Source organism: Nesterenkonia maliinae (assembly GCF_051262655.1).
In the GTDB taxonomy this organism is placed as follows: Bacteria; Actinomycetota; Actinomycetes; order Actinomycetales; family Micrococcaceae; genus Nesterenkonia.
The window spans coordinates 56,467-111,683 of the sequence record NZ_JBIMEY010000008.1 but is presented as its reverse complement, the minus strand read 5'-3'; the positions used below and the strand labels follow the sequence as shown (position 1 = coordinate 111,683).

55 protein-coding genes and 2 tRNA genes (2 of these 57 only partly in view) are annotated in these 55,217 nt (G+C 66.7%); 14 read left to right on the top strand and 43 right to left on the bottom strand.

Annotated features, from left to right (window positions below; genetic code table 11):
- The 4 genes in view from ACHAA4_RS13380 to ACHAA4_RS13365 are tightly spaced (each overlapping or abutting the next) and all read right to left on the bottom strand, a layout consistent with a single transcriptional unit that may run on beyond the window.
- A protein-coding gene (locus ACHAA4_RS13380; RefSeq protein WP_435774675.1) for a sodium/solute symporter crosses the window boundary here: on the bottom strand, positions 1-1,425 show its 5' portion. The gene continues 108 nt to the left of window position 1, outside the view; 1,425 of the gene's 1,533 nt are visible here — the first part of the coding sequence; it begins with the start codon at positions 1,423-1,425; its stop codon lies off the left edge, out of view.
- Positions 1,422-2,009, bottom strand: a complete 588-nt coding sequence (locus ACHAA4_RS13375; RefSeq protein ID WP_435774674.1) for a hypothetical protein — start codon at positions 2,007-2,009, stop codon at positions 1,422-1,424. Before ACHAA4_RS13375 ends, ACHAA4_RS13380 begins: the two co-directional genes overlap by 4 nt.
- Complete coding sequence (locus ACHAA4_RS13370) at positions 2,009-2,767, bottom strand: LytR/AlgR family response regulator transcription factor (protein ID WP_435774673.1); 759 nt, start codon at positions 2,765-2,767, stop codon at positions 2,009-2,011. Before ACHAA4_RS13370 ends, ACHAA4_RS13375 begins: the two co-directional genes overlap by 1 nt.
- The gene (locus ACHAA4_RS13365) at positions 2,767-3,681 is read right to left on the bottom strand and encodes a sensor histidine kinase (RefSeq protein WP_435774672.1); all 915 of its coding nucleotides are present in this window, start codon (positions 3,679-3,681) and stop codon (positions 2,767-2,769) included. Before ACHAA4_RS13365 ends, ACHAA4_RS13370 begins: the two co-directional genes overlap by 1 nt.
- A 215-nt stretch (positions 3,682-3,896) precedes the next feature.
- On the opposite strand from ACHAA4_RS13365, the gene ACHAA4_RS13360 reads away from it, so the two are divergent.
- Positions 3,897-4,259: a DUF485 domain-containing protein gene (locus tag ACHAA4_RS13360; RefSeq protein WP_435774671.1), complete on the top strand. Its 363-nt coding sequence runs from the start codon at positions 3,897-3,899 to the stop codon at positions 4,257-4,259.
- A complete protein-coding gene (locus ACHAA4_RS13355; RefSeq protein ID WP_435774670.1) occupies positions 4,259-5,917 on the top strand; it encodes a monocarboxylic acid transporter in 1,659 nt (552 codons plus the stop codon). Before ACHAA4_RS13360 ends, ACHAA4_RS13355 begins: the two co-directional genes overlap by 1 nt.
- A gap of 88 nt (positions 5,918-6,005) precedes the next feature.
- On the opposite strand, the gene ACHAA4_RS13350 is transcribed toward ACHAA4_RS13355, so the two are convergent.
- The 7 genes from ACHAA4_RS13350 to rpsB form a co-directional block, all read right to left on the bottom strand.
- The gene (locus ACHAA4_RS13350; protein WP_435774669.1) at positions 6,006-6,929 is read right to left on the bottom strand and encodes a type IV toxin-antitoxin system AbiEi family antitoxin; all 924 of its coding nucleotides are present in this window, start codon (positions 6,927-6,929) and stop codon (positions 6,006-6,008) included.
- A gap of 299 nt (positions 6,930-7,228) precedes the next feature.
- A complete protein-coding gene (locus tag ACHAA4_RS13345) occupies positions 7,229-7,786 on the bottom strand; it encodes a DivIVA domain-containing protein (RefSeq protein WP_435774668.1) in 558 nt (185 codons plus the stop codon).
- Positions 7,787-7,788: 2 nt separating this feature from the next.
- Positions 7,789-8,643, bottom strand: a complete 855-nt coding sequence (locus ACHAA4_RS13340; RefSeq protein ID WP_435774667.1) for a phosphatidate cytidylyltransferase — start codon at positions 8,641-8,643, stop codon at positions 7,789-7,791.
- A complete protein-coding gene (gene frr / locus ACHAA4_RS13335; RefSeq protein ID WP_435774666.1) occupies positions 8,643-9,200 on the bottom strand; it encodes a ribosome recycling factor in 558 nt (185 codons plus the stop codon). The genes ACHAA4_RS13340 and frr overlap by 1 nt, the downstream gene beginning before the upstream one ends.
- 65 nt (positions 9,201-9,265) lie before the next feature.
- Complete coding sequence (gene pyrH, locus ACHAA4_RS13330) at positions 9,266-9,988, bottom strand: UMP kinase (RefSeq protein WP_435774665.1); 723 nt, start codon at positions 9,986-9,988, stop codon at positions 9,266-9,268.
- Between the two features lie 201 nt (positions 9,989-10,189).
- The gene (tsf, locus tag ACHAA4_RS13325) at positions 10,190-11,029 is read right to left on the bottom strand and encodes a translation elongation factor Ts (protein ID WP_435774664.1); all 840 of its coding nucleotides are present in this window, start codon (positions 11,027-11,029) and stop codon (positions 10,190-10,192) included.
- A 19-nt stretch (positions 11,030-11,048) separates the two neighbouring features.
- Entirely contained in the window at positions 11,049-11,954 is a 906-nt protein-coding gene (rpsB, locus tag ACHAA4_RS13320; RefSeq protein ID WP_435774663.1) for a 30S ribosomal protein S2, read from the bottom strand.
- Between the two features lie 439 nt (positions 11,955-12,393).
- Between rpsB and ACHAA4_RS13315 the strand changes: the two genes are divergently transcribed.
- Together ACHAA4_RS13315 and ACHAA4_RS13310 are read left to right on the top strand one after the other, a co-directional pair.
- Positions 12,394-12,924 (top strand): M23 family metallopeptidase, encoded by a 531-nt coding sequence (locus ACHAA4_RS13315; RefSeq protein ID WP_435774662.1) that lies wholly within the window; start codon positions 12,394-12,396, stop codon positions 12,922-12,924.
- Between the two features lie 82 nt (positions 12,925-13,006).
- Positions 13,007-14,227, top strand: coding sequence for an FUSC family protein (locus tag ACHAA4_RS13310; protein WP_435774661.1), 1,221 nt, complete (start codon positions 13,007-13,009; stop codon positions 14,225-14,227).
- A 68-nt stretch (positions 14,228-14,295) separates the two neighbouring features.
- On the opposite strand, the gene ACHAA4_RS13305 is transcribed toward ACHAA4_RS13310, so the two are convergent.
- Positions 14,296-15,396, bottom strand: coding sequence for a glycosyltransferase (locus ACHAA4_RS13305; protein WP_435774694.1), 1,101 nt, complete (start codon positions 15,394-15,396; stop codon positions 14,296-14,298).
- A 67-nt stretch (positions 15,397-15,463) separates the two neighbouring features.
- Here ACHAA4_RS13305 and ACHAA4_RS13300 point away from each other — a divergent pair, with 67 nt between their 5' ends.
- From ACHAA4_RS13300 to ACHAA4_RS13285, 4 genes are all read left to right on the top strand, one after another.
- Positions 15,464-16,522: a zinc-dependent alcohol dehydrogenase gene (locus tag ACHAA4_RS13300; protein ID WP_435774660.1), complete on the top strand. Its 1,059-nt coding sequence runs from the start codon at positions 15,464-15,466 to the stop codon at positions 16,520-16,522.
- Positions 16,523-16,565: 43 nt separating this feature from the next.
- Positions 16,566-16,952, top strand: coding sequence for a 6-pyruvoyl trahydropterin synthase family protein (locus ACHAA4_RS13295; protein ID WP_435774659.1), 387 nt, complete (start codon positions 16,566-16,568; stop codon positions 16,950-16,952).
- A gap of 69 nt (positions 16,953-17,021) precedes the next feature.
- Positions 17,022-17,095: transfer RNA gene (locus tag ACHAA4_RS13290), tRNA-Ile, on the top strand.
- A gap of 93 nt (positions 17,096-17,188) precedes the next feature.
- On the top strand, positions 17,189-18,388 hold the full coding sequence (locus tag ACHAA4_RS13285) for a PQQ-dependent sugar dehydrogenase (protein WP_435774658.1): 1,200 nt from the start codon (positions 17,189-17,191) through the stop codon (positions 18,386-18,388).
- A gap of 50 nt (positions 18,389-18,438) precedes the next feature.
- Here ACHAA4_RS13285 and ACHAA4_RS13280 read toward each other — a convergent pair whose 3' ends face one another.
- The 3 genes from ACHAA4_RS13280 to ACHAA4_RS13270 are packed head-to-tail and all read right to left on the bottom strand — an operon-like array spanning position 18,439 to position 21,374.
- Positions 18,439-19,713, bottom strand: a complete 1,275-nt coding sequence (locus ACHAA4_RS13280) for a glycosyltransferase (RefSeq protein WP_435774657.1) — start codon at positions 19,711-19,713, stop codon at positions 18,439-18,441.
- Positions 19,713-20,354, bottom strand: a complete 642-nt coding sequence (locus ACHAA4_RS13275; protein ID WP_435774656.1) for a CDP-alcohol phosphatidyltransferase family protein — start codon at positions 20,352-20,354, stop codon at positions 19,713-19,715. Before ACHAA4_RS13275 ends, ACHAA4_RS13280 begins: the two co-directional genes overlap by 1 nt.
- Before the next feature lie 9 nt (positions 20,355-20,363).
- Positions 20,364-21,374: a phage holin family protein gene (locus ACHAA4_RS13270; RefSeq protein ID WP_435774655.1), complete on the bottom strand. Its 1,011-nt coding sequence runs from the start codon at positions 21,372-21,374 to the stop codon at positions 20,364-20,366.
- A gap of 80 nt (positions 21,375-21,454) precedes the next feature.
- On the opposite strand from ACHAA4_RS13270, the gene ACHAA4_RS13265 reads away from it, so the two are divergent.
- Entirely contained in the window at positions 21,455-21,901 is a 447-nt protein-coding gene (locus ACHAA4_RS13265; RefSeq protein ID WP_435774654.1) for a TM2 domain-containing protein, read from the top strand.
- Between the two features lie 21 nt (positions 21,902-21,922).
- Here ACHAA4_RS13265 and ACHAA4_RS13260 read toward each other — a convergent pair whose 3' ends face one another.
- Positions 21,923-22,789, bottom strand: a complete 867-nt coding sequence (locus ACHAA4_RS13260) for a siderophore-interacting protein (protein WP_435774653.1) — start codon at positions 22,787-22,789, stop codon at positions 21,923-21,925.
- Between the two features lie 224 nt (positions 22,790-23,013).
- Here ACHAA4_RS13260 and ACHAA4_RS13255 point away from each other — a divergent pair, with 224 nt between their 5' ends.
- Positions 23,014-23,463 carry an Hsp20/alpha crystallin family protein gene (locus ACHAA4_RS13255; RefSeq protein ID WP_435774652.1) on the top strand — a complete coding sequence of 150 codons (450 nt, stop codon included), beginning with the start codon at positions 23,014-23,016 and terminating at the stop codon, positions 23,461-23,463.
- An 81-nt stretch (positions 23,464-23,544) separates the two neighbouring features.
- Here the strand turns inward: ACHAA4_RS13255 and ACHAA4_RS13250 are convergent, their stop codons facing one another.
- Positions 23,545-23,946, bottom strand: a complete 402-nt coding sequence (locus ACHAA4_RS13250) for a VOC family protein (RefSeq protein ID WP_435774651.1) — start codon at positions 23,944-23,946, stop codon at positions 23,545-23,547.
- A 75-nt stretch (positions 23,947-24,021) separates the two neighbouring features.
- Here ACHAA4_RS13250 and ACHAA4_RS13245 point away from each other — a divergent pair, with 75 nt between their 5' ends.
- Positions 24,022-24,612, top strand: a complete 591-nt coding sequence (locus tag ACHAA4_RS13245) for a TetR/AcrR family transcriptional regulator (protein WP_435774650.1) — start codon at positions 24,022-24,024, stop codon at positions 24,610-24,612.
- A 12-nt stretch (positions 24,613-24,624) separates the two neighbouring features.
- Here ACHAA4_RS13245 and purU read toward each other — a convergent pair whose 3' ends face one another.
- Positions 24,625-25,500, bottom strand: coding sequence for a formyltetrahydrofolate deformylase (purU, locus tag ACHAA4_RS13240; RefSeq protein WP_435774649.1), 876 nt, complete (start codon positions 25,498-25,500; stop codon positions 24,625-24,627).
- Positions 25,501-25,606: 106 nt separating this feature from the next.
- Positions 25,607-25,678: transfer RNA gene (locus ACHAA4_RS13235), tRNA-Asn, on the bottom strand.
- A 110-nt stretch (positions 25,679-25,788) separates the two neighbouring features.
- Between ACHAA4_RS13235 and ACHAA4_RS13230 the strand changes: the two genes are divergently transcribed.
- Positions 25,789-26,349 (top strand): LOG family protein, encoded by a 561-nt coding sequence (locus ACHAA4_RS13230; RefSeq protein WP_435774648.1) that lies wholly within the window; start codon positions 25,789-25,791, stop codon positions 26,347-26,349.
- 44 nt (positions 26,350-26,393) lie between these two features.
- Here the strand turns inward: ACHAA4_RS13230 and ACHAA4_RS13225 are convergent, their stop codons facing one another.
- From ACHAA4_RS13225 to dapE, 3 genes are read right to left on the bottom strand one after another with little or no spacing between them, the layout of a single operon-like run.
- Entirely contained in the window at positions 26,394-26,864 is a 471-nt protein-coding gene (locus ACHAA4_RS13225) for a GNAT family acetyltransferase (RefSeq protein WP_435774647.1), read from the bottom strand.
- 5 nt (positions 26,865-26,869) lie between these two features.
- Positions 26,870-27,580 carry an SDR family oxidoreductase gene (locus tag ACHAA4_RS13220; RefSeq protein ID WP_435774646.1) on the bottom strand — a complete coding sequence of 237 codons (711 nt, stop codon included), beginning with the start codon at positions 27,578-27,580 and terminating at the stop codon, positions 26,870-26,872.
- A gap of 22 nt (positions 27,581-27,602) precedes the next feature.
- Positions 27,603-28,736: a succinyl-diaminopimelate desuccinylase gene (dapE, locus tag ACHAA4_RS13215; protein ID WP_435774645.1), complete on the bottom strand. Its 1,134-nt coding sequence runs from the start codon at positions 28,734-28,736 to the stop codon at positions 27,603-27,605.
- Between the two features lie 87 nt (positions 28,737-28,823).
- Between dapE and dapD the strand changes: the two genes are divergently transcribed.
- Together dapD and ACHAA4_RS13205 are read left to right on the top strand one after the other, a co-directional pair.
- Entirely contained in the window at positions 28,824-29,777 is a 954-nt protein-coding gene (gene dapD, locus ACHAA4_RS13210) for a 2,3,4,5-tetrahydropyridine-2,6-dicarboxylate N-succinyltransferase (RefSeq protein WP_435774644.1), read from the top strand.
- A gap of 70 nt (positions 29,778-29,847) precedes the next feature.
- Entirely contained in the window at positions 29,848-30,972 is a 1,125-nt protein-coding gene (locus tag ACHAA4_RS13205) for a hypothetical protein (protein ID WP_435774643.1), read from the top strand.
- Positions 30,973-31,099: 127 nt separating this feature from the next.
- Here the strand turns inward: ACHAA4_RS13205 and ACHAA4_RS13200 are convergent, their stop codons facing one another.
- The 21 genes from ACHAA4_RS13200 to ACHAA4_RS13100 form a co-directional block, all read right to left on the bottom strand.
- On the bottom strand, positions 31,100-32,383 hold the full coding sequence (locus ACHAA4_RS13200; protein WP_435774642.1) for a citrate synthase: 1,284 nt from the start codon (positions 32,381-32,383) through the stop codon (positions 31,100-31,102).
- A gap of 129 nt (positions 32,384-32,512) precedes the next feature.
- Positions 32,513-33,682 (bottom strand): succinyldiaminopimelate transaminase, encoded by a 1,170-nt coding sequence (gene dapC / locus ACHAA4_RS13195; RefSeq protein WP_435774641.1) that lies wholly within the window; start codon positions 33,680-33,682, stop codon positions 32,513-32,515.
- Between the two features lie 72 nt (positions 33,683-33,754).
- Positions 33,755-34,075, bottom strand: a complete 321-nt coding sequence (gene fdxA, locus ACHAA4_RS13190; RefSeq protein ID WP_036474056.1) for a ferredoxin — start codon at positions 34,073-34,075, stop codon at positions 33,755-33,757.
- A 37-nt stretch (positions 34,076-34,112) separates the two neighbouring features.
- On the bottom strand, positions 34,113-34,577 hold the full coding sequence (locus ACHAA4_RS13185; RefSeq protein ID WP_435774640.1) for a hypothetical protein: 465 nt from the start codon (positions 34,575-34,577) through the stop codon (positions 34,113-34,115).
- Positions 34,577-36,523, bottom strand: a complete 1,947-nt coding sequence (typA, locus tag ACHAA4_RS13180) for a translational GTPase TypA (RefSeq protein ID WP_435774639.1) — start codon at positions 36,521-36,523, stop codon at positions 34,577-34,579. Before typA ends, ACHAA4_RS13185 begins: the two co-directional genes overlap by 1 nt.
- 292 nt (positions 36,524-36,815) lie before the next feature.
- On the bottom strand, positions 36,816-37,871 hold the full coding sequence (locus tag ACHAA4_RS13175; protein WP_435774638.1) for an ABC transporter ATP-binding protein: 1,056 nt from the start codon (positions 37,869-37,871) through the stop codon (positions 36,816-36,818).
- The gene (locus tag ACHAA4_RS13170; RefSeq protein WP_435774637.1) at positions 37,868-38,971 is read right to left on the bottom strand and encodes an ABC transporter ATP-binding protein; all 1,104 of its coding nucleotides are present in this window, start codon (positions 38,969-38,971) and stop codon (positions 37,868-37,870) included. Before ACHAA4_RS13170 ends, ACHAA4_RS13175 begins: the two co-directional genes overlap by 4 nt.
- A gap of 13 nt (positions 38,972-38,984) precedes the next feature.
- On the bottom strand, positions 38,985-39,917 hold the full coding sequence (locus ACHAA4_RS13165; protein ID WP_435774636.1) for an ABC transporter permease: 933 nt from the start codon (positions 39,915-39,917) through the stop codon (positions 38,985-38,987).
- Entirely contained in the window at positions 39,910-40,836 is a 927-nt protein-coding gene (locus ACHAA4_RS13160; RefSeq protein WP_435774635.1) for an ABC transporter permease, read from the bottom strand. The genes ACHAA4_RS13165 and ACHAA4_RS13160 overlap by 8 nt, the downstream gene beginning before the upstream one ends.
- A 202-nt stretch (positions 40,837-41,038) precedes the next feature.
- A complete protein-coding gene (locus tag ACHAA4_RS13155) occupies positions 41,039-42,628 on the bottom strand; it encodes a peptide ABC transporter substrate-binding protein (protein ID WP_435774634.1) in 1,590 nt (529 codons plus the stop codon).
- Between the two features lie 226 nt (positions 42,629-42,854).
- Positions 42,855-44,576 (bottom strand): ABC transporter ATP-binding protein, encoded by a 1,722-nt coding sequence (locus ACHAA4_RS13150; protein WP_435774633.1) that lies wholly within the window; start codon positions 44,574-44,576, stop codon positions 42,855-42,857.
- Entirely contained in the window at positions 44,576-45,742 is a 1,167-nt protein-coding gene (locus ACHAA4_RS13145; RefSeq protein WP_435774632.1) for an ABC transporter permease, read from the bottom strand. Before ACHAA4_RS13145 ends, ACHAA4_RS13150 begins: the two co-directional genes overlap by 1 nt.
- On the bottom strand, positions 45,739-47,262 hold the full coding sequence (locus ACHAA4_RS13140; RefSeq protein WP_435774631.1) for an ABC transporter permease: 1,524 nt from the start codon (positions 47,260-47,262) through the stop codon (positions 45,739-45,741). The genes ACHAA4_RS13145 and ACHAA4_RS13140 overlap by 4 nt, the downstream gene beginning before the upstream one ends.
- A 143-nt stretch (positions 47,263-47,405) precedes the next feature.
- Positions 47,406-49,235 carry an ABC transporter substrate-binding protein gene (locus tag ACHAA4_RS13135; protein WP_435774630.1) on the bottom strand — a complete coding sequence of 610 codons (1,830 nt, stop codon included), beginning with the start codon at positions 49,233-49,235 and terminating at the stop codon, positions 47,406-47,408.
- 458 nt (positions 49,236-49,693) lie between these two features.
- Positions 49,694-50,965 carry a YihY/virulence factor BrkB family protein gene (locus ACHAA4_RS13130; RefSeq protein WP_435774629.1) on the bottom strand — a complete coding sequence of 424 codons (1,272 nt, stop codon included), beginning with the start codon at positions 50,963-50,965 and terminating at the stop codon, positions 49,694-49,696.
- A 39-nt stretch (positions 50,966-51,004) separates the two neighbouring features.
- Positions 51,005-51,364 carry a cation:proton antiporter gene (locus ACHAA4_RS13125; RefSeq protein WP_435774628.1) on the bottom strand — a complete coding sequence of 120 codons (360 nt, stop codon included), beginning with the start codon at positions 51,362-51,364 and terminating at the stop codon, positions 51,005-51,007.
- Positions 51,364-51,630 carry an MrpF/PhaF family protein gene (locus ACHAA4_RS13120; RefSeq protein WP_435774627.1) on the bottom strand — a complete coding sequence of 89 codons (267 nt, stop codon included), beginning with the start codon at positions 51,628-51,630 and terminating at the stop codon, positions 51,364-51,366. Before ACHAA4_RS13120 ends, ACHAA4_RS13125 begins: the two co-directional genes overlap by 1 nt.
- Positions 51,627-52,031 (bottom strand): Na+/H+ antiporter subunit E, encoded by a 405-nt coding sequence (locus ACHAA4_RS13115; protein ID WP_435774626.1) that lies wholly within the window; start codon positions 52,029-52,031, stop codon positions 51,627-51,629. Before ACHAA4_RS13115 ends, ACHAA4_RS13120 begins: the two co-directional genes overlap by 4 nt.
- Positions 52,028-53,632, bottom strand: a complete 1,605-nt coding sequence (locus ACHAA4_RS13110; protein ID WP_435774625.1) for a monovalent cation/H+ antiporter subunit D family protein — start codon at positions 53,630-53,632, stop codon at positions 52,028-52,030. Before ACHAA4_RS13110 ends, ACHAA4_RS13115 begins: the two co-directional genes overlap by 4 nt.
- On the bottom strand, positions 53,629-54,123 hold the full coding sequence (locus tag ACHAA4_RS13105) for a sodium:proton antiporter (RefSeq protein WP_435774624.1): 495 nt from the start codon (positions 54,121-54,123) through the stop codon (positions 53,629-53,631). Before ACHAA4_RS13105 ends, ACHAA4_RS13110 begins: the two co-directional genes overlap by 4 nt.
- Positions 54,120-55,217, bottom strand: the final stretch of a protein-coding gene (locus ACHAA4_RS13100; protein ID WP_435774623.1) for a DUF4040 family protein. 1,887 nt of this gene lie beyond the right edge of the window; 1,098 of the gene's 2,985 nt are visible here — the last part of the coding sequence; the start codon falls outside the window, past its right edge; its stop codon occupies positions 54,120-54,122. The genes ACHAA4_RS13105 and ACHAA4_RS13100 overlap by 4 nt, the downstream gene beginning before the upstream one ends.

Genomic DNA, 55,217 nt, shown 5'->3' with positions numbered 1-55,217 from the left:
CACCGCGAACGCCAGCGGGACGCACCACAGCGCCGGGGAGACCAGCAGCTGCATGGGGCCGTCCTGGACCGGGCCCTCCCCCAGGGTCAGGCCCAGCATCTGCGCGCCCAGCGAGCTCGCCGCGCCCACCGCCATGCCCCAGAACGCGCCCTGGGCGGTGAGTCCGCGCCACCACACTCCGAGCAGCATCACCGGGGCCAGCGCGGAGGCGGTGAAGGTGAAGACCATCGCCACCGCTCCGGCGAGCGCCAGCTCGGAGGTCGCAGATCCCACCACCAGCGGGACCGCGATCGCCAGCAGCGCGCCGAGCCGGAACCCGCGCACCGTGCCTGAGAAGAACTCCTGGGAGAGCACCCCGGAGACCGAGACCACGAGGCCGGAGGTGGTGGAGAGGAATGCCGCAAAGGCTCCCCCGGCGATCAGCGCGGTGAGCACATCGCTGGCCAGACCGTCGAAGACCGCGGCGGGCAGCCGCAGAATCGCGGTGTCATGGCTGAGTCCACCGGTGCCTGCCAGCTCGCCGGCCGCCGTCGTCGTGCCCCAGACCATCCTCGCGATGACCCCGAGCACCACCGGCAGCAGGTAGAACAGCATGAGCAGGCCCAGCAGGAAGGTGATCGTGCGGCGGGCGGCGACGCCGTCGGGGTTGGTGTAGAAGCGGACCAGCACGTGAGGCAGCCCGAGGGTGCCCATCATGAGCGCCACGAGCACCGAGAGGCTGCGGGAGAACTCGCCCCACGGGTCCCCGGAGCCGCCCAGCGCGGCCAGGCCCGCGGACCAGGCCCCGGTGAACTCGGGCAGCTCCAGCCGCTCCCAGAACCCGACCTGGAGCAGGATGAACACCGTGGGGACCAGCAGCGCGGTGAGCTTGATCCAGTATTGGACCGCCTGGGCGAGGGTCACCGAACGCATCCCGCCGGTGAGCACCACGAAGAGCACCACGAGGGCGACCAGCAGCGGCCCCACCCAGCCCGGCGCGCCCCCGGTGGCGGAGAGCGCGATCGAGGCGCCGTGCAGCTGCGGGACGATGTAGAGCCAGCCCGCGGCGACCACCACGATCACGGTCATGCGGCGCATCATCGCGGAGCGGAAGCGCAGCACCACGAAGTCCGGGATCGTGTAGGCCCCGGAGCGGCGCAGCGGGGCGGCCATGAAGAGCAGCACGATCAGGAAGCCAGCCGTGTAGCCGACGGGGAACCACAGCCCGTAGGTCCCGTGGGCGAGGATCAGGCCTGCGACGCCCAGAAAGCTGGCGGCGGAGAGAAACTCCCCGGCGATGGCGGAGGCGTTCATCCACGGCGCAACGCGCCGCGAGGCCACGAAGAAGTCCCCGGTGCTGCGCGAGAAGCCCGGGCTGCCCAGCAACAGGGTCACCGCACACACCAGGGCGACGGCGGCCAGGACGGTGATCTGCTCGCCGGTCATCGTGGGGCCTTCGGGGCGGGGCCGTGCAGGTCGAGTCCGAGGACCTCGGCCCAGAGCCGTTCATTGGCCTCCGCGCGACGGCGGAAGTACCAGGCCAGGCCCAGCAGCAGGGGAAAGAACCCGACGCCAGGGACGGCCCAGGACAGCGGCACGCCCCAGAGCGTGCGCGCGCCGAGCCCGGTGCTGACCAGCAACAGGCTGGTGACCACCACTGCGGTGAAGAATCCGACGCCGAGGATCAGCGCGAGCCGCAGCTGGGCGCGGATCAGGCTGCGGACCGCCTGGGTCCGCTGATCGGAGTCGGCTCCGGCGGTCCGGGCGTGATCGGCGGCCTGTCCCCGGGTCAGCAGCGCCTCGGCGACCGTGGGGACCGCCTGCGGACCGCGCACCGCGGTCCTCGGCGCGGACGTCAGCTCCGGGGCTGCCCCGGCCGCTCCGGCCGCTCCTCGGCCGGTCAGCGCAGCGGGATCCGCGCTGGGATCCGCCGCGGAGTCAGCTGCTGGGTCAGCGGCGGGACCTGCGTCTGGGTCGGAGGCTTGACCTCCGTCCCGGCCTGCGGCAGGACCTGCGTCTGGGTCGCGCATCAGCGGCCCGCCTCCAGGCGTTCGCGCACCTGGGGCATCAGCCGTCGGCTGACCTCGAGCTCGGCGCCGGGGACCTCGATGAGCATGCGGCCCTGCCGTCGGGTCACCCGCTGCACGTGGATGACGTTGACCAGGGAAGACCGGTGGGTGCGGATGAATCCGTGCTCCTGCCAGGCCTCGGCGAGCTCGGCGAGCGGGGTGCGTAGCAGGTAGGTCCCGGCCTGCGTGTGGAGCCGGGCGTAGTCCCCGTGCGCCTGGACCCAGCGGATGTCGTGGAGATTCACCAGCACCGTGGAGTCGCCCTGAAGCACCGAGACCCGGACCGGTTCGGGTCGATCCTGGGCTGCGGCTTCATGCGCGGCACCCGCTCGACGCAGCGCCTCGGCCAGCCGTTCGGCGCGCACCGGCTTGAGCAGATAGTCCCGGGCTTCGAGCTCGAAGGCCTCCACCGCCGGATGAGCATCGGCGGTCACGAAGATCACCTGTGGCCCGGACTCGGCCTGAGGTTCCGCAGCCGGGAGGTCCCGGAGTCGGCGTGCCAGCGCGAGACCGCTCATCCCAGGCATATGGATATCGAGCAGCACCACATCGATGCGTCGCTGCTTGAGCGCCTGTTCGGCGCTGCGCGCGTCGGATGCGGTGAAGACCTCACCGGCCTGGGGCTCGGAGGCCAGCAGCCACTTCATCTGGGACAGCGCCAGCGGCTCGTCGTCGACCACCAGGATGGTCAGACCCTGCGGATTCACGATCGCTTCCATCAAGATCCCTCCTGGTGCTGGGACGGCTGGTCGGGCTGGGGAGGCTGGTCGGGCTGGAAGGGCTGGCGAGATGACTGGTCGGGCTGGAAGGGATCTGGTTGGAACGGATCAGGCTGGAACTTCGGGACCCGCATCGAGACCTTCATCCCGGCCCCCGGAGCGGTCTCGACCACGAGCCCGGCGGCGGCGCCGTAGGCCTGGCGCAGACGCAGATCGACGTTGCGCACGCCGATGTGGGCGTTGCCGGCGTCCCCGTGCAGCACCTGGTGCATCACCTGCGGATCCGCACCCTGACCGTCGTCTTCGACGCTGATCTCGGCGTGGGTGGCGGTATCGGCGGCGCGCAGCCAGACCGTGCCGGAGCCGGTGTCGGAGTCCATGCCGTGGCGCACCGCATTCTCCACCAGGGGCTGGACGGCGAGGAACGGGATCCGCACGCCGAGCACCTCCGGGGCGATCTGCAGCTTCACCTGGATCCGATCCCCGAAGCGCGCCTTCTCCAGCAGCACATAGCTCTCGACGGCGGCGAGCTCCTCGCGCAGCGTGGTGAACTCCCCCTCGGCGCGCAGGCTGTACCGGGTGAAGTCGGCGAAGTCGAGCACCAGTTCCCGCGCCCGGACCGGGTCGGTGGGGATCGTGGCGGCGATGGCGTTGAGGCTGTTGTAGATGAAGTGCGGGGAGATCTGAGCGCGCAGCGAACGCAGCTCGGCCTCCACCAGCTGTCGCCGCAGCTCCTCCTCGACAGGGGCCTGGCTCAGCTGCGCCCGGACCTCGGGGCTGATCACCGCCTCCCGAGCGGCGGAGGGCCCGGCGTCGTCGTCGTGGGTGCGGTAGAGCAGGACGGCAGCCAGCACCACCCCGACCACCAGGGCCAGGGCGAGCACCAGGGGGCCGAGCTCTGCCAGGAAATCCATCGTGCTCATCCTATGAGGGCAGGGTCCGATCTGTTGCACAGCTCACCCTCCGCGGCTCAGTCGCCCAGGGATGACCACTCATCGCTAATCCAGTGCCGCTCATCGCACAAACCCGCCCAGACGGGGATCGTGACCCGGATCACACTGCACCCTGGAGGTACACGACCATGACCGAAGCGCGCTTCTGCGTGCCGACCTACTTCGAAGGAGCCGCAATGACACAAGTCAATGCCCCCAACGCGGGGCCCGTTGACTACCAGGAGGTCCAGGTGCGCGAAGATTTCCAGGAGCTTCGCAAGACGCACCGCAGCTTCGTGTTCCCGATGACCGCGTTCTTCCTCATCTGGTACATCGCCTTCGTGATCGCCGCCGCATTCTTCCCTGATTTCATGGCCATTCCGGTCTGGGGCAACATCAACCTCGGCCTCGTGCTGGGACTCGCGCAGTTCGTCACCACATTCGTGATCACCGGGCTCTATGTCTGGTTCAGCAACTCGAAGATGGACCCGAAATCCACGGCCATCCGACTCGAGCTCGAAGCCCGCGGCGCGGGCCTTCCTGAGGAGGACAAGCACTGATGAACTCCCTGTTCAACGCATCCAGCATCGATGCAGGCCTGGCGCCTCTGGCGACCGCGGCTGCCGAGGCGGGCTCCGACGTCGGCAGCCCGCTGGCGAACATCGCCATCTTCCTGGTCTTCGTGGGCGTCACCCTGTTCTTCGTGATCCGCGCGTCGAAGAACACCAGCACCGCGGCTGACTACTACGCAGGCGGCCGCTCCTTCTCCGGGACACAGAACGGCACCGCGATCGCCGGCGACTACCTCTCCGCGGCGTCCTTCCTCGGCATCGTCGGCGCCATCGCGATCTACGGCTACGACGGGTTCCTCTACTCCATCGGCTTCCTGGTCGCGTGGCTGATCGCCCTGCTGCTGGTCGCTGAGCTGATGCGCAACACCGGCAAGTTCACCATGGCCGACGTGCTCAGCTTCCGCCTGCGTCAGCAGCCGGTCCGCATCGCCGCCGCCATCTCCACCCTTGCGGTCTGCCTGTTCTACCTGCTCGCACAGATGGCCGGCGCCGGCGCGCTGGTCGCGCTGCTGCTGGGCATCGACAGCGGGATCGGCCAGTCGCTGATCATCGCCGTCGTCGGCTCGCTGATGATCTTCTACGTCTTTATCGGCGGCATGAAGGGCACCACCTGGGTCCAGATCATCAAGGCCACCCTGCTGATCGCCGGCTCCGCCGTCATGACCATCTGGGTCCTGGCGCTCTACGGCTTCAACTTCTCCGAGCTGCTCGGCGCAGCCGTGGACAACACCGGCGAGGAGGCTCTCCTCGAGCCGGGTCTGCAGTACGGTGCCGACCTGTTCACCAAGCTGGACTTCATGTCCCTGGGCATCGCGCTCGTGCTGGGCACCGCCGCCCTGCCGCACGTGCTGATCCGCTTCTACACGGTTCCCACCGCCAAGGACGCCCGCAAGTCCGTCGTGGTGGCGATCGCCCTGATCGGTGCTTTCTACCTCTTCACCCTGGTGCTGGGCTACGGCGCAGCAGCCCTGCTGGACACCGAGACGATCCTGGCAGCACCCGGCGGGCAGAACTCCGCGGCACCGCTGCTGGCCTACGAGCTCGGCGGCACATTCCTGCTGGGCTTCATCGCCGCCGTCGCCTTCGCCACCATCCTCGCGGTGGTCGCCGGGCTGACGATCACGGCATCGGCCTCCTTCGCCCACGACGTCTACGCCCAGGTCATCAAGAAGGGCAAGATCGACTCCGCCGGCGAGGTCAAGGCTGCCAAGATGACCGTGATCGTGGTCGGCATCCTCGCGATCCTCGGCGGCATCGGCGCGCAGGGGCAGAACGTCGCCTTCCTGGTGGCGCTGGCCTTCGCGGTCGCCGCCTCGGCGAACCTGCCGACGATCCTGTACTCGCTGTTCTGGAAGCGCTTCACCACCCGTGGCGCGCTGTGGTCCATGTACGGCGGACTCGGCTCGGCGCTGCTGCTGATCGCCTTCTCCCCCGTGGTCTGGGGCCGCGACACCTCGTTCTTCCCGGAGATCGATCTGGCGCTGTACCCGCTGACCAACCCCGGTCTGGTCTCGATCCCGCTGGCCTTCCTTCTGGGCTGGATCGGCTCGCTGACCTCGAAGGTCTCCGAGGATCCTGCCAAGCAGGCCGAGATGGAGATCCGGTCGCTGACCGGCGTGGGTGCCGAGAAGGCCGCCGAGCACTAGGCCTTCGCCCCACCCCCATGCGTTGAGGGGCGGATTCTACGAGTACTTGAGGCCGAGATCGGCTTCAGATGCTCGTAGAAACCGCCCCTCAACTGTGTGTGGTGAGTTTTTCGGGACGCCCGCCTCGCTGAACCAGCGCGCGATGGATGCGCAGGATCGCCCCACGCCCCTCATCCCGCATATGATCCGCGGTGATCCGCACCTCGACCCAGCCCAGCTGTTCGGTGATCTCGCTCCGGCGCACGTCCTTGCGCACGCTGAGCGGTGTGGAGTGAAACTCCTCCCTCTCATACTGGATCGAGACGCGGAACTCCGGGAGGGCCAGATCAGGCTCAAACCACGGGAACCCGCTGGGATGCCGGATCACCGGGTTCACCACCAGACCGGGCAGCTCCGCGAGGTGCATGAAATACCGCAGCCGCGACTCCTGCGGTGAATCGACACCCACCCGTATCAGCTCGACTGCCTGCCGGACGTGCCGAATGCCCTTGGTCCGACCGCGCACACACACGGCCTCTCGCAGCTCGGCTATGCTGGCCAGCTGCTGACCCGTCTCGCCATACTCCCGGCGCGGATGACGCACCGCCTGGTCCCCCGGGATCACCGCCCGCTCCACCTCGCCACCCGCCGCTCCGCTCGGCGGGCCACGGAGCGCGAGGTCCAACCAGGTCCAGGCCGGTGTGGTGACCCGGATGCCGTCCACGTCGACGATGAACCGCTCGGGGACCGTGATCCGGTGCCCGACCACGAGTTCGGGCCGCTGCACCCGAGGACCACCTGCAGGACTGCTGATGTGGAACGACGGGGCGATCTCCCCGGGGATCAAACTCCAGAGCTGAGCTGCCGTCTCGAAGCTGGCCACCCGAGGGGTGGCCTCGGTGAGCCCCTGGAGCAGCGCTCGGACCGGTTCGACCTCAGGTTCGTGCGGCAGTCCCACGCCGGAGTAGACGCCGTGAGTGAGTTGGCGCAGAAGGTCGTTCGCCCGGGAATGGTCAAGATCGCGTCGCGTCATCCCCTCGGCCTGGAGCCGCGCCCGTCGTCGTCCTTCTGCAGGCACGAACCAGGCAGGGCGCCGGCGGCCGTCTTGGAATGTGCTCAGTGACTCCACACAAGCCAGTCCACACCGGATGGCTCAGCGTACGAAGACCCGGAGCTCGACTGTGGACCCGCAGCAGATGGACCGGCCCTGGGGAAAACCCGGGGCCCCTGGGCCAACGACGCGTTGACGGGCGGATTCGGCGGGCATCTGAGGCCGAAAACCGCATGAAATACCCGCAGAATCCGCCCCTCAACGAAAGAGGTGAGGCTCAGTCAGCCGACGGAGGCCATGATCTCTGTCATCTTGTCCAGGAACGCGTCCACCTGGGCCTCGTCGTAGCCGTTGTGGCCGTGGGCGCCGCTGAAGGTGATGGTGCGGACCTCGTCCACGCTCATCGGGTTCTCTCCGTCGAGGTACTGCTCGAGCTGCCGGCAGAGCTCGTCGACCTGTTCCTTGCGGTAGCCGTTGGTAGCTGAGTGTGCAGGCTCGCGGAAACGCTTGCCGTCGGGGCGCGAGAGGCGGCCGCGCAGCGGCTCGGCACGCTCGGCGAGCATCTCGTACCAGGCGTCCTCGCCATGAGCCTCGATGTACTTGTCCCGCGCTGCGCCGGCGAAGGCGTCCTCAAGCCGGTCCAGCGCACCGTCGACCTCGGCCGGGTCGTAGCCGCCTCCGGTCATGGTGAAGCTGACGTCACGGATCTCCGACAAGGCCATGCCGTCGCCGGAGTCATAGGCCGCGCGGGCCCGTCCCATGAACTCATCAACCTCATCGCGGTTGTACCCCTGCTCCTGGTCGTTCAGGAGCGTGAACAGTGCCGTCTCGTTCGCCATGGTCACAATCCTAGTGGCACGCCGCCGGCATCGACGTTAAGCGCCACGACGACGAAGAACGCGGTGGGCATCGCGAAGACCAGCGAATCCAGCCGGTCCATGACTCCGCCGTGACCTGGGAGGAGTCGGGACATGTCCTTGATGCCGAGTTCGCGTTTGACCATCGACTCGGAGAAGTCGCCCGCGGTGGAGGCGATCACCACGGCGACGGCGAGCAGTGCGCCCACATAGAGCGGTTCGTCGAAGATCAGCCAGGAGGTCAGCACGCCCACGCCGGTGGCGCCGAGCAGCGACCCGCCAAAGCCCTCCCAGGACTTCTTCGGGCTGATCTTTGGGGCCATCGGGTGCTTGCCGAGGAACACCCCGAAGAGGTAGCCGAAGGTGTCGTTGGAGACCACGAGCAGCACGACGACGACGAGGCGCCAGTCACCCTGGTCTAGGTTGAGCAGCAGCACCGCGAAGGACATCATGAACGGCACCCAGCAGGCCACGAAGATCGAGGACAGGATGGACCGTCCGGGGTCCCGGACCTTCCAGAGCGCTGCCGCGACGACGATGGCCAGCGCGGTGGCCATCAGTGCCAGCGTGAGCGCTTCCACCCCGCCGAAGTAGGCGGCGGTGGGCATGGCGACGGCGCCGAGGAACAGCGGAATCTTCGGGAGCCGCAGCTGGTGCCCGGTGGGGGCCACGCGCGTCTCGAGCGCGCGAGCCACCTCCCAGACACCCATCGACAGCAGGATCGTCCAGACGAAGATCAGCATCAGCTCGAAGAAGAAGATCCCGAGCAGTGCGGGGACCAGCAGGACGATGCCGGTGATGATGGCTGCGGGCAGATTCCTCCCAGCTTTGCCCGACATCAGACCTCGAGCAGCTCAGCTTCCTTGCGCTTGCTCATCTCGTCGATCTTCTCGACATAGGACTTGGTGAGGCTCTCGAGCTCCTTGGTGCCCCGCTCGCCGTCGTCCTTGCCGACGTCGCCGTCCTTGATGGCCTTCTCGATGATGTCCTTGGACTTGCGCCGGGTGTTGCGCACCGAGACCTTGTGGTCCTCGCCCTTGGACTTGATCAGCTTCACGTATTCTTTGCGGCGCTCCTCGGTGAGGTCCGGGACCGTGATCCGGATCTGCTTGCCGTCATTGGAGGGGTTGGCACCGATCTCGGAGTCTGAGAGCGCCCGCTCGATGTCGCGCATCGCGGAGATGTCGAAGGGGGTGATCAGGATGGTCTTGGCGTCCGGGGTGGAGAAGGAGGCCAGCTGCTGCAGCGGGGTGGCGGAGCCGTAGTAGTCGACCAGCACCCGCGAGTACATCGCCGGGTTGGCGCGGCCGGTGCGCACGGTGCTGAAGTCTACCGAGGTGGCCTCGATGGCTCGCTCGAACTGCTCCTTGGCGTCTGCCAGGGTCTCATCAATCACGGGGGTCTCCTTATGGGATGACGTTGAGGATGGAATAGAGGTTCAGTCTAGTGGGGGCCACCAGGTCAGGGGGTGACCAGCGTGCCGATCTCTTCGCCGAGCAGGGCACGGGTCACGTTGCCCTCCCCTTCCATGCCGAACACGCGCATGTTGAGGTCGTTGTCGTTGCACATGGTCATGGCGGTCTGGTCCATCACCCGGATGTTCTTGCGCAGCGCGTCGCCGTAGGTCAGGTGGTCGAGCTTCTGCGCGTCAGGGGTGGTCTTCGGGTCGGCGGTGTAGACCCCGTCCACCCCGGATTTGGCCATCAGCACCATGTCGGAGCGGGTCTCGAGGGCGCGCTGGGCGCAGACGGTGTCGGTGGAGAAGTAGGGCATGCCGGCGCCGGCGCCGAAGACGACGACCCGGTCCTTCTCCATGTGCCGCACGGCGCGCAGCGGGATGTAGGACTCGGCGACCTGGCCCATGGTGATGGCGGTCTGCACGCGGGTGGGCTGGCCGGCCTGCTCAAGGAAGTCCTGCAGCGCGAGTGCGTTCATCACGGTGCCCAGCATGCCGATGTAGTCGGCGCGGGCCCGGTCCATGCCGGCCCGGGAGAGTTCGGCGCCGCGGAAGAAGTTGCCGCCGCCGACGACGACCGAGACCTCCACCTGGCCCTTGACTGCCGCGATCTGCTCAGCGATCCCGCGGACCGTGGCCGGATCGACTCCCACTGCGCCTCCGCCGAAGACCTCTCCGGAGAGCTTCAGGAGGACTCGGCGGCGGTGTGTCGGTGTCTCTGCGGTCATGGGTGTCCTCCAGGGGATCGTGGGGCGGTGTGGTCGGGTCGAGTCGGCTGCTGCGACGCCGCTGCCAACTCGTCAGGTCGGGTGTGGGCACAGAAAAGGGGGCGACCACCTCATGTGAAGTGGTCACCCCCTTGACGTCTGAATTGATGAGCTGCGACCAGTCTAGTGGTCAGCGGCGCATCGCTTCAGCGGCGTTGAGTCTCAGGCTCCGACGCGGAAGCGAGCCAGACCCTTGGCGGACGTGCCGGCGGACTCGAGGACCTGGGTGACGGTCTTCTTGGGGTCCTTGGCGAACGGCTGGTCGACCAGCACGTTGTCCTTGAAGTACGCGTTGGTGCGTCCTTCGATGATCTTGGTCATCGCCTGCTCGGGCTTGTTCTCGGCCCGGGCGGTCTCCTCCGCGATGCGGCGCTCGTCTGCCACGGTCTCGGCGGGGACCTCGTCGCGGGTGAGGAACTGCGGGGACAGCGCGGCGGCGTGCACCGCGATGTCGTGAGCAGCCTCTTTGGCCTGGTCCGAGTCAGCGTCGACGGCGAAGAGCACGCCGACCTGTGCCGGGAGGTCCTTGGAGGTCTTGTGCAGGTAGGCGTCCACGAAGGCGCCCTCTACCGTGGCAAGACGACGCACGACGACCTTCTCACCGAGGATCGCACCCTCTTCGGTGACGAAGTCGACGAGCTTCTTGCCCTCGACGTCAGCCTCCAGGAGTGCTTCCACGGTGCTCACGTCGTGGGCGACGGCGGTCTCGAGGACCTTGTCTGCCAGTGCGACGAACTTCGCGGACTTGGCCACGAAGTCGGTCTCGGCGTTGACCTCGACCAGGAAGCCCTTGGTGCCGTTGACGACCTTGGCGGTGACCAGGCCCTCAGCGGCGGAGCGCCCTTCGCGCTTGGCGGCACCCTTGAGTCCGCGGATACGGATGGCCTCGAGGGCCTTCTCGGTATCGCCGTCGGTCTCGTCGAGAGCCTTCTTCACGTCCATCATGCCGGCGCCGGTGCGCTCACGCAGGGCCTTGATGTCTGCAGCGGTGTAGTTCGCCATAGAAAAGCAGTTCCTCTCTTTACTTGGCTTCTTCAGCCGAAGCTTCGGTGGACTCGGTGGACTCAGCAGCGGGTGCCTCGGCGGCCGGCTCGGACTGCTCAGCCTTGGCGGGCTCGGCGGCCTCGCCTGACTGCTCGGTCTTCGCGGAGGACTCGGTGGCGTGCTGCTCGAGGAGCTCGCGCTCCCACTCGGCCATCGGCTCTGCAGCCGTGCCGGAGCCGCCGCCGCGCTTGGACTCGCGAGCCATGAGGCCATCGGCCACGGCGTCGGCGATCACGCGGGTCAGCAGGTCCACGGACCGGATGGCGTCGTCGTTGCCCGGGATCGGGTAGTTGACGTCATCGGGATCGCAGTTGGTGTCGAGGATGGCGATCACGGGGATGCCCAGCTTCTTGGCCTCGTCGACCGCAAGGTGCTCCTTGTTGGTGTCGACGATCCAGACTGCGGACGGGGTCTTGGTGAGGTTGCGGATACCACCGAGGTTGGACTGCAGCTTGGTGAGCTCGCGGCGCATCAGCAGCAGTTCCTTCTTGGTGTGACCGGAGCCTGCGACGTCGTCGAAGTCGATCTCCTCGAGCTCCTTCATGCGCTGGACGCGCTTGGAGACCGTCTGGAAGTTGGTCAGCATTCCGCCGAGCCAACGGTGGTTGACGTAGGGCTGGCCGACGCGGGTCGCCTGCTCGGCGATGGCTTCCTGACCCTGCTTCTTGGTGCCGACGAAGAGGACGGAGCCGCCGTGGGCGACAGTCTGCTTGACGAATTCGTAGGCGTTGTCGATGTAGGACAGCGACTGCTGGAGGTCAACGATGTAGATACCGTTGCGCTCGGTGAAGATGAAGCGCTTCATCTTCGGGTTCCAGCGGCGAGTCTGGTGTCCGAAGTGGACGCCGGAGTCGAGCAGCTGGCGCATGGTGACGACAGGCATGGTATTTCCTTTCAATGCCGGGCTTGGAACATGGAGGACACGCCTCATGCAGCTCCGGCTGGGTTTCTCGGTTGGACAATGACCCGGTTCTCTCGGGCTCCTGGCAGAAGAGGGAGGGGACTCGCGTTCTCCCCGCACGGCTGTTCCACGCTCATGAACAGAATGCGGACCGATGAGAAACGCCCCGATCACTCGGGCAGCTCCTGCGCGTAGTCAGCTGATTCAGGCGCGCCTGGGCACGAAGAAGTCAGCTGCTGGGGTTCAGCTTAGCCTCTCGAGTGCGTTTTCCCCAACCGTCACAGGGATCCTCCGGAGGCCGGGATCCTCCACACGTCGGCGGGTTCGCGAGGACCCAGGTTCGCCGATGATGGAGGCTGGATCCATGGACGCGGGCAGGCGGGGATCAGGACGACTCAGAGCGGCGGCAGTGGGTGTCGCGATGCTCCTCATTCTGGGAGTGCTGACTCCCGCCTCGGCCGGGCCGGCGTCGCTGGAAATCGACGCCGCGGAGCTGGACTCCACGGGGCTCGATTCGCCGTCGCCATCGGCGGCGCGGGTGCTCTGGCAGCCGCCGGTGGCCGCGGAGGAGCTGCGATCGTTCGCCAGACCGCCCTCCCCCTGGGGTTCAGGTCATCGAGGAGTAGACCTGGGACCACTGGGCGACGCTGCGAGCATCCGGGCCCCGACCGACGGGGAGGTCAGCTTCGTCGGCATCGTGGTGGACCGCCCGGTGCTCTCCATCCGCCACGGTGATGGCTACCTCAGCTCCTTCGAACCGGTGGAGAGCCCCCTGAAGTTCGGAGATCGCGTCACTGCCGGGGACCCGGTGGGAACCGTGGCATCAGGAGCGCGACACTGCGCGACCCCCTGCCTCCACTGGGGCGTCCGGCTCTACGGTGAGTACATCAACCCGCTGACACTCACCGGGGACGTCGAACCTTCAGTGCTGCTGCCGCTGGGAGAGGACTGACCGGGGGCTGGCCACACCGTTGTCACTGCCTGCGTGGCACAATATTCTGGCCACAGGACCGACGAGCACTGAAGGAGCAGGCGTGGCCCGGAGTTCTGAGAAGGAGACAGCAACCCGCAGCGAGCGCAACACCGGAGGCAGCAACGGCCGAAGCCGCGGCTCATCGACGAGCGCCGGAGCCTCGATGGACACCAAGAAGCTGCGCAGTCTGGTGCAGCGGCCGGAGTTTCTCACCGATGTGCTGCAGATCCTCAAGACCGTGATCGCGGGCACCGGCGCCTGGTGGGTCTCGACCTCCGTGTTGGAATCTGAGCTGGCGTTCCTGGCACCCTGGACGGCGCTGCTCACCGTCCACGCCACTGTTCACCGCTCGCTCTCTCGAGGCATTCAGACCACCATCGCCTCCAGCCTCGGCGTCGGCCTGTCCTTCGTGATCGGGTACTTCCTCGGCGTCAGCCTGTGGACCTTCGCCCTGGCTCTGCTGGTCGGAGTGATCGCGGCGCGGATCTCCTGGATCCGGGATGAGGGAATCGCGATCGCCACCACCGCAATCTTCGTCCTGGGCAGCGGCTTCGACGATCAGGCAGGGCTTCTGGATGACCGCATCGTCGAAGTCGCCGTGGGAGTGGCGGCGGGGCTGCTGGTCAACCTGCTGATCGTGCCGCCGCTGCGGGACAAGCAGGCCAGCCGCTACGTGGACAGCATCAATGAGCGGATGGGCAGCGTGTTGGTGAGCATCTCCAAGGAGTTCTCCGACTCCTGGGACACCGACCAGGCGGAAGCATGGTTCCAGGAGACCGAATCGATGACCCGGGAGCTGAACTCTGCCTGGACGGTGGTGCGCTTCGCCCGTGAGTCGCGGCGTGCCAACCCTCGCGCCCGGCAGGGGATGCAGAGCCTGAAGACGAGCAGCTGGAACTCCGCGGAGGCAAGCTACGAAGAGATCCTCGAACGTGTCGACGAGGGGATCTCCCACCTGCGGCACCTGGCCCGCACCTTGCGCGAGGCGACCCATGTCGAGGGCAAGTGGAACGAGAGCTTCCGTGAACAGTGGGCACAGATCGTCGGAGACGCAGGCCGGGCGATCGCGGACCCGGATGCGGAGGTCGCACCTCTGCACGATCACTTGAGCTCGCTCTCCAAGGAGATGGCAGAAGACACCGGACTCCCGGGCACGTCTTGGCCGCTCTACGGCTCACTGATCTCCAGCGTGCGGCATATCGTCGTCGTCGTCGACGACGTAGCCTCGGCCCGTCAGGCTCGCGAATCGACCTCCGAGAACCCGACCACCGGCTCCCACTGACCACCGCTGGGCAGCTGAACCGCCGGGCCGCGGGCCACTGGGATGTGATCTGCCCGCCAGACCCAGGATCAGCGACTGGCGGCCCGCCCATGCGCGGCGAGGCGCTCCCCCAGCGCGACCAGCGCGGCAGCCGAGCCCGCCCAGGAGAACTCGAGGCTACGCGCTCGGGCAGCAGACGAGGCGCGGGCAAAGGTGGCAGGATCCTCAAGCCGGCGCACCGCCTGAGCGAAGGCTTCTGGATCCTGACCTGGAACCACCTGGGCGCCGTCTTCCGCGAGCGCCGCTCCCCCGATCTCGGTGAAGATCGGCAGGTCTGAGAGCACGCAGGGCGTGCCGTGCGCCATGGCCTCCACCACCGGCAGACCATAGCCCTCCGCCGCCGACAGCGTGACCAAGGCGCTGCCGCGCCGCAGCAGGGCCCGGTACTCGGCGTCGGAGATCCCGCGATGGAAGACCAGCTGCGCGGGATCAGTCGCCAAGCCGCGCAGCTGCGCCTCGCGGGAGGGTTGGATCGGGCTGCACAGATGCAAGGTGTACTCCGGGAGTCGGTTCAGGCCCCTGATCAGTGCCTCGACGTTCTTGTATCCCATGAAGGAGCCCATATAGATGAGTTCCTTCGTCGGAGCAGCATCTGGCTCGCGGGGCTTCTCGACCACCGGCGGTGCATTGGAGATCAGCTCCACCGGACGGCGGGTCAGCCCATTCGCGCGGATCAGCCCGCGGGTGGTCTCGGAGACCGTGGCGATGGCGTCGGCCTGATTCAGCACCAGCCGTTGGGGCAAGTAGGACAGGTGGTAGGCCCGCCAGCCCAGGCGCACCAGGGGCGGGAGGTCCCGTGGCGGTGTGCGGTGCGCGTAGTAGATGAGGTCGTGCAGGGTGAGGATCAGCGGATAGGTCCGCCCGCGGCCGCCCATGGTCTGCATCGGGGAGAACACCACATCAGGGCGGTGCGGGTTGATCTGGCGGGCGACCCAGGGCTCGCGGGCGGAGGTCGGTGAGGAGATCTGCAGATGCGGCAGGTCCGGGAGCAGTTTCAGCTGCTCGGGATCGCTGATCAGCATGGTGACGTCGGCCTGTTCGGCGGCCGCCTCGACGAGGGAGGAGGTGAATCGGGAGATGCCGTCATGGACCTGGGTCCGGGTGTACCGGCAGTCGAAGAAGAGCTTCAGCACACGCCGATTCTGGCACAGCCGCTGGTGGGCGGGCACTGCGGACACCTCTGGCATGATGAGTGTCATGAGCGAGTCGAGCGTCACCGGCCTCAGCCCGGATGTCCATAACCATGGCCAGTCACCCGAGACGTCTCGCCAGTACTGGACGGAGTCCACCGACACCGGAGCGCTGCGCGAGGTCCCGCTCCCGGCACCCGGACCCGGTGAGCTGCTGATCGAGACCCTGCACAGCGGCATCTCCCGCGGCACCGAGTCCCTGGTCCATCGCGGCGAGGTGCCGGCCAATATCACCGAGATCATGCAGGCTCCCTTCCAGCTCGGCGAGCTGCCGTTCCCCGTCTCCCACGGCTACCTCAACGTCGGAGTGGTCCGGCAGGGCAGCGAGGCGCTGATCGGGAAGACGGTCTTCACCCTGGCCGGTCATCGAGAGCATGTGGTGGTGCCCGAGGCCGCCGCGCATGTGCTGCCCGAGAGCTGTCCTCCGCAGCGGGCCCTGCTCGCCGGGATCGGCGAAGTGGGACTGAACGGACTCTGGGAGGGTCCTGTCATGGTCGGTGATCGGGTCGCCGTCGTCGGCGGGGGTCTGATCGGGCTGACCACCGCGCTGCTGGCCTCCACGATGGCGCTGCAGCGCCTGCAGGTCGTGGAGATCGACGCCGAGCGGCGAGCCTTCATCGAATCCCTGGGCCTGGAGGCCGTCACACCACAGGACGCGAAACTCGACAACGACGTGGTCCTGCACAGCTCTGCCAGCTCCGCCGGGCTCACCACCGCGCTGCGGCTTGCCGGCGACGACGCCGTGGTGGTGGAGCAGTCCTGGTACGGCACCGGAGACCAGCAGATTCCGCTGGGCGCCGACTTCCACGCCCGCCGACTGCGCATCGCCGCGACTCAGGTCGGCCAGGTGCCCGGCCCCCGACGGATGCGGCGCACCCGCGGCCAGCGCCTGGCCACGGCGCTGGCGATGCTCGACTCCCGGTTCGACCCGCTGATCAGCGGACACTCGCCACTGGCCGAGCTGCCTGCCGTGATGCAGGACGTCGCGTCCGGCGCGGCCTGGACCCGGGAACAGATCCTGCACGTGATCGATCACCCGCTGGCGGGGCGACACGCCGCCGGGTGAGCTGCGCCGCCAGAACCCCAAACCCCACCACCCGAGGAGAGCCATGAGCCGCTTCCGCCTGACCGTCGATGACCACATCATGATCGCGCACAGCCTGCAGGACCCGTTCTTCGGGCCGGCGCAGAACCTGCACGGCGCCACGCTGAGCATCCAGGCCAGCTTTTTCCGCGAGGGACTGAACGAGTACGGCGTGGTCCTGGACATCGGAGCCGCCACCGAGCTGCTCGCCGCCACACTCGAGCCGCTGCGGTACAAGAACCTCGACGAAGTGCCGGAGCTGGCCGGGAAGTTCACCACCACCGAGGTGATCATCGAACACGTCGCGCAGCAGCTGGCCGCCGGACTGCCCGCCGATCACGGACTCACTGCGCTGGAGGTCGAAGCCGAGGAGCACCCGCGGGCCCGAGCCTCTGTCAGAGTTCAGCTCTGACCCGAGACGCTCGGTAGTATGTCCGAGTGTCCTCGCGAAGCGACATCGCGTCGCGGCACGAGGACCCGAGGGGCGTTAGCTCAGTTGGTTAGAGCAGAGGACTCATAATCCTTTTGTCCTGGGTTCAAGTCCCAGACGCCCTACCGTCTCCAGCCCGGGCAGGACCGACGGGTCTGAACGGGCCCGGACTCCGTCACACGTTCCGGCCGTCCACCGCCGTGAACTAGTGTCGGGTCATGGGACGCCTACCAGCCATATCTGCCGGGATCCTCACCTCCCTGCTGCTTCTCAGCTGCGCCGACTCCTCCGCGGAGCAGACCGCTGAAGGGTCCGACGCCGGTGAGGACCAATCAACGGACTCCCCCGAGAGCTCCGAGGTGGGTGGTCCGGCGTTCACCGTCACCGAGCAGGGCAGCTATGACGCCCCCTGGGCGCTGGAGTTCCTGCCCGGCACCGAGCAGATGCTCATCACCAGCCGATACGGCGAGCTCTTCCTGCGCAGCACGACCGAGGCAGACGCCGCAGAGGACGTCAGTGTGGCTGGTCTGCCCGAGGACATCGTCGTCGACGGCCAGGGCGGGCTGGGCGACGTCGTCGTCAGTCCCGACTTCGAGGAGAGCCAGCGGGTATACCTGAGCTGGATCAACTCCCCGAAGGCGGGCACCGGTGCCGTCGTCGGACACGCCACCCTGGTGGACTCCGGTGACAGCGCGGAGCTGGAGGACCTCACGGTGATCTGGGAACAGGACCCGAAGACCTCCGGGTCCGGGCACTTCTCGCACCGTCTGGCGTTCAGCCCGGACGGCGAACACCTCTACGTCACCTCCGGTGACCGACAACAGCTGGATCCGGCGCAGGACCTCTCCAGCGGTCTGGGCAAGGTCATGCGGCTGACCCCTGAGGGTGAACCCGCCCCGGAGAACGCCTTCGCCGAGGATGGGGACGTCACAGAGGAGATCTGGACCTTCGGGCACCGGAACCCGCTGGGCATCGACTTCGACGCCGACGGGCAGCTCTGGGTCTCCGAGATGGGCCCCGAGGGCGGCGACGAGCTGAACCTGCTCGAGGCAGGTGAGAACTACGGCTGGCCCGAAGCCTCCAACGGCTCCCAGTACGGCGGGGCCGAGATCCCCGATCACACCGAGGGCGACGGCTTCGCTCCACCTGCGGCCTGGTGGACCCCCTCGATCTCCCCCGGGAGCCTGATGATCTATCAGGGCGAGATGTTCCAGGACTGGGCCGGCAGCGCCTTCATGGGCGCCCTCTCAGGAGAGGCGCTGGTCCGGGTCGAGCTCGACGGTGACCAGGCCGGAGATGAGGAGATCTGGGAGATGGGGGCGCGGATCCGTGACGTGGAGCAGGCCCCGGACGGCAGCATCTGGATCATCGAGGACGGCGACGGCGCGGAGCTGCTGCGGCTGACCCCACCGGAGTGACCCGGCCGGAATGACCCCGGCTGCAGCCCCCTGACCAGCGGCGCATCCCGCTACGGGGTGTGCCGGCTATCGATCCAGTCGGCGCCGCGGTAGAGCTTCTCGAAGGCGTTCATCGTGGTCTTGAGGCTGTGCCAGCCCGCCCGCTCGCGGCTGCTCTCCCCCATCTGGGTCCGCTGCTCCGGGCTCACCGCGAACAGCTGTTCCAGCCGGGCCGCCAGGTGTGCGGAGTTGCCGGGCTCGAAGAGGTAGCCGTTGACCCCATCCTCGACCAGGTGCGGCAGGGCGAGCGCATCGGCGAGGACCACCGGCAGCCCGGCTGACATCGCCTCCAAGGAGACCAGCGACTGCAGCTCCGCGGTGCCGGGCTGGCAGAAGACGTCAGCCTGGAGGTAGGCCAGCCGCAGCGCGTCCTCGTCGACGTGCCCGCGCATGCGGACCCGATCACCGAGGCCCAGCTCCTGGATCTGCGCCGAGAGGAGATCACGCTGCTCGCCGTCGCCGACGATGTCGAGCCCGATCCTCAGCGCCGGATCGGTCTTGGCGATGGCCTCGATGAGCACGTCCACGTTCTTCTCGACGGCCAGACGACCGACGAACAGCACCGTCGGGCGCTCGGGCCGGTTCAGCACCTCACCTGGGCGCACCCGGTAGTTCTCCACATCGATCCCGTTGGAGAGCGGAAGCACCTTCTCGAATCCCGCCCGTTCCATCATGGTCCGCGCCGCGAGCGGGGTGGGGGTGGTGACCACCGCGGCCTTGCCCATCAGCCTGCCCATGTCGCGCCAGGAGTTCTTCGCCACGATCCGGCGGAACCAGGCGGGGAACGGCAGGAAGGGGTCTAGGTTCTCGGGCATGAAGTGATTGGTGGCGATGGTGCGCAGGCCCCGCTCGGCGGCGGCATCGATGGCGGCCTTGCCGATCATGTAGTGGCACTGCACGTGCACGACGTCGGGCTGCAGCTCGTCCATCAGCCGTCCCATCGCAGGCTCCACCAGCCACGGAAGGCAGAGCCGGATGTACTCGTGGGTCGGCGCCTTGAAGGAGCGGAACCGATGCACCGTCGCCTCGTCGGTGTGTTCCACCATGTCAGGGCCGCGGCTGGTCCGTGCGGCGGCGATGTGCACCTCGTGACCGCGGGCGGCCATGTTCTTCGCCAACCGGTGGCTGAAGACCGCCGCACCGTTGACATCAGGGGGATAGGTGTCTGCCGCGATCAGGATGCGCAGCTTGCCCGTCGTGTGCTCGCCGCGGTTCTCGGTGGACTGCTCGGTCGACTTCTCGGCGGGCTCCTCGCGGGGCGTCTCGCCGGGCACAACGTTCACCATCAGGGGGTCGATTCCTCCTCGATGCCCAGGCGGGCCTGTTCGCGGCGCAGCCGCCCCGCCTTCCGACGGGCCTTGATGAAGTAGTCAGCAGAAGCAATGATATGCATCCCGGCGCCCACCGCCAGGAGGACGAACGCGATGTCGGGTGCGAGGCTCTCGCGCAACATCTCGGTGGACCCCAGCAGCGCCAGCGGAAGCCCGATCAGCAGGAACGCGGTCCGCAGCTTGCCCAGCAGGGTGACCTCCAGCGGCGGAGGCCCCTTGAACAGCACATAGGTGTTCACCGAGAGGATCAGGTCGGGGATGACCACGGCGAGCACGACCCAGACCGGCACGACGCCGAAGCTCGCCAACGTCGCGGTGACGATGATCAGCGAGAGCCGGTCGGCCAGCGGATCCAACCACTGGCCCACCGTGGACATCTGATCGAAGCGCCTCGCGATGTACCCATCGATCCAGTCAGTGCTGGAGAGACCGACCAGCACCCAGAAGGCGGCCATGTACTGATTCTGCGCGACCAGGACCACGAACACCGGGATCAGCAGGAACCGCAGCACGGTCACGATGTTCGGCGCGGTCCAGAACGTCTCGCGGATGGTGTACTCGAAACCGTCCTGGGTTCCGGCACCGATCAGTCTCACCGGGGCAGTTTATTTCTTCACAAGCTCGCGGAGGAAGACGGCACCGGCGGCGGCAGAACCGGCGACGACGGCGAGCGGCTTCCACCGCGCCGCCACGAACTCTCCGGCGGCATGTGCGCCCGACTCCTGGTCCGAGGCGGCGGGGACGCCATCGATCTTGGGCTCCTGGGACGTGACGCGCACCGGCTCGCCGGCAGCGCCCCGAGTCTTCCCCGAGACGGGGGCCTGGTCAGCCGGGCGGGGCTTCACGGTCTTGGGCTTCACGGTCTTGGGCTTCTCGGCCTTGGGCTTCTCGGCCTTCGGCTTGGAGCCGCCGCGAGCCTTGGAGCTGATCCGGTCGGCCTTGCCCTTGACGTTCTCGGCCTTCTCCTTGGCGCCCTCGGCGATGAGCCGGGTGCCCGAGGTGATCTGGTCCTGCAACGAGGCCAGATGATCGCGGCGCAGGCCGGTGCGGCGCAGCAGCTCGCTGTAGGTGGGCGGGGTCGGCGAACCGGCGCCGGGGACCTTCGCGTCCTTCTTGGCCTGTTCGGCCGCCTGACGCTTGGACTCTTCCTTCTGCCGGCGCTTCTCGGAATCGGCCTGGTCAAGGCTCGCCGGGTCGAAGCTGGTGCCCTCGCGGGCCACACCGAGATCGAGGCGGAAGCCGCGGATGGCGTCCTCGGGCAGCAGCGGCATCGTCTTCTTGAGCTTCATCAGCCCTATGAGCGCGAAGATCACCGCGATGATCAAGAAGACGCCGGCCACGATCAGGGCGGCGGCCCACGGCTGGAAGATCAGCGAGAGGGCGGCGACGGCGGCGATGATGAGCGCGACCACGAGGAAGGCGAGGAAGACCACTCCGACCACCATGAGGCCGACCGCGATGCCCGCGGCAACGCCCTTGGTCTTCATCTGGGCGATGGCCAGCTGGATCTCATCGTTGATCTGCTTGGGGCCGAGTCGCAGTACGACCTTGATCACATCGAGCAGCGACGTACGGGGCGCCGTGCCCTGTGTGCGGCCGGTTCCTGGCTGAGACAAGACTGCGCCTCCATATAAGAGATAGTGCTCAAGGGTGGGTGTTCAGTTCACTACAAACTACCACCTATACGATTGAAGACATGGCTGACCAGTACGATTTCGAAGAGCTCTATGCCAACACCTACACGGAGGCTGACCAGCGCGCCTACGAAGCGGAGCCGGCATCGGAGAAACGTTTTGCGGTCGCCTGGCTCCTGACACTTCTGCTGGGTCCCGCGGGGGCGCATCGCTGGTATCTGAACCGTCCCGTCTCGGCGGTTGTGATGGCTGTGGTGAGCATCACGGCAGTCGTGCTGATGGTCGCCGACCAGGCGAACCTCGGGCTGCTCTGCGTGACCGTGGTCTTCGTGTGGACCCTATTGGACATGATCATGCTGCTGGCCGGGCAGATGCGCGACACCCACGACCTGCGCCTGGCCGGGCACCGGGAGCGCGCAGGCCTGTTCTCCGCAGTCACCGTGGTGCTGCTGGCACTCGCCCTGATGGTCGCCCTGGTGATCGGCACCAGTTCAGGGGTGGCGGGCTGAGCTGGATCCGCGCCTGACGGCTCAATCCTCGATCTGCCCCACCGGGGTGCGCTTCTCCGCCTGGAACTGGTCCTCGATCCGCCCGTGCGCCCAGTAGGCCGAGAGGGACATGGCCTTGCGGTCGAGGCCCTTCTGATCCACCAGCATGCGCCGGATGCGTTTCATCTGGGCGCGCTCGCCGTGCACGAAGACCTGCACATCACCCTCCGGGATGGTCAGCTCTTCCAGGTACTCCGCGAGCATCGCGGTCTCCGGGCTGAAGTCAGCCTCTCGGTGCAGCCACACCAGATCCATGCCGGCGGGGACGTCCAACGGCTGGCGTTCCGTGGCATCCCGAACCTCCACGACGGCGATCCCTTGTGCGTGCTCAGTCATGGACTCCAGCGCCGAGGCGATCGCGGGCAGGGCCGCCTCGTCGCCGGCCAGCAGGTGCCAGGCAGCCTCCTCGCGCGGGGCGTAGCCGCTGCCGGGCCCGAAGAAGCTGATCACGTCTCCCATCTGGGCATTCTTCGCCCAGACTCCTGCGCGGCCCACGTCCCCATGGACCACGAAGTCCACCCAGATCTGCGCATTGAGATGGTCGACGTGCCGGATCGTGTAGGTCCGGGTGGCCGGCATCTGCTCGGTGCTCAGATGCTCGCGCAGGGCGTCCATGTCATAGGGGCGGCTGAGGTCGACACCCTCTGGCAGCAGCGCCGCCTCGGGGCCCTGGGGAAGGAAGAGCAGCTTGATGTATTGATCCGTGGCTGGCGACTCCCCCACGGACTTGAACTCGATCGCGTGAAAACCGGGCCCGCCCAGGACGAGGCGAACCATGTGCGGGCTGAGCTGCTTCTTGGCTTCGACGGCGAGGACGTGCTGGACGCGTGTTTTCTTTGACTTGGACACCCCGGCACTCTAATCGAACCGGACCCGGCGGCGGAGGTCTGCCTCAGTTGGACGGTGCTGTATTGCGACAGAAGTCCGTACCCGAATCTCTGCGTCAATCCTCGAGAAAAGTTGAGTGCATCGTGCTCAAGTTTGGAATATACTGGGCTCAGGTTCCGTTGGAACCATTGCCGCAAGGCACCAACCCTGTCCCATAGAGCAATGAGTATAAGGAGCTGATTGCTGTGATCAACAACTCTCTGACCCGGCTCGATCCCTTCGCTCTGATCGACGACGTCTTCCGCACCGTGCGAGCCCCCTCGATGGACGCGGCCCAGCGCCAGGCCGGTTTCGTGCCCGCCGTGGACGCCCACCGCGACGGGGAGGACCTGGTCCTGCGTGCCGACCTCCCCGGCATCGACCCGGACAAGGATGTCGCGGTGGAGCTGACCGGACGCACGCTGACCGTCTCCGGAGAGCGCCGGAGCGAGACCGAGGCCGAGGGTCTCCGCGAGGTGCGCTACGGATCCTTCTCCCGCACCATCACTCTGCCGGGCGAGGTCTCCGGCGACGCGATCTCGGCGACCTATGAATCCGGTGTTCTCACGGTCCGCGTGACCGGGGTCTACGCCACCGAGCAGCCGCGCAAGATCCAGATCTCCTCGACCGAGCGCGCACAGAAGATCGAGTCCTGATCCTTGCCCTTCTCGTTGAGGGGCGGATTCTCCGATCAGTTTGACCCGATGTCGGGGTCATCTGCCCGCAGAATCCGCCGCTCACCGTTGGTATTGGGCATACTCGGCGCTGGGTTCGATCTGTTGGATGATGTCGATCAGGACCCCGTCGGGAGCCTTGATGACGAAGTGCCGCTGGCCGAAGTCCTCGCTGCGCAGCGTGAGTGCGACGTCCAGGTCGCCGCGCGACGTCAGCTCTGCATGGACTGCGTCGACGTCGTCGACCTCGACGTTGAGCAGCAGCCCCTGTGCCGTGGTGCGGTGGCCCTCCGGAATCGTCGGGTGATCCCAGGCCAGGATCGCGAGCTCGAAGCTTTCGCGCTGGAGGCTGACATACCAGTCCGAGTCGTAGACCGGCTCGAAGCCCAGCACCTCGCGATAGAAGGTGGCGGTGGCGCCCACGTCTCGGGCCATCACCACCGGATAGAAGCTTGACCAACCCATGAGCGAACTCCTTTACGTACTATATGTATGTAACGCAGTCAAGCTACATACTCTCTGTACGTAAAGGAAGGTTCCATGCCTCGAGCCAGTGCCGCCGCGGCCGCGCAGACCGCCGACGATATTCTTCGCTCGGCGGTCCGACTTCTGGCTGAACGTGGCTTCGCTGAGCTTTCCATCGATGAGGTCGCCCGAGCCGCTGGGGTGACTCGCGGTGCGGTCTACCACCATTACGGCAATCGCCTCGGACTGTTCACCGCCGTCGCGGGAGCGCTGCAGGCCGACGTCGCCCGGTCGGTGGTCTCCGCCGCCGAGGCCGCCGGAGACGGGCCCGAGGAGCAGCTGCGCGTGGGCTGTCATGCGTTCCTGGATGCGATCACCTCGGCCTCCATGGCGCGGACGCTGCTGGTGGATGCTCCCTCGGTCATCGGCTGGTCCACCTGGCGGGCGCAGGATGCGCAGAACTCGGTGGCCCAGCTTCGCCTCGCGCTCTCGGAGGCCGGGGTCCCGGCTGAACTGGTGGACGCGACCACCGCGCAGCTCTCCGGGGCGATGAACGACGCCGCCCTCTGGATCAGTGAACAGCCTGACCAGGCCGCGGCTCGCGAATCGGCACACCGGGTGCTGGACCGACTGATCGACGCGGTCCTCCCCCACCCTCCCCGTTGAGGGGGAAGGGGGCTAGAAGACGATCGTGGTGCTGCCGTTGCGGATGACACGGTCTTCGCAGTGCCACTTCACCGCGCGGGAGAGCACGGCGCGTTCGACGTCGGCGCCGAAGCGGGTGAGCTGGGCGACGTCGTCGCTGTGCGAGACCCGGATGACGTCCTGTTCGATGATCGGACCCTCGTCGAGGTCCTTGGTCACGTAGTGGGCGGTGGCGCCGATGAGCTTCACCCCGCGGTCAGCGGCCTTCTGGTACGGGCCGGCACCGATGAAGGCGGGCAGGAAGCTGTGGTGGATGTTGATCACCGGGGCGCCGACGTGGTCGAGGAAATCCTCGGAGATGATCTGCATGTACCGGGCCAGCACGATCATGTCGACATTGCCCTGCAGCAGCTCCAGATGCCGGGCCTCGGCAGCAGCCTTGTCCCCGTTGACCACCGGGACGTGGAAGTACGGGATCCCGAAGGGGCGCACGTCCTCGGCGAGGTCGGCATGGTTGGAGATGACCATGACGATGTCCATCGGGATCTCACCCCGGCGGTGCCGCCAGAGCAGATCCAGCAGGCAGTGGTCGGTCTTGGACGCGAAGATCGCCACCCGCTTGGGCTGATCTGCCGCAGACAGGGAGTACTCCATCGAGAAGCGGTCCGCCAGCTTGGTCTGGATCGCGTGTTCCACTGCGGGCTTGGCCGCGGCGAGCCCGGGGAGGTGGAACACGGTGCGCTGGAAGAAGCGGCCGTCCTCCACGCCGGTGGAGTACTGGTCGAGGCTGATGATGTTCCCGCCGACCTCGGCGATGAGCTCTGAGACCGCCGCCACGATCCCCGGCTGGTCCGGGCAGGAGATGATCAGCCGGGCGATGTCGTGGGTCTTCGTCTCAGTGGCGCGCATCAAGTCTCCGAATCGGGTTCTCCAGGTCAGTGCGGCGGAACAGCGTCGCACGAAAAACACTATGGCATGAAAAACGCCCCCGCCCGTGAGGGCGAGGGCGGATCTGCTCCCCCAGTTGGATTCGAACCAACAACCGCTCGATTAACAGTCGAGTGCTCTGCCGTTGAGCTATGGAGGATTGCGACTGAAAAAGTCTAGCAGGGGTTCCCGGCCGCTGGGAAATCGCTGTGGAACTATAGAACTGTGAGCCCTATTTCACTCGACACCCCAGCAGCTGCCCCTCAGCCCATGTTTCATGCTCTCACGGTCTTCACCGGTTCCGCGTCCGGGGCCGACCTCGATTACACCGAGGAGGTCCGTCGGCTCGGCACCGCGCTGGCCGGGGCAAACATCAGCGTGGTCTATGGCGGCGGGAAGGTGGGTCTGATGGGACAGATCGCCGACGCGGCACTGGAGGCCGGCGGGGAGGTCCACGGGATCATCCCCGAGGTGCTCATGGGACGCGAGGTCGGACACCACGGACTGACCTCGCTGGAGATCGTGCCCGATATGCACACCCGAAAGTCCCGGATGGCGGACCTCGGCGATGGATTCATCGCGCTGCCGGGCGGGATGGGAACGCTCGAGGAGTTCTTCGAGGTGTGGACCTGGCAGTACCTGGGCCTGCACGCCAAACCCGTGGGGCTCTACAACGTGAAGGGATTCTGGGAGCCGCTGCTGGCCATGGTGGACCACATGGTCGACGAGGGCTTCATGTCCGCCTGGCGTCGCGAGGCCCTGGTGATCAGCGCAGACCCGCAGGATCTGATCTTGAAGCTGCGCACCTGGACGCCTCCGGTCGGACGCTGACGCCTGAGCCCTTCAGACTCAGCCCTCGAAGGGGTCTCCCCCATTCAGGCCTCCCCGTCGAGCTCAGTGGTGACCTCGGCGTCGAGCCCGGTCTCCAGCTCCGTGTCCAGCCAGCGTCCCAGCACCACGGTGTCCTGGTCGGTGTAGCCCAGCGCCCGGTAGAAGTCCTGGACATGGGCGTTCTCCTGCCGGACCATCAGCATCAGCTTGGGCACCCCGCGTTGACGCAGCCAGTCCTCGGCCCCGGCGAGCAGCTGCTTGCCGAGACCCTGACCCTGCCGGCGTTCGTCCACGGCGAGGTAGTAGATCCAGCCGCGATGGCCGTCCTGGCCGACCATCACGGTGCCGCCCAGCTCTCCCGCGGCGTCGATCGCCGCGAGCACCGTGGACTCGTCCCCGGTGAGGGCCCGCCGGCAGTCCTCATGCGGGTCGTTCCAGGGTCGGGTGAGCCCGGCCCGGTGCCAGAGCTCGACGGCGGCGTCGAGAAGCTCCTCGGGCAGCTCGGTGACGCGCAAGACGGCTATTTCTGGACCGGACGGATGGAGATGCTCTCCACCATGGAGGCGTCCTCCATGTCCACCACGGTGCGCGCCGCCTCGGCGATGGCCTGGGGGGAGATGTAGATGCCGCCGTCGTAGTTCTCGTTGCCCATGGACTGCTGGAGCGCCACCTGCATATCGGTGTCGACCCGGCCCGGATGGATCGAGGTGACCTTGACCTGGCCGCGCTCCTCCTCGCGCAGCGCGTCGGTGAGCGCGCGCAGCGCGAACTTGGTCCCGGAGTACATCGAGCTGCCCGGGCCCGCGGTGAATCCGGCGCCCGAGTTGATGCTCAGCACCTGCCCGTGGGATTCGCGCAGCAGCGGCAGCGCGGCGCGGGTGAGCTCCGCGACGGCGAAGACGTTGACCGTGAACATCTCCTGGAACTGGGCCGGGGAGGTCTCCGCTACCGGGTTCATCCAGGCCAGCCCGGCAGAATGGACCAACACGTCGAGGCGGGAGGGCGCGGCCGCCTCCAGCCCGGGGCCGATGGCGTCGAGATCGGTCAGGTCCACCAGGAACGGCTCTGCACTGGGCAGGGTCTTCACCACGGCGTCAACGGTCTCGGGGTTCGTCCCGCCGACCAGGATGTGATGGTCGCGGCCGAGCTCGGCGGCGATGGCCTTGCCGATGCCGCGGGACGCGCCGGTGATCAGGGCGACTGGACGGGTGGACGTCTGCTGTTCGGTCATGACCTCAGCCTAGAGGATCTGCTCAGCCGCCCAGCAGCCAGCGGTGCAGCGCGGTGTGGCAGTCCCGCAGCGCCTGCGCGGTGACGTGTTCGTCGTCGGAGTGCGCCAGCAACGGGTCGCCGGGGCCGAAGTTCACCGCAGGGACTCCCCTGGCGGAAAAGCGCGCCACATCGGTCCAGCCGTATTTGGGCATCGGCTCCCCGCCCACCGCGGCGATGAACGCCTTGGCCGCCGGGTGGTCGAGCCCGGGGCGGGCTGCCGCGGAGCTGTCGGTGACCTTCTGCTGATCCTCGCTGATCCCGGCCTCGGCCAAGACCTCACGGACGTGGGCGTGGGCCTGCTCCTCGGTCTTGTCCGGGGCGAAGCGGTAGTTGATCTCCACCACGGTGGAGTCGGGGATGACGTTTCCGGCCACTCCGCCGCGGATCCGCACGGCGTTAAGTCCTTCGCGGTAGTCCAGGCCCTCCACGGTGATGGTCTGCGGCGCGTAGTCGCTCAAGACCCGGAGCAGCTCGGCGGTGCCGTGGATCGCGTTCTCCCCCATCCAGGCGCGTCCGGAGTGAGCGGCCACCCCGGGAATGGTCACCTCGAAGCGGCAGGTGCCGTTGCAACCGCCCTCCACCACCCCGTGGGTGGGCTCCAGCAGCACCGCGAATTCCCCGTCCAGCAGCTCGGGCACGCTGTCCAGCACCCGACCGAGTCCGGACTTGCTGGCCTCGACCTCCTCGTGGTCGTAGAAGACCCAGGTGATGTCCCGGTCCAGGGAACCGCCCGAGGCCAGGTGCGCGGCGACGTCGTCGGCCAGCTTCAGCTGCACCGCCACACCGCCCTTCATGTCGGTGGCGCCGCGGCCGTAGAGCACGTCGGCACCCTCGGCCTGCTCCCAGCTCGGCGGGACGGTGCCGCGGGAGCCCGGGGTGGTCGGCAGCGGCACCGTGTCCAGGTGCCCGGCGAGGAAAATCCGCTGGGACGCGCCGGTCTCGGTGCGCGCGATGATGGTGTCTCCGTCGCGGTGCAGGCTCAGTCCCCCCAGGTCTCCCAGCGCCGACTCCACGGCGTCGGCGAGAGCCGCCTCATCGCCGGAGACGGATTCGCAGGCGATGATCGCCTCGGTGAGCGCGGCGACGTCGCCGGAGAGCATTCCACGGATATCCATCCGCCCAGCCTAGGCGAACACCCCCGCACCCGGGACCCGCAGAGCCAAGCTCCTGGGCCACTCGCGGAGAAAAAGTAGGATGGTGCCATGAGCACTGACAATCGAACCGCATCCGGCCATGGCCTCGCCACAGTGACCACCGACGGCACCGTCCTGGACACCTGGTTCCCGCGCCCCCTGATGGCCCCCCTTTCCGAGAACGACGACGCCGAGCTTCTCGCCGCCCTGCAGGCCGCCACCGGCGAGGATCCCGACCGCGGGGTGAGCACCCAGGTGGTCTCCGTGGAGGCCGATCTGGACAGCGAGGCCAGCTCCGCCTCCGACGTGTGGCTGCGTCTGCACCTGCTCTCGCACCGGCTGGTCAAGCCGCGCACCATCAACCTGGACGGCATCTTCGGGCACCTGGCCAACGTGGTCTGGACCAACTTCGGCCCCTGCGCCGTGGCCGGCTTCGAGACCACCCGGCTGAAGCTGCGCGCACGCGGTCACGTCAGCGTGCACTCGATCGACAAGTTCCCCCGCCTTGTCGACTACGTGACCCCCTCCGGCGTGCGCATCGGCGACGCGGACCGGGTCCGCCTGGGTGCGCATCTGGCTGAGGGCACCACCGTGATGCACGAGGGCTTCGTGAACTTCAACGCCGGCACACTGGGCAGCTCCATGGTGGAGGGCCGCATCTCCGCCGGGGTCGTGGTCGGAGACGGCACCGACATCGGCGGCGGCGCGTCCATCATGGGCACCCTCTCCGGCGGCGGCAAGGAAAAGATCACCCTGGGTGAGCGCGTGCTGCTCGGCGCGAACTCCGGTGTGGGCATCTCGGTCGGCGACGACTGCGTGATCGAAGCCGGGCTCTACGTCACCGCGGGCACCAAGGTCTCGGTGCTCGCCGATGACCGCACCGTGATGGACACCGTGAAGGCCTCGGCGCTCTCCGGGGTGCCGAACCTGCTCTTCCGCCGCGACTCCGTCACCGGCTCCGTCCAGGCAGTCCCCCGCAAGGGCCAGAAGGTCGAGCTCAACGCAGCTCTGCACCGCAACTGAGCTTCCGCGTCGCGGCCGCTGCGCCGCCGCTGAGCCACACCCGAGCAGGAACTGAACCGAGAGGTCTTCGATGAGCCCGCGCGCTGATCGCCCCATCACCGTCTCCCGCACCGTCTATCGACGCCGGCGACGGGTCAAGGCCGTGGTGGCCATCACCGTGGTCGCGGCCGCCGTCGGGGCGACCGGCTATGGGGCCTGGCAGTTCATCGAGGAGAACGAGTATCTCCTCGATGAACGCTGCTCGGTCACGGTCGGTGAGGTCGAGCACCGGCTCTCCCCCGCGCAGGCCTACTCGGCCGCGCACCTCGCCGCGGCTGCGGCAGAGCGCGACCTCCCGGTCGAGGCCGCCACCGACGCGATCTCGATCTCGCTGCAGGAGACGAGCCTGGACAACCGGGCCGACCCGGCGGAGGAGAACGCCGAGCCGGTCGAGGACGGGTCTGACGAAGCCGAGGCAGACCAGGGTGAGACTGAGGCGGCCGAGGGCTCCGAGGAGAGCGAGGACGGCGGAGCGCAGGAGGCGCAGGCCGCGGCGTCGCCGGTCCTCTTCGCCGACGGCGGCCCGCAATGGGACGCGGTGAACGCCACCAGTTCCACCCCGACCACCGCGGAGGACTTCTACGCCCGGCTGATCGAGAGCCGTGACGGCGACGCCGAGAGTGACCTCGAATGGTCGCCGGACCTGGGGCTCGAGGAGGTCGCCGAGGCGCTGGGCCGGCCGCAGAACCCGACGTTCTACCCGCAGCACGAGGAGCTGGCCCGGGCCTTCGCCCGGCCGCTGACCGGTCTGCAGCCCATGGTGATGACCTGTGAGCTCAGTCAGCTCGACGTCCCAGGCCCGGACCCCGAGGGTCTGACCGGCGAGCTTGAAGCCTCGCTCTCCGGGATGCTCGGCGCCGAGGCCGCAGCGGTGGAGGGCTCCGGCGACTCTGCCATGGTCCGGGTCTCGGTGAGCGACGTCGAGGACGAGGCCGGCGCCACCGAGCCGGGCTCCGAGGATGACGCGGAAGGTGCCGCGACCGAGCGCACCGAACCGGAATGGCTGGTCGCGCAGTGGGCCGTGGCCTCGGCGGAGACCTACGGGGTCCAGTCGGTGCACGCCGGGGCGTACGAGTGGCACCGCGATTCGGGCCTCTGGGAGCGTGTGGACACGATCAGCGACGACGCCGTGGTCATCGGCTTCTCCCGCCGCTGAGCTGCTTACACCCACTGACTCGTACAGACACGTTGAGCGGCGGATTCTGCGAGCATCTCAGGCCGATCAGGCCTCGGGATGGTCGTAGAATCCGCCGCTCAACGAAGGTCGCCGACGTGCGGGAGGGTCAGATTCCGGGGTAGTTCCGCTCGGGCTCGCCGATGTAGATCTGGCGGGGCCGACCGATCTTGGTGGAGGGATCCTCGATCATCTCGCGCCACTGGGCGATCCAGCCGGGAAGCCGGCCCAGCGCGAAGAGCACGGTGAACATCTTCTCCGGGAAGCCCATGGCCTTGTAGATCAGGCCGGTGTAGAAGTCCACGTTCGGATAGAGCTTGCGCTCGATGAAGTAGTCGTCCTCCAACGCCTTCTGCTCCAGGCGCTGGGCGATGTCGAAGAGCTCGTCGTCGCCGCCGAGCTTGGCCAGCAGGTCATCCGCGAGGCCCTTGACCACGCGGGCGCGCGGGTCGTAGTTCTTATAGACCCGGTGGCCGAAGCCCATGAGCCGGACGCCGTCTTCTTTGTTCTTGACCTTCTCCATGAAGGCCTCCGGGCTGACGTCGCCGGACTGGATCTGGCGCAGCATGCCCAGCACCGCTTCGTTGGCGCCGCCGTGTGCGGGGCCGTAGAGGGCGTTGATGCCGGCAGAGACCGAGGCGAAGAGGTTCGCCTGCGAGGAGCCGACCAGGCGCACGGTCGAGGTGGAGCAGTTCTGCTCGTGGTCCGCGTGCAGGATCAGCAGCGTGTCCAGGGCCTTCACGATGTCCGGGTCCAGCTCGAACTGCTCGGCGGGGACGCCGAAGCAGCCGCGCAGCAGGTTCTCGACCAGGGTCAGGTTGTTGTCCGGGTAGAGCATCGGCTGACCGATGGACTTCTTGTACGCGTAGGCCGCGATGGTGGGGACCTTCGCGAGCATCCGGTAGGTGGAGCGCTCCACGTGATCCTTGTTGAAGGGATCCAGCGAGTCCGGGTAATAGGTGGACAGCGCGGAGACTGCAGAGGAGAGCACCGGCATCGGGTGGGCGTCGCGCGGGAAGCCGCCGAAGAAGTCGCGCAGCTCCTCGTGGAGCAGGGTGTGCCGACGGGTGACGGTGTCGAAGTCGGTGAGCTGCTGCTGGGTGGGCAGCTCGCCGTAGATCAGCAGGTAGGAGACCTCGAGGAAGCTGGACTTCTCCGCCAGCTGCTCGATGGGGTAACCGCGGTAGCGCAGGATGCCTTCATCGCCGTCGATGTAGGTGATTGCAGACTGCGCGTTAGCAGTGTTCATGAAGCCGGGGTCATAGGTGACCGCGCCGGTGGTCTTCAGCAGGGGTGCGATACCGAGACCGACATTGCCCTCCACGGACGAATGCACGGGTAGTTCCAGATCTCCCCCCTGATAATTCAGGCGGGCAGAAGACTGCTCAGTCATGGGTCTCCTTATCAGACACACTAGGGGGACATCATGACAAACCTACCGTCTGGTCACCGTAGGTTGCCAGTTGTGTCCTGGTTCACGGCATCGGGTGTACCCTGCCTCGGCTCCGGGCGAGCGCGAGGCTCAGCCGGTGAGACGCTGGGCCGCTGCGGCGATCCGCTCATCGGTGGCGGTCAGCGCCACGCGGATGTACCCGTTGCCCTGCTCCCCGTAGAAGACCCCGGGGCCGACGAGGATCCCGCGCTGCGCCATCTGATCGACCAGCGCCCAGGTGTCCTGCGCGGTGGCCGCGGAGGGGTCGGTCCCGGCGGCGCGGCACCAGAGGTAGAGCCCGGCGATCGAATCCTCGATCTGCAGGCCGGCGGCCGCCAGGGCGGGGACCATCAGCGCACGACGGCGGCGGTAGAGCTCGCGCTGAGCGTCGACGTGGGCGTCGTCCTCCAGCGCGGCGGCGAGCGCGGCCTGGATCGGGGCGGGCACGATCATCCCGGCGTGCTTGCGGGTGTTGATCAATCCGCTGATCAGCTCCGGGCAGCCGGCCGCGAAGGCCGCGCGGTATCCGGCGATGTTCGACTGTTTCGACGCCGAGTAGACCGCGATCAGTCCACGGTGGTCTCCCCCGCCGGTCTCCGGATCGGTCCCGCAGACCCGCGGGTCCAGGACCGAGGGGATGTCGTCGTCGGTGACCTCCCAGGGCAGCTCGGCGTAGCACTCGTCGGAGGCGACCACGGCCCCGATCCGGCGGGCCAACTGGACCACCTCGCGCATCCACTCGACCCCGGCCACCGCGCCGGTGGGGTTCGAGGGTGAGTTGATCCAGATCAGCTTGACCCGCTGGAGCGTCTCCTCGTCGAGGCTGAGCGGGTCATCGGTGGCCAGCGGGGTGGCGCCGGCGATCTGCGCACCGATGTCATAGGTCGGGTAGGCCACCAGCGGGCGCAGGACGACGTCGTCGGCCCCTGCTCCTGCGCGGGCGCCGATTCCCAGCAGGGTGGGCAGCCAGGCGACGAGCTCCTTGGAGCCCACCGTGGGAAGGATGTTCTCCGGGTCCAGGTCGGTGACCCCGCGGCGACGGGCGAACCAGGCGGAGATCGATTCGCGCAGCGCGAGCGTGCCGTGAGTCGTGGGATACCCGGGGGCGTCCGCGGCGGCGGTGAGCGCCGCCTGGATCACCTCGGGAGTGGGATCCACAGGGGTGCCGATGGAGAGGTTGACGACACCCTCGGGGTGTTGCCGCGCCTTCTCCAGGTAGGGAGCCATCGCGTCCCAGGGGTACTCAGGAAGAGTCAGCATGGAGGCCTCTGCGAGTGTGGGTGATCAGTGCTGCGGGGTCACTGTTGCTGTGGGGTCACTGTTGCTGTGGGGTCACTGCTGCTGCGGCGGCAGGGCGGCGACGATCTCGTGATCCTTGGGGATCAGTCCGACCTTCGCGGCACCGCCGGGGGAACCGACCTCGTCGAAGAACTCCACGTTGGCGCGGTAGTACTCAGACCACTGCGACGGGGTGTCGTCCTCGTAGTAGATGGCCTCCACCGGGCAGACCGGTTCGCAGGCCCCGCAGTCGACGCATTCATCGGGGTGGATGTAGAGCATCCGATCACCCTCATAGATGCAGTCCACAGGACATTCATCGATGCAGGCCTTGTCCTTCAGATCCACGCAAGGAAGGGCGATGATGTACGTCATGGACTCCTCTGTCTTTCTACGAGTGCGTAACTAGAGTCTACCGAGATACGGAGCGGTCCCGCACAACGATCCACTTGACGAGGACCATCGCAATGAGGGTGACCGCCGCGGTGCCCAGCCACCAGATGACCGAGGCCAGCGTGGGCCCAGGCAGCAGCTCCATGGCTTCGGGGCTGTAGGGCACGACCAGCTGGTCGGGGCCGGGCCAGAGATAGGCGATCGAGGCCACGGTGAAGGTGGTCACGCCCATCAGCATCGGCTCCAGCAGGGAGCCGCTCTTGAGTCCGGCCCATAGCTGCGCCATCAGGCACATCAGCAGGGCCAGGACCGCACCCCACGGCACGACGGTCCCGGTCTCGGTGGGCCCGAGCATCAGGATGTTGCCGTGGAGCACGGTGCCCAGGATCCCGAGCACCACCCCTGCGGAGAAGCACACGCCCAGCAGAGCTGGTCGCATCGAGCTTCTCCGCGAGGGTGTCGCGGTGTCCTGCGCTGCGGTCATTACTGCGAAGCGCTCTTCTTCTTGCGTGTGTCACGCATGCGCTCGGAGGAGTTCAAGATGACCTTGCGGATGCGGATCGAGTGCGGGGTGACCTCGACGCACTCGTCCTCGTTGGCGAACTCGAGGGATTCCTCGAGGGTCAGCTTGGTCGGCGGGGTCAGGCCCTCGAAGGAGTCGGCAGCCGCTGCACGCATGTTGGTGAGCTTCTTCTCCTTCGTGATGTTGACCTCCATGTCGTCGTGGCGAGCGTTCTCGCCGACGACCATGCCCTCGTAGACCTCTTCCTGCGGGTCCACGAAGAAGTTGCCGCGCTCCTGCAGGTTGATCATGGCGAACGGGGTCGCCGTGCCGGTGCGGTCGGAGATCAGCGAACCGGAGGTGCGGTACTCGATCAGGCCCTTCCACGGCTCGTAGCCTGCCGCGTAGGACGAGGCGATGCCGGCGCCGCGGGTGTCGGTGAGGAACTTGGTGCGGAAGCCGATGAGACCGCGAGCGGGCACCATGAACTCCATGCGGATCCAGCCGGTGCCGTTGTTGGTCATCGTGGTCATGGTTCCCTTGCGGGCCGCCATCAGCTGGGTGATCGCACCCATGAACTCCTCGGGGGAGTCCACGATCATGTTCTCCATCGGCTCGTGCAGCTTGCCGTCGATCTCGCGGGTGACCACCTGGGGCTTGCCCACGGTGAGCTCGAAGCCTTCGCGGCGCATCTGCTCGACCAGGATCGCCAGTGCGAGCTCGCCGCGGCCCTGGACCTCCCAGGTGTCGGGACGCTCGGTCGGGAAGACCTTGAGCGAGACGTTGCCGACCAGCTCCTTGTCCAGGCGGTCCTTGACCTGGCGGGCAGTGACCTTCGCGCCCTTGACCCGGCCAGCCATCGGTGAGGTGTTGATGCCGATGGTCATGGAGATCGCGGGATCATCCACGGTGATGGTCGGCAGCGGCTTGGGGTTCTCCAGATCGGTGAGGGTCTCGCCGATCATGATGTCGGAGATGCCGGCGACGGCGACGATCTCGCCGGGTCCGGCGGAGTCTGCCGAGACGCGCTCCAGGCCCTTGGTGGCCAGAAGCTCGGTGATCTTCACCGTCTTCATGGTGCCATCCTTGCGGGCCCAGGCGACCTGCTGGTTCTTCTTCAGCGTGCCGTTGAAGATGCGCAGCAGGGCGAGGCGGCCGAGGAACGGGGAGGCGTCGAGGTTGGTGACGTGCGCCTGGAGGACTTCGCTGGAGTCGTACTTCGGCGCGGGAACATGCTCGAGGATGGTGTCGAAGAGCGGCTCAAGGTCGTCGCTGTCCGGCATTCCGCCGTCTTCGGGCTGGTTCTTCGAGGCGCGGCCTTCTCGGCCGGAGGCGAAGACCACCGGAACGTCGAGCACCGAGTCCAGGTTCAGCTCGGGGTTCTCCTCGGCGACGTCGGAGGCGAGGCCGAGCAGCAGGTCCATGGTGTCGGAGACGACGCCGTCGATGCGCGCATCGGGGCGGTCGGTCTTGTTCACGACCAGGATCACCGGAAGCTGGGCGTTGAGTGCCTTGCGCAGCACGAAACGGGTCTGGGGCAGCGGGCCCTCAGAGGCGTCGACCAGCAGCACGACGCCGTCGACCATGGAGAGGCCGCGCTCGACCTCACCGCCGAAGTCGGCGTGTCCGGGGGTGTCGATCACGTTGATGGTGACCTTGTCCATTCCGGCGTGCTTGGTGGCGGCCGGACCGGAGTAGAACACGGTGGTGTTCTTGGCCAGGATCGTGATGCCCTTCTCCTTCTCGAGCTCACCAGAGTCCATGACCCGTTCCTCGAGAGCGCCGTGCGCACCGGCCTCTCTCGTCTGGGTGAGCATGGCGTCGACCAGAGTGGTCTTGCCGTGGTCGACGTGGGCGACGATGGCGACGTTGCGCAGATCCTGGCGCTCGTCAGTACCTGCAAGTGTCCGAGCGGCAGCAGTGGTCATAAGTGGGGCAACGCCTTCCATAGAGGAGAGTGTGACGCGTCTGGTCGGTCGATGTCGTGTCTTGACTCGTCCATGTCACGTCGTGGTTCTACATGTGGTTCAACAGTGTGGATTCGGGTGGGTCAGAGCGCACAGGCACACCGCCGTGTCGCGACCACACCATTCCAGTGTACGGCCTTGAGCGGCGAGTGCGGCAATGACGGTGATCACCGTCTGACCCGATGCGCCAGAGCAGGAGCTGAGGCTGCGCCTGCGACGCCGGCTCACCGACACCTGCGACGCAGCCTCAGGCCTAGCCGTGGGCCGGCATGATCTTCTCGTTCTGCTGGGCGTGATGGCAGGCGGCGAGCTGAGTGATCTGACCTCGTGAGATCAGCTCCGGCTCATGCGTCGCGCAGACCTCCGTGGCCTTCCAGCAGCGGGTGCGGAACCGGCAGCCCGAGGGCGGGTTCGCCGGGTTCGGCGGGTCCCCCTGCAGCACGATCTGCTCGCGCGCGCCACGCAGGGTGGGATCAGGCAGCGGCACCGCGGAGAGCAGCGCCTGGGTGTAGGGGTGTGCCGGACCGGTGTAGATCTCGTCCTGGGTGCCCAGCTCGGCGAGCTTGCCCAGGTACATGACCCCGACCCGGTCGGAGATGTGCCGGACCACCGAGAGGTCGTGGGCGATGAAGATGTAGCTGAGCCCGAATTCCTTCTGCAGATCATCGAGCAGGTTCATCACCTGCGCCTGGACCGAGACGTCCAGCGCCGAGACGGGCTCGTCGCAGATGATGACGTCAGGGTTCAGGGCCAGGCCGCGGGCGATCCCGATGCGCTGGCGCTGTCCGCCGGAGAACTGGTGCGGATAGCGGTTGATGTGCTCGGGATTCAGCCCGACCAGGTGCAGGAGCTCCTTGACCCGGTTGCGGATCCCCTGCTTGGGCTTCTCCTCCGGGTGCAGCTTGAACGGCTCGGCGATGATGTCACCCACCGACATGCGGGGGTTCAGCGAGGTGTAGGGGTCTTGGAAGATGATCTGGATCTTGCGCCGCAGCCGGCGCAGCTCGTCGCCCTTGACCGAGAGGAAGTCCTCGCCGCGGAACTTCACGGTGCCGGCGTCGGGCTCCTCCAGGCGCATCAGCAGCTTCGCCAGGGTGGACTTGCCGCAGCCGGACTCCCCCACGATGCCCAGGGTCTCGCCCTGGCGCAGGTTGAAGCTCACCCCGTCGACGGCCTTCACGGCGCCGACCTTGCGCTGGAACACGATGCCCTGGGTGATCGGGAAGTGCTTGACCAGGCCGTCGACCTCGAGGACCGATGGCTTGTCGGCGAAGGGATCCACGGCGGCGGTGGGAACGGGCATGCTCATTCTGGTGCCTCCTCAGAGAGGTCGATCATCCCGGCACCGGTGGGTGACGGGCGCCGGGTGCGGGTGGCGGTGCCGGCGTAGACGTCCTCGGCGTAGTGGCACGCCGAGAGGTGCCCCTCGGCGACGAGACGCAGCTCTGGGCGTTCGGTGGTGCAGCGGGCGGTGGCGAACTCGCAGCGCGGATTGAACGGGCAGCCCGAGGGCATGTCGGTCAGCGAGGGCGGCAGTCCGGAGATCGCGCGCAGGCGTCCGCCCTCGTCGTCGATCCTCGGGATCGAGTTCAGCAGCCCCTGGGTATAGGGGTGACCCGGCTTTCCGTAGATCTCGTAGACGTCGGCGGCCTCCATCACACGACCGGAGTACATCACCGCGATCTTGTCGGCGACGTCGGCGACCACGCCGAGGTCGTGGGTGATCAGGATCAGACCCATGTTGAACTCGTTCTGCAGATCCTTCAGCAGCCGCATCACCTGGGCCTGGACGGTGACATCCAAGGCAGTGGTGGGCTCATCGGCGATCAGCACGTCGGGGTCCAGGGCGATGGCCATCGCGATCATGATGCGCTGGCGCATCCCGCCGGAGAACTGGTGCGGGAAGTCGCCCGCCCGCTCCTCAGCGCCGGGGATGCCGACGCGCTGCATCATCTCCACGGCCTTGACCTTGGCCTCTTTGCGCTTCATCCCGCGGTGGACACGGAACATCTCAGCGATCTGCCAGCCGACAGGCAGGACCGGGTTCAGCGAGGACAGGGCGTCCTGGAAGATCATTGCGATCTTCCCGCCGCGCAGCTTTCGCCGCGACTCCTCGTCCATGGTCAGCAGGTCCTCGCCGCGGTAGCGGATCTCGCCGCCAGCGATGCGACCGGGCGGCATGTCGAGGATGCCCATGATGGTCTGTGCGGTCACAGACTTGCCCGAACCGGATTCGCCCAGGATCGCGAGGGTCTCCCCCGCATGCAGGGTGAAGTTCAGTCCGTTGATGGCCTTGGCCACGCCGGCCTTGGTGCGGAACTCCACCTGGAGGTCTTTGACCTCCAGCAGCGGGGCGTCGCCGGGTCGGGTCCCGGGGTTGGGCCGGGTCGAGGTCTGGGATTCAGTCATGAGATCCAGCCCTTCACTTCTTGGATTTGGGATCGAGGGCGTCGCGGATGGCGTCGCCCAGGGTCATGAATGCGAACACGGTGAGTCCGACGAAGATCACTGGGAACAGCAGCAGGTGCGGCACGGTCTGCAGGAACGGCTGCGCGTCCGAGAGCTGGAGGCCCCAGGAGATGGCAGGCAGCTGCAGGCCCACACCGAGGAAGGTCAGCGTGGCCTCGGCACCGATGATGATGCCGGTGAACACCGTGGCGTAGCCGATCACCGGTCCGAGCGAGTTCGGCAAGATGTGGCGGCGCATGATGGTGATCGGGCCAGCGCCCAGGGCGCGGGCGGCGAGCACGAACTCGGAGTTGACCACGGAGATCACCGAGCCGCGCATCAGGCGGGTCATGGTGGGCCACATGAAGATGATCAGCACGAAGGCCACTTCGCGCACGCCGCGGGACTCCAGCACGTTGAGGAAGACCAGCGCACCCAGGATGTAGGGCACGGCGAAGACCATGTCGGTGATGCGCGAGATCACGGCGTCGACCCAGGAGCCGAAGTAACCGGCGACCAGGCCCAGGACCACGGCGATGATGAAGGTGCCGATGGCCACGATGAATCCGACGGCGATGGAGTTCCGCGCACCGTAGATGACGCGGCTGTAGTAGTCGCAGCCCTGGATGTCGGTGCCGAACCAGTGCTCGGCGGAGGGCGCCTGTCGGCTGCGTCCCAGGAGGCACTCGCGGGGGTCGTTGTTGGTGAAAAGCTGCGGGAAGATCGCCATGCTGAGGAAGATCACCAGCAGGACCGCGGAGATGATGAACCAGGGGTTCCTCCGCAGCGAACGCCAGGCGTCAGCGAGCAGGCTCGCCTCTTCGACCTTCTTGGTGGATTCTCCTTCGGGGGCGATCGTCGAGTCGATCGGTTCCACCCGCGCTTCGGGTCGGTGTGTCTCACTCATAACGGATCCTTGGGTCGAGAAGGCCATAGAGGAGATCAACGATCAGGTTGATCACCACGAAGAAGAGCACGAAGAGGGTCACGATTCCGACGACGACGGTGCCCTCCTGTCCCTGGATGGAGGCGAAGACCTGCTGGCCCAGCCCGGGCAGGTTGAAGATCGTCTCCACGATGATCGACCCGCCCAACATGCTTGCCAGGTCGGCGCCGATGAAGGTGACCGCGGGGATCAGCGAGTTGCGAAGCCCGTGGCGGGTGATCACGCGGGTGCGCTTCATGCCCTTGGCGGTCGCTGTGCGGACATAGTCCGACTTCAGCGAGTCCAACAGCTCGCTGCGCACCAGTCGGGCCAGGATGCCGGTGGACACCGCTGCCATGGTCAGCGCCGGCAGGATGTAGCTGGACACGCCGTTGTTCACCCCGGCGATCGGGAACCATCCGAGGTTCAGCCCGAAGATCAGCTGCAGCAGGAAACCGATGACCAGGGTGGGCAAGGCCACCATGGTCACGGTGGAGACCTGGACGAAACGGTCGAAGAAGCGGTCGCGGTACAGGGCGGCGAGGATGCCGGCGATGATGCCCATGATCGTCTGGATCACGAGGGTCACGAGGGCAAGCGTCGCGGTGACGGGCAGTCGCTGTTCGATGATGTCGGTGACCGGACGGCCGTTGAAGGTCGAGCCGAAGTCCAGAGCGGTGACGATGCCCCAGATGTACTTGAAGTACTGGACGAGGAACGGATCGTCCAGGTTGTACTGCTCGCGCAGCGTCTCCCGGACGGCGTCGCTCATGGGCCGATCTCCGGCCAGTGCCCGAATCGGGTCACCGGGAATGGCGAACACCAGTGCATAGACGATCAACGTGGAGATGAGGATGACCGGGATGAACTGGAGCAGACGCCGAATGATATAGCGGGTCATTGCTGTCCTTGTGGGTGCGGGCGGTGGCGCGGGTGCGCCGAGCGTCTGTCTCGGCGGAGAGGTCTTCTCCGCAGCCGGGGGCGACGCCGCGATCAATGATAGGGAGTCGGACGGGATTTCCATGAATCCGGTGAAGCCGACATGCCAGAGGCGCGGCCTGCGCGAATTCTCGCGCAGGCCGCGCCTCTGAAGGGATCCAGGATTACTCCTGGGTCACCACGACCTGCTCGAGGCGGGTGAAGGTGGCCTGGTCCATGAAGATCGACTCACCGTCGATCCGGTCGCTGTGCACGACCTGGTAGTTGGTGAACCACATCGGGATGACCGGCATGTCCTCGAGGAGGACCGCCTCGGCATCGGTGTAGAGCCCTGCGGCCGCGTCCGGATCGGTCTCGGAATTGGCCTGGCTGATCAGCTGGTCGAACTCGTCCGAGGAGTAGTCGGCGTAGTTCGAGGAGGCTCCGGTGGAGTAGATCGGCTCCATCGCGTACTGCGCGCTGGGGTAGGACAGCGTCCAGCCCAGACGGTACGGTCCGGTGATCGACTGCTCGTCGTGGAGACCGAGGTACTGGGCGAACTCGAGGGACTCGAAGGTGATGTCCTCGATGCCCAGGTTGTCGCGCCACTGGTTGGCGACGGCTTCGACCCAGTCCTCGTGACCTGCGCCGGAGTTGAAGTAGACGGTCAGCTCGTCCGGACCGCCGGCCTCTTCGTAGAGGTCTGCGGCAGCCTCGGGATCGTACTGGCAGAACTCGCAGGTGTTCTCGTTGCCCTCGATCAGGTCCGGCGGAATGATGTTCTCTGCCGGGGTCTGCGCGCCGTCGAAGATGTTGTCGATGATCAGTTCACGATCGATCGCCATGGAGAGCGCGTGGCGCACGTCGACGTCCTGGAACTCTTCCTGGTACAGCGGGAAGCCCAGGTAGGTGAAGGACGAGGTGTCGAAGTCCTGCGCGTTGTCGCCGAAGTCGGCCTCCACCGTGGTGCGGCGGTTCGCCGGGGCGTTGTCGAGGATGTCGAGGTTGCCGGCCTGGACGTCCAGGTACGCGGTGTCGACCTCGGAGTAGATGCGCCATTCGATGCGCTCCGGAAGGCCGGGGTTCTCGCCGGCCCAGTCCTCGTAGCGGTTCACCGCGATCTGCTGGTCGTGCTCCCACACGCCGTCCATCATGTAACGACCATTGCCGACCGGAGCCTCTTCGAAGGCCTCGATGTCGTCATAGGCCACCGAGGGCATCGGGTAGAACGCGGTGTAGGTGAGCATGTCGGGCAGCGGGGAGAAGGGCTCGGTGAGCTCGATCTCGAGGGTGTAGTCGTCGACTGCGCGGACGCCTTCCATCTCCTCGGCGTCACCGTCGACGACCTCCTGGTAGCCCAGGAAGTTGTCGAAGAAGTTCGCGCTCTGCTGCGCGTTGTCCGGATCAACGGCCCAGTTGTAGGTGTCCACGAAGGTCTGTGCGGTGATCTCTTCGCCGTCGTGGAAGGTCCAGTCCTCACCCAGGGTGAAGGTCCAGGTCACGTTGTCCTCGGTGTCCCAGGACTCCGCCACGCCCGCAGTGGGCTCGTAGGTGTCGAAGTCGGTCTGGGTGAGACCGGTGAACAGGGAGCCCAGGACCCAGGAGCCGCAGACCTCGGTGGAGTTCGCGGGGACCAGGAACTGCGGTTCGCAGTTGTAGGCCGAGACGGTCCCGCCGCCTTCGACGCCTTCAGCGGGCTCGCCGTTGCCGGTGTCTCCACCGTTGTCGTCACCGCCGCCGCAGGCCGCGAGCACCAGGGCTGCGGCCGCGGACACGGCTACAGCGCCCGTCGCACGATGGCGACGGGATGTCTTGTTGACGTGCATATTCGATTACTCCTCGAGAAGATGAGAGCTTTATGGGCATCCGGGGACTCACGCGAGAGTGTTGCGTGGGTCACCTGTGGGAGCGAGTTTAGCAGGGCAATTTTTCAGCTGTGTTTCAGGTTCCGTTCATGTGAACGTGTATTCTCTGCTACTCGATGCTGCACTTCACCGTGCTTCAGCCAAGAGCGGCCAGCAGCCGCTGGCGCTCGGTGCGGCGGCGAGCCTGGGCCTCAGGGTTCGGCACCGGGGCGGCGGCGAGCAGCCGCTGCGTGTAGGGCTCTCGAGCGTGGCGCAGGACCTGGTCCGTGGTTCCCTGCTCCACCGTGCGTCCGTTCTGCATGACCAGCACCTTGTGCGCCAGCGAATCCACCACTGCGAGGTCGTGGCTGACGAAGAGACACGCGAACCCGTAGTGCTGCTGGAGCTCGGAGAACAGCTCCAGCACCGCAGCCTGCACCGAGACGTCCAGCGCCGAGGTGGGCTCGTCTGCGATCAGCAGGGTGGGGTTCAGAGTCAGTGCCCTGGCGATGGAGATGCGCTGCCGCTGCCCGCCGGAGAGCTCATGCGGGTAGCGGTTGAGCACACTGGTGGGAAGCCGCACGGCGTCGAGCAGCTCGCGGGCTCGCGCCATCCTGGATTCCTTGTCACCCTCTTTGTGCACCACCATGGGCTCGGTGATGATGTCGCCGATCGGGAACCGAGGGTCCAACGAAGCGGCAGGGTCCTGGAAGACCACACCGATCTCCCGCTTGAGTGCCTTCTTCTGCTTCGCGGGAAGCGCGGGCATGTTCTCGCCCCGCACGCGCAGCTCGCCCTCGGCCACATCGAGCAGACCCAGGACCGCCTTCGCCACAGTGGATTTTCCGGACCCGGACTCCCCCACCAGCCCCATGATCTCGCCGGGCTGGACGGTGAAGTTCAGATCATGCACCACGCGGGTGGCCTTGCGGCGGAACTTGTACTCCAGCGCGACGTCCTTGGCCTCGAGCGCCGGCGGCACGACGCCCGTTCCACTGCCTGCCGTATCAGCCGAGGCCAATCCACTCGCCTGAGCACCGGCACGCTCGGTGACGGCCACGCGCTCCTGCTCGAGCGAGGGGTCCCCGGCCTCACGCAGCAGCGGCATGGCCGCGAGCAGACGTCGGGTGTACGGATGCTCGGGGTGGCCGAGGATCTTGGCCACCGGCCCGGTCTCCACGACCTCGCCGTTGAGCATCACCACCACGCGGTCCGCCATGTCCGCGACCACGCCCATATTGTGGGTGATCAGCAGGATGCCGGTGTTCAGCTCATCCTTGAGCTCGCGCAGCAGATCGAGGATCTCGGCCTGGACCGTGACGTCCAGAGCCGTGGTGGGCTCATCGGCGATGATCACCTTCGGTCCGCAGGCGATCGCCATCGCGATCACGATGCGTTGCCGCTGGCCCCCGGAGAACTGGTGCGGGTACTGCTCGATCTTGGTCCGGGCATCCGGGATGCCCACACGTTCGAGCAGCTCGATCGACTTCTCCAGCGCCGCGCCGCCGAAGGCGACGTCGTGAACCTGCAGCGCCTCAACCAGCTGATCCGACACGCGAAGCACCGGGTTCAGCGCGGTCATCGGTTCCTGGAAGACCATGCTGATGTCCGCACCGCGCAGCCTGCGCAGCTCGGCGGTGGACATGCCGAGCACGCTCTGGCCATCGAGCAGCACCTCACCTTCTACGCTCGCGTTCTCCGGCAGCAGTCCCATGGCCGTGGAAGAGGTGACCGACTTGCCGGAGCCGGATTCACCGACGACGGCGACGACTTCGCCGGGCATGACGTCGAAGGAGACGCCCTTGACCGCGTCCACGTCACCGAACTCGGTGGCAAAGCTGACGCGGATGTCCTTATAGGTCAGCACTGGCTGGGCCATCAGGAGTCCCTCTTCTTCTCGTCGGTCGGATCGTGTCCGAGGTCTGGACCGTGGTCGGTCATGCCCGCCGGCGGCTGCAGCTGGGTGGGACCTCCGGAGAGCTCCGTGACCTGCTTGCCCGCACGCTCCTCTGCGGTGGCCTGGCCCAGCAGGCCGAAGGCTGTCCGCCAGCCGGGACGTCTGGAGCCGGTGCGCTTCTGCCGCGGATCGATGGCGTCGCGGAGCCCATCACCGATGAAGTTCACGCTCAGCGCGATGCCGATGATGAAGAGTCCCGGGAACCAGAACAGCCAAGGCCTGGTGGTGAAGGCGTTCTGGTTGTCCTGGATGAGCGCGCCCAGCGAGGTCTCCGGAGGCTGGATGCCGAAGCCGAGGTAGGACAGTGTGGTCTCCAGCAGGATGGCTGCAGCGATGGCGAAGGTGGCGTTGACCACGATCACCCCGATGCTGTTGGGCAGCATGTGCTTGAGAATGATCCGCGCGGGATGAGCGCCCATGGCGACCGCTGCGGAGACATACTCCTTCTCACGCAGCGAAAGGATCTCGGCGCGGACGAGTCGAGCGGTGCCGGTCCAGGTGGCCAGTCCGATCGCCAGAGCGAGCGTCAGCGTACCGCCCGGAAGGTTCTGGGCATAGGCGCCGAAGACCGCAGCGAGGGCGAGCAGCGGGACCACGATGACCACGTCGGTGATGCGCATCAGCACCGCCTCGACCCATCCGCGGAAATAGCCTGCCAGAGCTCCGACGAGCACACCCAGGACGGTGGAGGAGAGTGCGACGCCGAGGGCGACCAGCAGGGACTGCTGGGTGCCGCGCATGACCATGGCGAAATAGTCCCGGCCGATGCTGTCCTGGCCGAAGGGATGCTCACCGAGAAACCCACCGTTGAACATGGTGGGGCGGCCGCCCTCCACGGTGAGACCTGTGGCGGAGAAGCTCTTCGACCACCAGCCGGTGCCCTGGCCGGAGAAGCCTATGGAGGTCACCGAGAGCAGGATGATGAAGATCAGCACCGCCATGGACACGACGGCCGGTTTGTGCGCGAAGAACCTGCGCCGGACCAGCTGACCCTGAGAATAGGAGCGCTGTTCGCTGGCGAGTTTGGCGTCCTCCGCCTCGGTGGCGGAGCGGACGTCCTCGGGCGGGATGGGGGGTGTCTGGCTCATACTCGAATCCTCGGATCCAGGACCGCATATGTGAGGTCCGCAATCAGGTTGAACAGCACCGCGGCGGTGCCGGTGATAAGGGTGAACGCCATGACGGGCGCAGGATCCGCGTTGCCCAGGCCGGTCACGAACATGTTGCCCATGCCGGACCAGCCGAACACCTGCTCGACGACCACGGACCCGCCGATCAGTCCTGCGAAGTCGAAGGCCACGATGGTGGTCAGCGGGATCATGGAGTTGCGGAAGGCGTGCTTGAAGATCACCGTGCGCTCATTGACACCCTTGGCGCGTGCCGTGCGGATGTAGTCCTGGTTCACGGCCTCCAGCATGGAGCTTCGGGTGTAACGGGTATAGGTGGCGACCGAGACCAGCATCAGGATCGTGGTCGGCAGGACCAGCTGCGTCCCCTGATCCAGGGCGACCTCCCAGAAGTCCCCGGTGAAGTTGGGCGAGGAGGAGCCGATCGTCGCGATCGGTCGCGGCTTCAGACTCAGGAACCCCGGCCAGGCTCGCATGAAGTGGTCCAGCAGCACCATCACTGCGAAAAGCACGGCGGTGATCACGCTGACGGCCACGGCCTGGCCCTTGGCGTGGCCGCCCATGGTCCGCCCCACGAGAACCGCGAGTGCGATGGTGATTAGGAACAGGCCCGCGATGGTGAGCCAGCCGCCGGGAGGGTCGATCAGCAGCCAGAAGGTCGCGTAGTAGGAGACCAGGCCGAGCCCCACCACAGTCAGCGCCGAGTACAGCACTCGACGGTTCTTCAGCCCGGAGAGCAGCGCGGTGAGTCCGAAGGCGAGCCCGACGCCGAGCAGGGTGATGACCGCGGGGCCCAGCCGGGGTTCGCGGGCGTAGTTCAGCGAGTCCATCAGCGGCATCACCACGAGGACGAAGCCGAACATCACTGCCCCGGTGAGCAGGCGTCGCCGGGCGGAGCCGCCGAGGAGCAGCGGCACCAGGATGGCAACGACCACTGCGACGATGAAGATCTGCGTCCAGGTGAAGTTCGGCTCCCGAAGCCAGTTGTTGTACGTGATGCCCATCCAGTCCTTGGCCAGCACCGCGGCCCAGAAGACCGGCAGCGAGAAGAAGAGGAAGACGAAGAAGGAGACGGCGTAGTCCAGGGAGGAGTACTGCCGGATCGCGGTGACGATGCCGGTGAGGATACCGATGATGATCGAGAGGATGGTGGCCAGGAAGACCAGGCGCAGCGTAGAGGAGGCCGAGTTAGCCACCATGGCGCCGACGTCCTGTCCGCTCATATTGGTCCCGAAGTCACAGGCACCGACGGCGCAGCCTGCGATTCCGGAGAGCCAGATCCAGTACCGGGAGTACCAGGGCTCGTCGAGATTCATGAACGCGATGCGCTGCTGGATCAGGAATTCGACGTTGTCCGCATTGGACTCGCGCAGCTCCAGAAGCGGATCACCGGAGTTGATCACCAGGACGAAGACGAGGAGGGAGGCGCCGAAGAGCACCGCGACGGCGCTGAGTAGGCGTTTCAGAACATAGCTGTACACGGGGTGGTTGTACCTTCCACGAGCTGTGGGGGAAGCATCGGTGGGGTTCGATCCGGAGTTCTTCCGGATCGAACCCCACCGATGCAGACGGTCCTTGGATCAGCCGAGATGCTCAGCCGAGTCGGACCTGCGGACTGCTGAGATCACTCGGCGCGCTGCCACTGCTCGGCGTTCCACACGATCTGGTCCTGCGAAGCGGTGTCGCGGACGTTGCTGATCGTGATGTCGGAGCCGGAGAGCTGCGGGTGCACGTAGAGCGGGATCCCGAACAGGTCTGCCCAGAGCTCCTGCTCGATGCCGACGATGATCTCCTGCTGCTCGTCGGCGTCTTCGGTCGTGGCGAGCTGGTTGAACAGGTCGTCCACAGTCTCGTTGGAGTAGCCGCCGTAGTTCTGCGGACGATCCGTGGAGTAGATGTTCTGTCCGGAGACGATCTGGCCGGAGCCGGCCCAGGCGAAGAGCGCGACCTCGTAGTCACCGGTCTCGAGGGCGCCGCCCGGAGCGAAGAAGTCCTCGCCACCCTCATCGATGATCTCGAAGCCTGCCTCGTCACAGGAGGCCTTGATCTCGGCCACGGTGTCGGTGCGGCGCGGGTTGGGACCGGCGTAGCCGATGCGGACCTCGGTGCCGACGGCGTCCTCGGCTTCGACGATCTCGCGGGCACCCTCGACATCGACCTCGTCATAGGCGCCGTCGTAGCTCTCGGAGACGATCTCCTCGTAGTTCTCATCGAAGCTCAGGGATTCACGGGCGTTGAGCACCGAGGCCTCGGGGTTGACCGGTTCGATCAGGTTGGACACGATCTGCTGACGAGGCACGCACATCGCGAACGCCTCGCGCAGCTCCAGGCTCTCGGAGAATGCACCATCGTTGAAGTTGAAGTCCAGGTGCTCCCAGGTGGCAGCCTCACCCTCGTGCAGCACGAACTGATCCTCAAGCCGCTCGAGCTGGCCACGGGTGTCCACGGTGGCCTGCGGGCGGGCGATGTTGAGGTCGCCGTTCTCCAGGGCCTGAACGTGCTGACCATCGTTGACGAAGCGGAACACGATCCGGTCGGTGCCTGGTCCGGTGCCCCAGTACTCCTCGTTCGCGCTGACGGTCAGCGACTCGCCGGCCTGCCAGTTGTCGATCTTGTAGGGGCCGGTCACGGGCATGAGCTCCTCGTCCGGCAGCGTGCCGGGATCGGTGAACCAGCCTTCGTTCCAGAACTCGGCCGCCGGCTCGAGAGCCTCTGTGTCGGCCTCTCGGACGGCCGTGACCAGCTCATCGAGCTCCATGTCGCTCTGCTCGGCGACCACGTGGGCCGGCAGTGCGGAGCCCACGAGGATCTCCCAGTCGGCGTAGGGCTCGGTGTATTCGATGGTGAAGGTCTTGCCCTCGGGATCGCCCTGCGGGCCTTCGAGCACACGCTCGCCGTAGGTCTGCGAGATGCCGTTGAACAGCGGGTCGCCGTCGGCGTTGGTCAGCTCGGCGTTCTGGTAAGCCCAGTCGAGCACGTAGTCGGCCACGGTGACGGGGGTCCCGTCAGACCAGGAGACGTCCTCCCCGATGGTGTATTCCACCGTGAAGGGATCTTCGCTGATGACCTCGTAGGAGCCGAAGTCCTCGTTGGCGTACCAGACATTGTCGGTGCCCCAGTAGCCGAAGCCTTCGAGGACCCGGTTGACCACCACGGAGTTGTAGGTGCTATAGGTCTCCGGCGTGAAGCCGTTGTAGCTGATGAACTCGGTCTCGCCGATGGAGACCGAGATCTCGTCATCCATGGTCTCGAGGTCGGTGTCTGCCTTGCCGGTGTCCTCTGGTTCGGTGGTGAACTGCTGGCCCTCCGCGCTCATCGCGTCGGTGCTGCCGTTCGAGTCCCCGTTGCCCTCACCGTCGGCGTCACCATTGCCGCCGCCGGGGGTGCATCCGGAGAGCACAAGTGCGCCGGTGGCCATCAGGGCCGTCGCCGCAGAGAGTTTCCTCAGTTTCACAGTTGCTCCTCATCCTTCAATGCGATGTGACCGCTGCGACGTCCACTTCTCATCCCTCGAGAAGGTGACCCATCTAACACCGGTTCAATGTGCGAACCAGACTACGGTCGGCCTCGCTGTCGCGATGTCTGATTCGACTCACGTGACTGAATCGTTACCCGGGACAACCGAGTCGGATATGACTCAGATCACGCCAGGTGACAGCGTCGCCACGCAGAGGGAAAACATGTGTGAAACATGCAACAAAGCCCCTGATATAGAGAAACTCCCGTGCGATTCCGCCAGGGGAATCACACGGGAGTTACCAGGCGGTCACATGTCCGTACATTCTGTGAGGAACAGCACATTGCTACTTGAAACACGTAAGCAACATTCACCCCAGATCTCTGCTACTGGCCAGTAGCGCGCCTGACCTGCGAATAAGTCAGAGTGTTACGAAGATGCTCATGCGGCGTCGCTCAGCGTCGCCAGGAGGTCTCCGGATCGGAGGTCTCCCCCTTGGTCATGCGCAGCGCCCGACCCTGTGCGACGAGGTCCTCGTACTTTTTGGATTTCTTCTCTGCGGCGCCCATGTCGCGCGGCGGAAGCATGATGGTGCGCTCGGCCTCGATGCCGCTCTGCAGCTGCCGTCCGCGTTCCAGCTCGGAGTCGAATTCGGCCCCCAGGAGCAGGACCAGGTTCATGATGTAGATCCAGATCAGGAAGACGATGACGCCTGCCAGCGCCCCGTAGGTGGCCTCGTAGTTGCTGAAGTTCGCGACGTAGAAGAACACGGCGGTGGTCGCGAGCACCATGACCAGGATCGCCAGCACGGCTCCGGCGGAGATCCAGCGCGCTCCGGGCTGACTCAGGTTTGGCGTGGCGTAGTAGAGCATCGCGATGCAGATCGCCGCCACGAGGAGCAGGGCGGGATAGGTGGCCCAGTTGAAGATCGTCACGGCCGTCTCGCCGAGCCCGACGGTGTCCCCCACGGCTTGCGCGATCGGCCCGGAAGTCAGCAGCAGGAAGACCGCTGTCGCCACCAGCACGAGAAGTCCCGCGGTGATCAGGTAGAAAAGCGGACGCAGCTTCAGCATTGAACGGCCCTCCTCCACCTCGTAGATCCGGTTCATCGACCGGGAGAAGGCGTTCACGTAGTTCGAGGCGGTCCACAGCGCGGTGAGGAGACCGAGGGCGAGTCCGATGCCTGCGCCCTCCACGCTGGTGATCGCGATGATGGGATCGCGGAGCTGCTCCATCGTCTCCGATTCGACCATCTGTGCGGCGGTCGAGAGCAGGAACTCCTGGGTCCGCTCCCCCTCCCCGACGAAGGACATCAGTGACACCAGCGCGATCAGTGCCGGGAAGACCGAGAGCACGGCGTAGTAGGTCAGCCCCGCGGCCAGATCGGTGCAGCTGTCCCGGCCGAACTCGGTGAGGGTCCGCTTGGCGCTGTACTTCCAGGTCTTGCCGGTCAGCTTCACCGGGGACGAGGTCTTGCGATCCTCGCTGTCTCCCGAGAAGGACTGCTCGAAGTCCTCCCGCTGACGGTTCTTGACCATGAACGGCTGGTCTGCGGCCGCGGAGAGGGTGCCGACGCGCAGCTGGTCACCATGGTGCACGGTGCCCCCGGTCCGACCGTGGTCCTCGATGTGGTGCCGTGGGGCACGGTGGGGTTTCAGTGCCCCAGCGGCGCGGCTGGCAGGGCTGGGGTCCTCGGGCTGACCCTGCGGGTCGGAATGAGTGCTCATGGGTTCAAACTAGCCGCATGTGAACTCAGCACCAACTGTTCAGCGACCCCCTGACACCTCACGTCGGGTGAGTCGCAGCTCGTCGATATGTGTGATCGGCGCTGGGAGGGCATTGTTGAGGTACCCGGCCCTGGCGATGGCCATGGATCCCACCGCGGAGGTGAGCAGTTGAGCGATGATCGCGATGATCGCCTTGATCAGGTTCAGCCCGCTGAAATCCATCATCAGCGCACCCAGGACGATGGAGGCGACGCCGAGACCTGCGGAGGTGCCCACAGCCGAGGCGCGCAGGTAGAGATCGGGAAGCTTGAACAGCCCGATGGCGGAGATGATGATCGTGGCGATGCCCAGAAAGATGAACACCAGACCGACGATGTCGGCAAGATCGGTGAGTTCCATCAGCGGCGACCTCCTGATCCGAGTCGAGCCATCGACAGCGCGGCCATGAAGCCCAGCAGCGTGGCGATGAGGATGATGTCGAAGAGCGCCTCGATGTTGGTGCGCAGTCCGATCAGGGCGACGAAGCCGATGGTGGCGAAGAAGATCAGGTCTGCCGCCACGGCCCGGTCCATGGTGCGTGGGCCGAGCAGCCCGCGCACCGAGGCGATGACCATGCCGACGGCGAGCAGGATCAGCGCCACCTCAAGGGTCCATTCGGAGATCATCGGCCCTCACCTGCCTCATCCAGCGGGCGGACCACCGGGAGCTCGGTGGGGCGGGTGAGATCCCCGGGGACCCGGCGCATGGCGTGCAGCATGCGGTCCTCCATCTCCTGGATCTCGCCCACCAGCTGTTCGCGGTTCTCCACGAACATCCCGTGCACGTAGAGGATCCCGTGCTCCTTGGAGATCGTGATCGTCAGCGTGCCCGGGGTGAGCGTGATCAGCGAAGAGATGAGCGTCCACTCGCTGTCGCTGCGCGAGGCGGCCGGGACCGCGACGATCGCAGGCTTCATCTTGGAGCGTCCTCGCGGCCGGAGCACCTCGGCGGTCACCGAGAGGTTCGCAGAGATGAACTCCTTGGTGTACCAGAGGAGGAATCCGATGATCCGAAATGGCCAGCTCATGCTCCGCTCACCGCCCTCACATAGTCCAGTGGATTGAGCAGGTTCTGCGCCGCGGTCTCCGACCAGCCCATCAGCAGCTCCGCCCCGAGCCCGAAGAACAGGGTGATCGCGGCCAGCAGGATCGCGGGGAAGATCAGCTTGAACGGGACCTTGACCGCCTGTTTGCCGGCGAGCACCGCGGAGGTGGTCGCCGTCGGCGGGCCGATGGTCAGCGTCGGAGTCTCCGCCTGCGCCTGGACCCGCAGGTAGCGCTTGCCGTGCATGCGCTGCTGATAGGTCAGCGCACGCTCCTGGAGGTCATCGGGCTCCGGTCCCATGAAGACGCCGGTCCAGATCTTCAGCATCGAGAGCAGCGTGAAGATCGAGACCACCACCGCGACGGCGGCCACCCAGTAATGGGATTCGGCCAGGGTGGCCTGGATGATCGCGAACTTGGCGACGAACCCGGAGAACGGCGGCAGCCCTGCCAGCGAGAGCGCCGCGACCATGAAGGTCACCGCGATCAGCGGCTCACGTTTGAGCATGCCGCCGAGCTTGTCGATCTCCCCGGTGCCATAGGTCTCTTCGATCGCACCGGTGGAGAGGAAGAGCGAGGCCTTCACGATCATGTGGTGGAGCAGGTAGAAGATCGCGGCGGTGAGTCCCAGCAGGGTGAACAGCCCGACGCCGATCAGAATGTACCCGATCTGGCTGATCATGTGGAAGACCAGGATCGAACGGGTGGTCTTCTCCCCGACCGCGCCCAGCACGCCGATCAGCATGGTGGCTGAGGTGATCACCAGCGCCACCCAGAGGAAGCGCTCGTCGCCGTCGAAGAGCAGCGAATAGATGCGGTAGATCGCGTAGATCGCGACCTTGGTGTGGATCCCGGAGAACAGCGCGGTGACCGCGGGTGAGGTCATCGCGTAGGTGCGGGTCAACCAGCCGTGGACCGGCACCACCGCAGCCTTGATCGCGATCGCGGTCAGCACCACGCCGCCGGCGAGGGCGACGGCGGGGTCGTCCTTGCCCGCCCCGTGCAGCTCGGCCAGGTTCACGGTCCCGGCGGTGGCATAGACCAGGGCGATGCCGACCAGCAGCAGCGTGGAGGCGAGCAGGTTCACCGAGACGTAGATCCGCGCGCCGTGGGCGCCGAGCTTGGCGCCCATCATGGCCAGAAGGCCATAGGAGGGCAGCAGCATGACCTCGATGAACACGAACAGGTTGAAGATGTCACCGGTCATCAGAGCACCGGAGACGCCCGCCATGAGCACCAGCACGAAGGGGTGGAAGAACCGCGCCCGGGCCTCATGGGTGGCCATCGCGAAGAGCACGCTGGCGATGGCGAGCACCGACATGATCATCAGCACCAGCGCGGAGAGCGCGTCGACCACGAATGGGATCGAGACGCCGTAGTCCCAGAGTCCGACCTGGTGGACCAGGATCGTTCCGTCGCCGGTGGCGATGACCAGCAGCACCGCGAAGATGAAGAGCCCGGCAAGGGTGCCGAGGCTGATCACGTGGCGGGCAAGGCGCTTCTTGCGCAGCGCGACGCCCACGGCGGCGAGCAGCAGCGGGAGCCCGACCAGCAGGGGCAGCAGCGGAGGAAGTGTCTCGGTCATCGGGCGTCTCCCTCCTGGGTCTCGGTGGGCGTCGTCGCCCCGGGGACCTTCTCCGGCCAGGGCTCTCCGGTCTCGTCCTCCCCGTGCTGGACCACGATGTCACCGGACTCGGTGGTCAGACCGAAGAAGCCGGCGTCGTTGGTGTCGCCGCGGTCAGCCGCGAGCAGCCGCGCCGGGGACACTTCCACGTCCTCGGTGTCGTCGTCGGTGGTGGTGGTGATCGCCAGGGTCACCATGAACATGGTGATGGAGAAGGCGATCACGATGGCGGTCAGCACGAAGGCCTGCGGCAGCGGATCCGCCTGCTCGCCGACCTCGCCGGAGCCCACATAGGGCACTCCGCGGAACGCGGTGTTGCCGGCGGCGAAGAGCATCAGGTTGGCGGCGTGGCTGGCCAGGACGAAGCCCAGCACGATCCGCACCATGCCGCGCTGCATGAACAGGTAGACGGCCGCGGCGGTGAGCAGCCCGACGGCGATGGCGATGCTCATCGGTCATTCACCCCTCTCGGATCGTTCTCCGGTTGGACCCCTGGCCAGGACTCATCCGACTGCACTTCGAAGGGAAGGTCGCCGGGGTCCGCGTGGTAGCCGGCGGGGACCTTCAACGTGGAGAGCTCTGACTCGCTGGTGCCGTGGGCCCGTCGGTGGGCCTTGAGCAGCTCCGCGGGGTAGCGCTGGGCCTGGCCGAGCCGGTCCAGCGCTACGAGCACAGCGCCGATCACGGCCAGATATATCCCGACGTCGAAGATCAGCGCCGTGGTCAGGGAGAACCCGGCGTCGGAGCCCCACGGCATGGGCAGCCCCTCCGCGATCACGACAGGGCGCAGGAACGAGCCCTCGAGGTAGCCGGCGAGACCGGTGGCGGCGCCGACGATGATGCCGCCCACGATCACCATCGCGTAGTCGAAGCGAAGCTTCACCGAGGTGTCCGAGGGGGCCACCAGGTAACGCAGCGCGAAGAAGCCGCCGGCGACCAGCGCGGCGATGAAGCCGCCGCCGGATTCGTAGTGGCCGCGCAGCAGCAGGATCAGGGAGAGCAGCACGATGAACGGTGCCATCCAGTTGAAGACGCTGCGCATGGCGGTGGTGTTGTCCCCCGGGTGGTCCAGCGGGGTCCCGGACCATTGCCTCGAGGCGGGCGGCTCGTTGTCCGAGGTGGCGAAGGATGAGTTCAGCAGCGCCAGGATCGCGAAGCCCGCCACGCCGAGCACGGTGAGCTCTCCGAAGGTGTCCAGCGCGCGGAAGTCCACCAGGATCGAGTTCACCACGTTAAGCGCGCCGGTCTCCTCGTAGGTATTCTCCAGGTACCACTCGGCCACCGGGGACTGTCCGCGCCGCCCGGTGAGGGCGAAGGTCGCGGCGAAGGCCATCACGCCGAAGGCCAGGGCCACGGCGATGGAGACGGTGCGTCGGGTGCGGGTCACCTTGTGGAAGCGCTTGGGCAGCTTGCGCAGCACCAGGACCAGCACCACCACGGTGAGGATCTCCACGAGCAGCTGGGTCATGCCCACATCCACCGCGCCGAGCGCGAAGTACCAGGCAGCGACGACGAAGCCAGCGCCACCGGCCAGGACGACGGCGGC

Bases quoted from the DNA above. Each gene is read 5' to 3' on its own strand.
- ACHAA4_RS13375 (WP_435774674.1), bottom strand. From the start codon at position 2,009: ATGCGCGACCCAGACGCAGGTCCTGCCGCAGGCCGGGACGGAGGTCAA.
- ACHAA4_RS13370 (WP_435774673.1), bottom strand. From the start codon at position 2,767: ATGGAAGCGATCGTGAATCCGCAGGGTCTGACCATCCTGGTGGTCGAC.
- ACHAA4_RS13365 (WP_435774672.1), bottom strand. From the start codon at position 3,681: ATGGATTTCCTGGCAGAGCTCGGCCCCCTGGTGCTCGCCCTGGCCCTG.
- ACHAA4_RS13360 (WP_435774671.1), top strand. From the start codon at position 3,897: ATGACACAAGTCAATGCCCCCAACGCGGGGCCCGTTGACTACCAGGAG.
- ACHAA4_RS13355 (WP_435774670.1), top strand. From the start codon at position 4,259: ATGAACTCCCTGTTCAACGCATCCAGCATCGATGCAGGCCTGGCGCCT.
- ACHAA4_RS13350 (WP_435774669.1), bottom strand. From the start codon at position 6,929: ATGACGCGACGCGATCTTGACCATTCCCGGGCGAACGACCTTCTGCGC.
- ACHAA4_RS13345 (WP_435774668.1), bottom strand. From the start codon at position 7,786: ATGGCGAACGAGACGGCACTGTTCACGCTCCTGAACGACCAGGAGCAG.
- ACHAA4_RS13340 (WP_435774667.1), bottom strand. From the start codon at position 8,643: ATGTCGGGCAAAGCTGGGAGGAATCTGCCCGCAGCCATCATCACCGGC.
- pyrH (WP_435774665.1), bottom strand. From the start codon at position 9,988: ATGACCGCAGAGACACCGACACACCGCCGCCGAGTCCTCCTGAAGCTC.
- tsf (WP_435774664.1), bottom strand. From the start codon at position 11,029: ATGGCGAACTACACCGCTGCAGACATCAAGGCCCTGCGTGAGCGCACC.
- rpsB (WP_435774663.1), bottom strand. From the start codon at position 11,954: ATGCCTGTCGTCACCATGCGCCAGCTGCTCGACTCCGGCGTCCACTTC.
- ACHAA4_RS13315 (WP_435774662.1), top strand. From the start codon at position 12,394: ATGCTCCTCATTCTGGGAGTGCTGACTCCCGCCTCGGCCGGGCCGGCG.
- ACHAA4_RS13300 (WP_435774660.1), top strand. From the start codon at position 15,464: ATGAGCGAGTCGAGCGTCACCGGCCTCAGCCCGGATGTCCATAACCAT.
- ACHAA4_RS13295 (WP_435774659.1), top strand. From the start codon at position 16,566: ATGAGCCGCTTCCGCCTGACCGTCGATGACCACATCATGATCGCGCAC.
- ACHAA4_RS13285 (WP_435774658.1), top strand. From the start codon at position 17,189: ATGGGACGCCTACCAGCCATATCTGCCGGGATCCTCACCTCCCTGCTG.
- ACHAA4_RS13280 (WP_435774657.1), bottom strand. From the start codon at position 19,713: ATGGTGAACGTTGTGCCCGGCGAGACGCCCCGCGAGGAGCCCGCCGAG.
- ACHAA4_RS13265 (WP_435774654.1), top strand. From the start codon at position 21,455: ATGGCTGACCAGTACGATTTCGAAGAGCTCTATGCCAACACCTACACG.
- ACHAA4_RS13250 (WP_435774651.1), bottom strand. From the start codon at position 23,946: ATGGGTTGGTCAAGCTTCTATCCGGTGGTGATGGCCCGAGACGTGGGC.
- ACHAA4_RS13245 (WP_435774650.1), top strand. From the start codon at position 24,022: ATGCCTCGAGCCAGTGCCGCCGCGGCCGCGCAGACCGCCGACGATATT.
- purU (WP_435774649.1), bottom strand. From the start codon at position 25,500: ATGCGCGCCACTGAGACGAAGACCCACGACATCGCCCGGCTGATCATC.
- ACHAA4_RS13230 (WP_435774648.1), top strand. From the start codon at position 25,789: ATGTTTCATGCTCTCACGGTCTTCACCGGTTCCGCGTCCGGGGCCGAC.
- ACHAA4_RS13220 (WP_435774646.1), bottom strand. From the start codon at position 27,580: ATGACCGAACAGCAGACGTCCACCCGTCCAGTCGCCCTGATCACCGGC.
- dapE (WP_435774645.1), bottom strand. From the start codon at position 28,736: ATGGATATCCGTGGAATGCTCTCCGGCGACGTCGCCGCGCTCACCGAG.
- dapD (WP_435774644.1), top strand. From the start codon at position 28,824: ATGAGCACTGACAATCGAACCGCATCCGGCCATGGCCTCGCCACAGTG.
- ACHAA4_RS13205 (WP_435774643.1), top strand. From the start codon at position 29,848: ATGAGCCCGCGCGCTGATCGCCCCATCACCGTCTCCCGCACCGTCTAT.
- ACHAA4_RS13200 (WP_435774642.1), bottom strand. From the start codon at position 32,383: ATGACTGAGCAGTCTTCTGCCCGCCTGAATTATCAGGGGGGAGATCTG.
- dapC (WP_435774641.1), bottom strand. From the start codon at position 33,682: ATGCTGACTCTTCCTGAGTACCCCTGGGACGCGATGGCTCCCTACCTG.
- fdxA (WP_036474056.1), bottom strand. From the start codon at position 34,075: ATGACGTACATCATCGCCCTTCCTTGCGTGGATCTGAAGGACAAGGCC.
- ACHAA4_RS13185 (WP_435774640.1), bottom strand. From the start codon at position 34,577: ATGACCGCAGCGCAGGACACCGCGACACCCTCGCGGAGAAGCTCGATG.
- typA (WP_435774639.1), bottom strand. From the start codon at position 36,523: ATGACCACTGCTGCCGCTCGGACACTTGCAGGTACTGACGAGCGCCAG.
- ACHAA4_RS13175 (WP_435774638.1), bottom strand. From the start codon at position 37,871: ATGAGCATGCCCGTTCCCACCGCCGCCGTGGATCCCTTCGCCGACAAG.
- ACHAA4_RS13170 (WP_435774637.1), bottom strand. From the start codon at position 38,971: ATGACTGAATCCCAGACCTCGACCCGGCCCAACCCCGGGACCCGACCC.
- ACHAA4_RS13165 (WP_435774636.1), bottom strand. From the start codon at position 39,917: ATGAGTGAGACACACCGACCCGAAGCGCGGGTGGAACCGATCGACTCG.
- ACHAA4_RS13160 (WP_435774635.1), bottom strand. From the start codon at position 40,836: ATGACCCGCTATATCATTCGGCGTCTGCTCCAGTTCATCCCGGTCATC.
- ACHAA4_RS13150 (WP_435774633.1), bottom strand. From the start codon at position 44,576: ATGGCCCAGCCAGTGCTGACCTATAAGGACATCCGCGTCAGCTTTGCC.
- ACHAA4_RS13145 (WP_435774632.1), bottom strand. From the start codon at position 45,742: ATGAGCCAGACACCCCCCATCCCGCCCGAGGACGTCCGCTCCGCCACC.
- ACHAA4_RS13130 (WP_435774629.1), bottom strand. From the start codon at position 50,965: ATGAGCACTCATTCCGACCCGCAGGGTCAGCCCGAGGACCCCAGCCCT.
- ACHAA4_RS13125 (WP_435774628.1), bottom strand. From the start codon at position 51,364: ATGGAACTCACCGATCTTGCCGACATCGTCGGTCTGGTGTTCATCTTT.
- ACHAA4_RS13120 (WP_435774627.1), bottom strand. From the start codon at position 51,630: ATGATCTCCGAATGGACCCTTGAGGTGGCGCTGATCCTGCTCGCCGTC.
- ACHAA4_RS13115 (WP_435774626.1), bottom strand. From the start codon at position 52,031: ATGAGCTGGCCATTTCGGATCATCGGATTCCTCCTCTGGTACACCAAG.
- ACHAA4_RS13110 (WP_435774625.1), bottom strand. From the start codon at position 53,632: ATGACCGAGACACTTCCTCCGCTGCTGCCCCTGCTGGTCGGGCTCCCG.
- ACHAA4_RS13105 (WP_435774624.1), bottom strand. From the start codon at position 54,123: ATGAGCATCGCCATCGCCGTCGGGCTGCTCACCGCCGCGGCCGTCTAC.